Below are 57,671 nucleotides of genomic sequence, written 5' to 3'. Positions count from 1 at the left end.
ATCACCACCGAGACCGGTGCGACGATCTCGATCGAGTACACCCCGACGGACTGCACCGCCAGCACGCATCCCGCCGTCGCGCAGGGCTATATCTCGACCGCGCACCAGTCGGCGAACGCGCAGCGGTGCTTCCCCGTGGTGTGGCACCCATGGGGCATGCCCGAGCCGCGCAGCGAGTACTTCCACTCCTACATGGTGTCCAAGGTGACCCAGTCGCCAGGCAACACCGGTGCGTTCAGTGTTCCTGTCGTCACCTCGTACGCGTACGGCAACGGGATCGAGTGGGCGCGGATCGACGACCCCCTGACGCCGAAGAAGGACCGCACCTACTCGGTCAACCGCGGGTACCTGACCGTCACCACCACAACGGGGTCCAGCTCGGTCGCTGCGAAGACCCGGACCCGGTACCTGCAGGGAACTGGCAAGGACATCGACCTGTCGCTGGACTCGATCACCACCCGCCTCGTCAACGACCACGAGCGGTTTGCCGGGATGCCAGTCACGAGCACGGTGGTCAACGGGCAGATGGAGGTCTCCAAGACAATCACCATCCCCGAGGCCGAGCAGACGGCGAGCACCGGCAGTGCCGGGAACGGCGACCTGTTGACTGCCTATCGGACCAAGCGCACGGACACCTACACCGCCTCTTACACCGCCGACGAGACGCTGGAGCATGTCACCCGTACGGTTACGGACTACGGCACCTCTGGGCAGGTTCTCAAGGTCGACGACTACGGGGAGTACTCGGAGACAGCCGAGGACAACAACACTTCGGACAACCTCTGCACCACCACGGACTACACGGTCAACGCGGGCAGGAACCTGGTGCTGCCCAAGTCGACCGAGACGGTCAGCGTGCGGTGTTCCGCCACGCCGAGCAGGCCGGCGGATGTGGTCAGTGCGTCGCAGATCACGTACGACAGCGGCGCTGATTACAACGCCGAGCCGACCAAGGGCCTGCCGACGAGTGTGAAGACGACCGACAAGGTCGGCGCCTTCAGCGCGGAGTCCCCGGTTGTGAGCACCACCTATGACGGCCGAGGTCGAGTCATCAGCTCGACCGACCCGCTGGGCAGGGTGTCGGAGACCGGATACGAGAATCCTGACGGTGTGCTCACGGCCGTGAGCACAACGAGTCCAGACCCGGACGGTGCGGGCGACGGTGATGGGGACGGCGTCACCCTGACCGCACACGAGTCGACGACCACCCTGCACCCACTGCTCGGCGTACCGACCAGGGTGAGCGACCCGAACGGTCGCCTGACGACGGCAACCTATGACGCAGCCGGTCGCCTGCTGTCGGTGAACTATCCGGATCGGCAGGGCGAGTCGGCGAACGTCACGTACGCGTACTCGACGTCGCGCACGGGTGTGAACGCGGTGACCACCAAGACGCTCGCCGCGGACGGGGTCAAGTACCACGTGTCCGTGGCCCTGTACGACGGCCTGCTGCGGCCGATCCAGACGCAGACCGAGTCGCTGGACGGCGATGAGGAAGCCGTCAACGGCCGGCTCATCACCGACACGGAGTACGACGTGAACGGCCGGGTCTGGGTCACCACCTCAGGCTGGTTCGCGACCGGAAAGCCGAGCACGACCCTGGTGGGTGCGGCCGGCGAGCCGGACGCCACGACGGTCTTCAACTACGACGGCCTAGGACGAGTCCGGTCTGAGGCCCTGTTCACGGGGACGATCTCGAACGCAGCCCACGAGCGGTGGCGCACGACCACGTACTACGACGGTGCCACTACGACTGTTATTCCTCCGGACGGCGCGACCCCGACCCAGACCAAGGTCGACGCCCGTGGCCGGACCGTGGCACTGAGCCAGTTCCTCCGCGACCCGGTCAAGGACCTGTCGGTCCGCACGCTGGCCGGCGTTCTGGACCTAGACGAGCAGACCACGAAGTACAAGTACGACAAGGCCGGGCGGTTGTCGAAGGTGCTGGACACCGAGGACAACACCTGGACCTACACCTATGACAAGCTCGGCCGCCAGATCGAGGCAGTCGACCCGGACGCAGGTAAGACGACGACGACCTACGACGCAGCGGGTCAGGTCACGTCTGTGGTCAACGGCGCGGACCAGAAGCTGTTCTACACCTACGACCAGCTCGCCCGCCGTACGGTCGTCCGGCAGGGCTCAGCAACGGGCACGGTACGTGCCAAGTGGACCTACGACGTCCTGACCTCCCACGCCCCTGCAAACCCTCCAGGGGCCAAGGGCCAGGTCACGAGCTCCACGCGTGTCGCACCGGCGGCTGATGGTGGCGGGGAGTTCATCACAGCGTTGACTGGCTTCGACGCGGCCTATCGTCCGACCGGGACGGTGACCGTCATCCCGGACACCACCCAGATGGCCGGCCTGAAGGGCAGTTACGAGCAGAAGGCCACCTACACCGCTGATGGTCAGCTTGCGTCGACCACCTATCCCAGCGCTGGCGGGCTGAGCAAAGAGACGGTGACCACCCACTTCGACGACGAGACGAGCGTCGCCGAGTGGATGGGCGGTGGGTTCGGATGGGGCACGTACGTCGCCTCCAGCCGCACCGACGTCTTCGGCAGACTGTCCTACCTCGACCTCGGCAACACCTACGGCACCGTCGTGTCCTACAGCTACGAGGTCGGCACCAGCCGGCTGATGAACGTGAAGCTCGACCGCGAACGGATCGGCGGAACCGAGCTCGACATCAGGTACGCGTACGACGACGCCGGCAACGTCCTCAGCGCCAAGGACAAGCCGACCGCGGTGGGCCGCGCCGCGGACCAGCAGTGCTACCAGTACGACGCGCTGCGCCGACTGACCGAGGCCTGGACTCCGGCTACCGGCAACTGCGCGCTGGCGAAGTCGATCCCGGCTCTGGGTGGTACCGCGCCGTACTGGACGTCGTTCGAGTACGACGCGATCGGCAACCGAACGAGCGAGACCTACCGAACCCGCGGACTCGCGGGTGACATCGACGGTGGCCAGACCACCACGACGGACTACTCCTACGCGGGCAGCAGGGACCTCAACGCGAACGGCAACTCGACCGACCCGGGTGAGTTCGCCGGGCCGCACGCGGTCACGTCGATCACCACGGACGGGTCCAGCGGGACCACCGGAACGGCGTTCACGTATGACGGCGCAGGCCGGACGCTGACCCGGACACAGGACAGCGACTACCTGACCAGCAAGCTGTCCCTGGGGTGGGACCAGGAGAGCGAGCTTGCCTCGACTACTACGGCCACGACCGTGTACCCGGAACCCGAGCCGGGCTCAGGGGACGACGACAGCGACGGCGACCAGTCCTCTGGGACCGGGCCCGACCGGGGAACGGGTACGACGACGACTGTCACCGGGCGGAACCTGTACACAGCTGACGGGGACCGCCTCGTGCGGACTACGCCCGACGGCTCGGTGACGGTGTACCTGGGTGGGCAGGAGATCACCAAGTCTGCCAATGGAACGGTCACTTCGGCCCGGTACTACGCCTTCGGCGGGCAGACCGTGGCGATGCGAACAACGAACGGGCTCGGTGGTGTTACGTCGCTGATCAACGACCCGCATGGCACTCCGCTCGCTTCAGTGCACAACACGAACTGGACCACCACGAGCGTGGCCAAGCACTACACGCTGCCGTTCGGCGAGCAGCGCGGCGAGGACTCGGCTCCGGGTGACCACGAGTTCCTCGGCAAGGTCCGGGACGATGCCACTGGTCTGACTCTGGTGGGAGCGAGATGGTACGACGAGACCGTTGGACGGTTCTTGAGCGTGGATCCGATCATGGACCTAGCGGATCCACAGCAGTGGAACGCGTACGCCTACGCGAACAACAACCCGATCACGTATTCCGATCCGACGGGCTTGTGGTGGGAAGCGCTGCCTGTATCCAACAAGGTCATGAGCAGCGGGACGGTTGCACCCGCTTCGAGCTCCAACGGGCTGCTGGGCGGCCCGAGTTGCCGGTACGCCGCCTGTGACGGTACGCAGTTTGGCAGCGAGGAATGGTATTTCGGACATAGTGACGGCTATGAACTAGGTGTAGCCGTCAAGGCTGCCCGGGTTGCCAATTTCTATGCGGGTCTGAACCCCGACGAGCTTGCGGGACAACTTCATCTTGAACAGCAATTGAAGGACGCTCGCAATCTGTTCAGTCAGGAGAGCCTGGCTACGTTAGTCGATGCGGCATACGTGGTCTTTGCTGAAGATCCGGTCAATTGCATCAAGGGTGACGCTTGGGGCTGCTTCTGGTTCGGAGTCGGGCTCATTCCGGGTGGGAAGCTCGCAAAACTTGTCAAGGGACCTGCCGTTGAACTTGTCGAAGCAGTCACGTCAGCGATCAGAAAGGGTGACGCCCAGAGCGCTGCCGATGCCGCCAACGCCGCAGGGAGGGGCGCGGACGACGCCGTCGAGTCTGCCGGTGCGACGTGCCGGACGAACAGCTTCGACGCGGGGACTCTCGTCCTTATGGCGGATGGCACCCGCAAGCCGATCGAGGAGGTTGAACTCGGCGACCATGTAATCGCGACCGACCCCGAGACTGGAGAGCGGGACTCGCGGAAGGTCATCGACCTGATTCGCCACGGTGGCCTGCACACCATGGTCGGCATCGAACTCTCGGATGGGGAGCAGATCGACGCGACTGACGAGCACCCATTCTGGGTCCAGGACAAGCGCGCGTGGATCGACGCGATCGACCTCGCGGTAGGTGACGTGCTCGTCACGGCAGATGACGCGACGCTGACGGTTACGCGGGTTCAGATCAGCCGCTACGATCTGACCGCTTACAACCTCACTGTCGCGGGCTTGCACACTTACCACGTCGGCGACGAGGGCGTACTGGTCCATAATGCCAACTATGTTCCGGCGCCCAAGGAACTGCCGGGTTTCCCTGGGGCTAGGAGGGTCAAACCAAAGACAGCGGTAAAGGACGGCGGTGGGCTTCGGGCGCGTTGGGAGTCGGGCAAGACGATCCTTGAATGGGATTCCCAGCACGGCGAAGTTGAGATGTATAATAAGCGAGGAAAGCATTTAGGTGCGTACGATCCCAACACAGGGGCCGAGATCAAGGGGCCGGTTGCCGGTCGGGAGTGTGTCACGTGAGCTGGGTTGTCCAGGGATACCGGAAATTTGGTCGGCAGACAGTGGTTGAGTGGGTAGTTCTTCCGAATTGGGTTTCTGATCAAATGATCGCAGATAGCATAGGGGTATCCGAAGATATTCGTTCTGGCGTATGGCCGATATCGGATGCCTCTGTGTCTCGGCTGGAAGTCGTCACCGGCAAGAAGTTCCGACGTCGAAAGTGTCTCGCAAGAGTAGAGCACTTCGTGGAGTTCGTTGCCGACGTCTGATTGGATGCACGACTGAGGTTTTCTCGCCCCATCTCGTCCTGCTTCACCTTCAGCGACCTATCACGAAATGAGGCGAGAAAACCTCTCAGTAGGCCGCCAGGCGGTGTTGCTGCGAGTAGTCGTTGTCCACTCGCAGCAACACGCTTGGCTCACGTGGTCTTGCTGGTACCGACTGTCGCCGGGCTCCACACCCATGTCGGGACCAGCCCACAACCACCACCCAAGCCCCACAGACAGGACAGGCCCCTACCCCCGGACGCGGTAGGTTCTACCCCGTGACATCCCCGTTCGACCGGATCCGCCCGGCGGCCACCACCGCGCGCCAGGTCTCCGACCTCGCCGCCGCGTTCGGCCTCACCATCGCCCCAGGTCATCCCGCTGATGCGGCGGTCACCTGCGTGGCATCGGACAACCGGGTCGCCAGGCCGGGAGACCTCTTCGTGGCCGTCCCCGGCGCCCGCTCGCACGGCGCGCAGTTCGCCGCCGACGCCGTCGCGCGCGGGGCCAGCGCCATCCTCACGGACGCGCGCGGGGCCGAGCTGATCGACAGCGACAACACCGTCCCGGTGCTCGTCGCGGCCGAGGACCCCCGCGGCATCCTCGGCCAGGTCGCCGCCTGGGTGCTGGGCAACCCCGCCGAGGACCTGATGACCTTCGGGGTCACGGGCACCAACGGCAAGACCACCACGACCTACCAGCTCGACCACCTCCTGCGGTCGCTCGGCTGGAAGGGCGGCCTGATCGGCACCGTCGAGACCCGCTCAGGGGACCGCGTCATCCCGAGCATCCTGACGACGCCCGAGGCCGCGGACCTGCAGGCCCTGCTCGCCGCCATGCGTGAGGACCACGTGCGCACGCTCGCCATGGAGGTCTCCTCCCACGCGCTCGCGCAGCATCGGGTCGACGGCGTCGTGTTCGGCGTCGCCGGGTTCACCAACCTGACCCAGGACCACCTCGACTTCCACGGCGACTTCGAGTCGTACTTCGCCACCAAGGCCGACCTGTTCACGCCCGCCCGCGCCCGCCGCGGCGTCGTCACCATCGACGACGCCTGGGGTGAGCGCATGGCCGAGGCCGCGCAGATCCCCGTCGCGACGCTGTCGACCAGCGCGAAGGACGCCGACTGGACCGTGACCGACGTCGCGCCGTCGGGCACCGGATCCGCCTTCACCCTCACCCACCGTGACGGGCGCACCCTGCGCACCTCCACCTCGCTGCCCGGCGGCTACAACGTGGCCAACGCGGCCCTCGCGGTGACGATGGTGCTCGAGGGTGGCTCGGACATCCGCGACGTGACCGACGCGCTGGCGGCCGGCGACGGCCTGAGCGCCACCGTGCCCGGCCGCATGGAGGTGCTCGCCACCGCCCCGCGCGTGGTCGTCGACTTCGCGCACAACACCGAGGCGCTCGAGCTCAGCCTCGCCGCCCTGCGCCCGACGACGTCCGGCAGGCTCGCCGTGGTCTTCGGCGCCACGGGCGACCGCGACCCGGGCAAGCGGCCGTTCATGGGTGCCGCCGCCGTCCGCGGCGCCGACATCGTCTACGTGACCGACGACGACCCCCACGACGAGGACCCCGCGAAGGTGCGGGCAGAGGTGCTCGCGGGCACCGGGACCGACGGCACGCCGAGCCGCACCGTCGATGCGGCGGACGGCAGCGGCTCGCGTACCGTGGAGGTCCACGAGGTCGCCCCGCGCGCGGACGCCATCCGCGCCGCGATCCTCGCAGCCGGGCCGGACGACACCGTGCTGGTCGCGGGCCGCGGGCACGAGACCGTCCAGGAGATCGCCGGCGTGGACCACCAGCTCGACGACCGCGTCGAAGCACGCGCCGCGCTGGCGGACCGGGCCGTGCAACCTCAGCAGAACGTGTAACCCCAGCAGTACGTGCAAGCCCAGCAGTACGCGTAGCCAGAGCAGGACCCCGTGCAGGAGAGGACACCACAGGCATGATCGAGCTGACTGCGGCCCAGGTCGCTGCAGCCACCGGCGGGCGGCTGCACGCCGACCCGGACGTCACGGTCACGGGGGCGGTGATCATCGACTCGCGCGACGCCGCGCCCGGTGTGCTCTTCGTGGCGCTCCCCGGCGACCGGGTGGACGGTCACGACTACGCGCCCGCCGCGGTGGCCGCTGGTGCCGCGCTGGTGCTGGCGTCGCGCGAGCTGGACGGCCTGCCGACGGTAGTGGTGGACGACCCCCAGGCGGCCCTCGGCGAGCTGGCCCGCTACGTCCTCGCGAGGGCGCGCAGCGGCGCCCACGGCGGCGTCGTGCCCCAGGTGGTGGCCGTGACCGGCTCGGTGGGCAAGACGACCACCAAGGACCTGCTCGGCCAGCTCCTCACCCCCGAAGCAGGCGGCGAGCAGGCGATCATCTTCACCAAGGGCTCGTTCAACAACGAGATCGGCCTGCCGCTGACGGTCCTGCGGGTCACCGCCGCCACGCGCTACCTGGTGCTCGAGATGGGCGCCGACCGCCTCGGCAACATCGCCTACCTCACGGGCATCGCGCCGCCCGACATCGGCGTCGTGCTCGCGGTGGGTGTCGCCCACATCGGCCACTTCGGTAGCGTCGAGATCATCGCGAAGACCAAGTCCGAGATGGTCTCCGGCGTCGTCGACGGCGGTTCAGTGGTACTAAACGCCGACGACCAGCGCGTCATGGCCATGGCGAGCCTGGCCGGCCCCGGCACCATCGTCCAGACCTTCGGCACCATCCCGTCCGCCGACGTCCGCGCCGAGGACATCACCATCGACCCCATGGGCCGGGCGAGCTTCACGCTCCGCGTAGCCCGCGGCGGCGAGGCCGAGGAGCAGCGCGCCGACGTCGCGCTGCAGCTCGTCGGAGCGCACCACGTGAGCAACGCGCTCGCCGCCGCCACGGTGGTGCTGCGCCTCGGCGTGCCCCTGCCCGACGTCGCGAAGCGGCTCTCCGAGGCCACCGCGCTGAGCCCCCACCGGATGGCCGTCACCGAGCGGCCCGACGGCGTCACGGTGATCGACGACGCGTACAACGCGAACCCGGACTCGATGAAGGCCGCGCTGCGCACCCTCGCGGTGGTGTCCGGCCGGACCCGCCGCTCGGTAGCGGTGCTGGGCGAGATGCTCGAGCTCGGCGACAGCGCCCGCGCGGCGCACGACGAGATCGGCCGCCTCGTGGTGCGGCTGAACATCAAGCAGCTCGTCGTGATCGGCCAGGGCGCGTACCACATCCACGAGGGCGCCATGCAGGAGGGGTCCTGGGGTTCGGAGTCGATCTTCGTGCCCGACATCGCCGCTGCCCGCGAGCTGCTGGACGAGTCGCTGGAGCCTGGCGACGTCGTGCTCGTGAAGTCCTCCCTCGGCGCCGGGCTGACCGCGCTCGGGGACCACCTGTCGGGTGCCAAGACCACAGAGGACAACCACAAGTGATCGCGATCCTGGTCAGCGCCGCAGTGGCGCTGCTCGTCGCCCTGCTGGGCACTCCGGTCTTCATCCGGTTCCTGATCCACAAGAACTACGGCCAGTTCGTGCGCGAGGACGGCCCCACCGGGCACTTCATCAAGCGCGGCACACCTCAGATGGGCGGCGTCGTCATCATCGCGGCGACCGTGTTCGGCGTCGCCGCCTCGATGGTGGTGTCGCAGCGGCTCCCGAGCGTGTCGGCACTGCTCGCGCTCTACCTCATGGCGGGCCTCGGTCTGATCGGGTTCCTCGACGACTTCACCAAGATCCGCAAGCAGCGCTCCCTCGGCCTCACCCCGCGCGCCAAGCTGATCGGGCAGGGCGTCGTCGGCGTCTCGTTCGCCGTGCTCGCGCTGCAGTTCCCCAACGAGAACTCGCGCACGCCGGCGTCGACCAAGATCTCGTTCCTGCGCGACACCGAGATCGACCTGGCGTTCGCGGGCGCCACCGTCGGCCTCATCCTCTTCGTGATCTGGGCCAACCTGCTGGTGTCCGCGTGGTCCAACGCGGTGAACGTGACCGACGGCCTGGACGGCCTGGCCACCGGCGTCTCGATCATCACTTTCGGTGCGTACGTGCTGGTCGGGATCTGGCAGCTCAACCAGTCGTGCCAGCTCGTCGCCACAGCCGGACCACGCTGCTACGAGGTGCGCGACCCGCAGGACCTGGCCATCGTCGCCGCGGCGGTCACGGGCGCGTGCGTCGGGTTCCTGTGGTGGAACGCCAACCCCGCCAAGATCTTCATGGGCGACACCGGCTCGCTCGCCCTGGGCGGCGCGCTGGCGGGCCTGTCGATCCTGTCGCGGACCGAGCTGCTCGCGGTGATGCTCGGTGGGCTGTTCGTGGTCATCGTCTCCTCGGTGGTGATCCAGGTCGGATTCTTCAAGATGACGGGCAAGCGGGTCTTCAAGATGGCGCCGCTGCAGCACCACTTCGAGCTGTCCGGGTGGGGCGAGGTCACGATCGTCATCCGGTTCTGGCTGATCGCCGGCCTGCTCGCGGGCCTGGGCATGGGCATCTTCTACGCCGAGTGGGTCGCTTCGTGACGGACACGCCCGGCCCCGACACCTACGGGACCGTCGAGCCGCGCGTCCCGCTCGACGAGGCCCGCGTGGTTCTGGCCGGCCTCGGCGTCACCGGCCGCTCGCTGCAGCGTGTCCTGGCACCGCGCGTCGCCTCCCTGGTCACCGTCGACGACAAGGCCGACGACGCCGACCACAGGGGACTGGACGCCGACGGTGCCGCGGCCGTGCTGGCCGAGGCGGACCTGCTGGTCGCCTCGCCGGGCTTCGCGCCGCACCACCCCGTCGTGGCTGCCGCGCTGGCCGCGGGCGTGCCCGTGTGGAGCGAGGCCGAGCTGGCGTGGCGCCTGCGGGTAGACCGCCTGGGGTCGGACCAGCCCGCCGAGTGGCTCGGCATCACCGGTTCGAACGGCAAGACCACCACCGTCGAGATGCTGGCCACGATCCTGCGGGCCGCCGGCCTGCGCACCGCAGCCGTCGGCAACGTGGGCAGGTCCCTCGTCGAGGCGGCGCTCGACCCGACCCTCGACGTCCTCGCGGTGGAGCTGTCGAGCTTCCAGCTCCACTTCACGCACACGATGTCGCTGGAGGCCGGCGCGGTCCTCAACGTCGCCGCGGACCACCTCGACTGGCACGGCTCCCTCGACGCGTACGCACGCGACAAGGGCCGCGTCTACGAGAACGTGAAGGTCGCCTGCGTCTACAACGCCGCGGACAAGAAGACCGAGGACCTGGTGCGCGAGGCCGACGTCGTCGAGGGCGCCCGCGCCGTCGGCTTCGTGGCCGGCATGCCGGGCCCGGGCGACCTCGGCCTGGTCGACGACGTCCTCGTGGACCGGGCCTTCCACGCCGCGGGCGACGACCCGGACCGCCGTAAGAGCGCCGCGGAGCTCGGCACCCTCGCCGACCTGAAGCAGCTGGGGGACCTGGGCGGCGTCGTGCCCACGCACATCGTGGCCGACGCCCTGGCCGCCGCCGCCCTGGCCCGCGCGCACGGCGTGCCCGCGTCCGCCGTCCGCGACGGACTGCGGTCCTTCGGGCCGAGCGACCACCGCATCCAGCGCGTCGCCGAGGCGGACGGCGTCACGTACGTGAACGACTCGAAGGCCACGAACGCGCACTCCGCGGCCGCCTCGCTGGCCGGTTTCGCGCACGGCACCGTCGTGTGGATAGCGGGCGGGCTGGCCAAGGGCGCCACGTTCGACGAGCTCGTCTCGTCCCGCGCCGACCGGATGCGGGCGGCAGTGGTCATCGGCGCGGACCCTCGGCCGCTGGCCGACACGCTGGCCCGACACGCGCCGGAGATCCCGGTAGTGGTGATCGATCCCGGTGACACTGGGTCCGTGATGCACCGGGCGGTAGCCGCGGCGCGGGACCTGGCCCAGCCGGGCGACACCGTGCTGCTGGCCCCTGCCGGTGCGTCGCAGGACCAGTTCACCTCGTACGCCCAGCGCGGCGAGGAGTTCGCACGCGTGGTGCGTGAGCTCAGCGCCTGAGCCGGAGGGACGGGTATGGCCACGACGAGTACGAACCGCGGCGCTCCCGCGCGTTCCTGGCTGGGCCAGTGGAACTCCAACGTCTCCAGCTACTACCTCCTGGTGGGCGTGACGGGGCTGCTGACCGTCATCGGCCTGATCATGGTGCTGTCCAGCTCGACGGTGACCTCGATCGCCGCGGACGAGTCGCCGTACGCGGCGTTCCTGGTCCAGGCGCAGTACGCGCTGATGGGCCTGCCCGTGCTGCTGATCGCGGCCCACCTGCCGGTCCGCTGGTACAAACGGCTCGCGCTGCCCGGTCTCGCGATCGCTCTCGTGCTCCTCGTCGCGGTGATCTTCATGGGCGAGGTCACCAACGGCCAGCAGAACTGGCTGGTGTTCGGGCCGGTGCGTTTCCAGCCGTCCGAGCTCGCCAAGCTCGCGCTCGCCATCTGGCTCGGCACGGTGCTCGGTCGCAAGCAGGCCCTGCTGGGCAGCTGGTCGCACGCGATCCTGCCCGCAGCGCCCGGGGCCGTGCTCGTGCTTGGGCTGGTCCTCGCGGGCGGAGACCTCGGCACGGCGCTCGTGATGGGCCTCCTCGTGGCCGGCGCCTTCTTCGTGTCCGGCGTGCCCATGTCCCTCATGACGCTCGGCGGCGTGCTCGCGGCCTTCGTCGTGGGCTACGTGTTCATCCTGCAGCAGGACGGCGGCGACCGCCTCCAGCGCATCATCGCGACCTACGGCGCCGAGTGCGACGCGGCCTCCGACTGCTACCAGTCGCTGCACGGCCTGTTCGGCCTGGGCACCGGCGGGCTGTGGGGCGTGGGCCTGGGCGGGAGCCGCGAGAAGTGGAACTACCTGCCCGAGGCGCACAACGACTTCATCTTCGCCGTCATCGGCGAGGAGCTCGGCCTGTTCGGCACGGTCCTGGTGCTCGCGCTCTTCGCGGTCCTCGGGCTGGCGATGAGCCGGGTGATCCGGCGGCACGCCGACCCGTTCGTCAAGGTCACCACCGCCGCCGTCGGCTGCTGGATCGTGGGCCAGGCGTTCGTGAACATCGGCGTGGTGATCGGCGTCCTGCCGGTGATCGGGGTGCCGCTCCCGCTGGTGTCCGCGGGTGGGTCCGCGCTCATCACGACGATGGCGGCGCTCGGAATGGTGATCTCTTTTGCCCGGACCGAGCCAGGGGCTGCCAAGGCACTGGCTGCACGCGGTAGCGTCGTGCGCAAGTCACTGGCTGTGCTGGGCGGCGCGGTTCGTAGACGGTAGAAATGTGCACGGTGGCTCCATCCGTGACGAGATCCAGCACGTCAGGTCTTGTCGCGGCGGGGCGGCCGCGCACCGATCCGCCCGGGCCGTTCGGCCGGGCGACGACGAGAAGGTGATGATGAGCTCAGCAGTTGTGTCGGTGGTGCTCGCCGGTGGCGGTAGCGCAGGACACGTGAACCCCCTGCTCGCGGTGGCCGACGAGGTTCGGCGCAGGGAGCCAGGCGCGCGCGTGCTCGCGCTCGGCACCACCACCGGTCTGGAGGCCGAGCTCGTGCCGGCCCGCGGCTACGAGCTGCGGCCGATCCCGCGCGTGCCGCTGCCGCGGCGCCCCAGCCCGGATCTGCTGCGGCTGCCGGGCAGGCTGGCCGCCGCGGTGAAGTCGGCGGAGGACGCGATCGACGAGATCGACGCGCAGGCCGTCATCGGGTTCGGCGGGTACGTGGCGACGCCTGCGTACCTCGCGGCCCGGCGCAAGGACATCCCGATAGTGATCCACGAGCAGAACATGCGCCCCGGTCTGGCCAACCGCCTGGGCGCCCGGTGGGCGTCCCGGGTCGGGCTCACCTTCGCCGGCACGCCGCTGCGCGGCGGTGTCCTCACGGGACTGCCGCTGCGGCAGGCCATCGCGGCACTCGTGCAGGAGCGCGAGGCCGACGCCGCGGGCGTCCGGGTCCGTGCCGCCGCCGAGCTGGGTCTCGACCCGGCGCTGCCGACCCTCGTCGTCACCGGCGGTTCCCTCGGCGCGGTGAACCTGAACCGCGGTGTCTCCGGCGTCGCCGCCCAGATCCTCGCCGCGGGCGCGCAGGTGCTGCACCTGACCGGCAAGGGCAGGAGCCCCGAGGTGCTCGAGACGCTGGCGGCGGTCCCCGACCTCGACCGGCGTCGCTACCAGGTCCGTGAGTACCTGGAGCAGATGGAGCTCGCCTACGCGGTGGCTGACCTGGTGGTCTGCCGCTCCGGTGCGGGTTCGGTGGGCGAGCAGGCCGCGCTCGGCATCCCCGCGGTCTACGTCCCGCTACCCATCGGCAACGGCGAGCAGCGGCTGAACGCCGCGCCGCTCGTGGAGGCCGGCGGCGGCCTGCTGGTGGACGACGCGGACCTGACACCCGAGTGGGTGTCCACGAACGTTCCCCCGCTGCTCGCGGACCGCGAGCGGCTCGGTGTCATGGCGAAGGCCGCTCGGTCGGCCGGCACCACCGACGGCGCCGCACGTGTCGTCGATCTCGTCGAGCAAGCCGTACGGTCAGCAGGTACCGACACCACGGAGGTCAGGTCATGAGCACCACGGTCACGGATCAGATGACGGATCAGGTCGCGAAGCTCGGACGCGTCCACATGATCGGTATAGGCGGGGCGGGCATGTCCGTCGTGGCGCGCCTGCTCGCCGGGCGCGGCGTGCCCGTACAGGGCTCGGACGCCGCCGACTCGGAGACGCTGGAGGCCCTGCGGGCCGAGGGCGTCAAGGTGTGGGTCGGGCACGATCCGGCGCACCTCACGGGCGTGGACACCGTGGTGATCTCGAGCGCCGTGCACGAGGAGAACCCGGAGCTGGCCGCCGCCCGCGCCCGCCGCCTCAACGTGCTGCACCGCTCGCAGGCGCTGGCCGCGCTGATGGAGGGCCGGCGCGGCGTCGCCGTCGCCGGCGCGCACGGCAAGACGACGACGTCGGCGATGATCGCGACGATCCTGCGCGAGGCGGGTCTCGACCCGTCGTACGCGATCGGCAGCACCGTCCGCACCGCCAGCGGCTCGACGCCGGGCGGTCACCTCGGTGCGTCCGACGTGCTCGTGGCCGAGGCCGACGAGTCGGACGGCTCGTTCCTGAACTACACGCCGACCATCGCGGTGGTGACGAACGTCGAGGCGGACCACCTGGACCACTACGGCACCCCCGAGGCGTTCAGCGGTGCGTTCATCCGGTTCGCGCGCCGTCTGGTCTCCGACGGCTGGCTCATCGCGTGCGCCGACGACGAGGGCTCGCTCTCGGTGGGCGCCACCATCTGCGCGACCGGTGGCCACGTCATCACCTACGGCACGAGCGACACGGCACGCGTGCGCGTCACGGACATCTCGACGACGCCGGAGGGCACCACCGCGGTGCTGCGCGGCGACATCCTGGGCACCAACGAGCAGGTGGCCGACGGCGCCGGCGTGTCCGGCAACGTGCCGGGCATCCTGATGCGGCTCTCGGTCCCTGGCAAGCACAACGTGCTCAACGCGACCGCCGCTGTGATCGCCGCGGTGAAGCTGGGCGTGGAGCCCGCGCAGGCGGTCGCGGGCGTCGAGGCGTTCATCGGCACGGGCCGGCGCTTCGAGGAGAAGGGCACCGCCGACGGCGTCCGCGTCATCGACGACTACGCCCACCACCCCACGGAGATCCGGGCCATCCTGACGGCCGCGCGCGAGATCGCCGACGGCGGCCGCGTGCTGGTCCTGTTCCAGCCGCACCTCTACTCGCGCACCAAGTTCTTCGCCGACAAGTTCGCGCTGGAGCTGTCCGCCGCCGACGAGGTAGTGGTCACGGACATCTACGGGGCCCGCGAGGAGCCGGACCCGTCGATCACCGCGAACACAATCGTCGACCTGATGGCCGACCACGGTGCCGTCTACGCGGTGCCGGACCGGCTGGACGCCGCGCACGCGATCGCCGACCTCGCACGCCCGGGCGACGTGGTGCTCACGGTCGGCGCCGGCGACGTGACCCAGCTCGGGCCCGCTGTCCTGGCGCGCCTGAACGGCCGCGTGGCGACCGGTTCGGCCACGGGGCTGGGCGAGGACTGATGCGACCGCCCGCGCGTCCTCGCGCCGCGGGCACGGCACGGCCGCGCCCCGCAGGTGAGGGTCCGGCACAGCAGGAGCACGACGGCCAGGAGGCCACGGGTCCGACCGCCCGTGGCGTCCGTGGTCCGGGTCCGGCGCAGGAGTCCGCTCAGCGGCCTGCTGCGCCGGCTGGGCCCGGCCGCCGGCAGGACGACGCGAAGGCACAAGCCCAGCGGCGCCCGGTCGAACAGCTGGTACCGCGGGGCCCAGCGCCGGAGAGGTTTCCGGCGAGCCGCCCCGGCACGGCTCGCGCGACGCCGGCGGGCATCCGTGACGACGTGGTCTCCGACCAGCTGGCCGACCGGCTCGCGGAGCGCACGGCGATGGCCCGCTACCGCATGTGGCGGCGGATCGGCTGGATCGCCCTGGCGCTGGCGGTCACCGCCGGTCTTGTCTGGGTGACGTTCTTCTCGCCGCTGCTCGCGCTCGACCCGGAGCAGGTCCACGTGTCCGGGCAGGGCACCACCGTCGACGTCGAGCAGGTGCGCGAGGCCGTGACCGACGAGGCGGGCGTGCCTCTGCCGCGCATCGACACGGTGGGTCTGCGCGAGGAGATCCTCGAGATGAACGCCGTAAAGAACGTGGCGATCACGCGCGCGTGGCCGGACGGCCTGACGGTGCGGCTCACCTCCCGCGAGCCGGTGGCCGCCGTCCCGCAGTCGGGTGACGTGTACGCGCTGATGGACGCCGAGGGCGTGCGGGTCGGCACGGTGGAGGACGTTCCCGACCACCTGCCGTCGATAGTCGTCTCGCTCACCGACGACGAGGCCGGGCGGCGGGCCATGAACGCGGCGCTCGAGGTGCTGGGCGCTCTGCCGCGCAAGCTCGCGGGCGGCATCCAGACGGTCAGTGCGGCGACGCAGGACGACGTGCGGACCACGCTCTCGGACGGACGCGTGATCCGGTGGGGGAGCGAGGCGCAGGTCGAGCTCAAGATCAAGGTGGCGCAGACCCTGCTGCGCGCGGAGCCGTCGGCCACGACCATCGACGTCTCGTCGCCTGCCCTGCCGGTCACGCGCTGACCGGCACCTGCCGGTTTCGCCCTCGGTGGGGCGAATGACGCCGAGGTCGGGCTTGTGACGTCGCAGGTCAGGAGCGGAACACCGCAGATCGGGCGTCCGACGTCGCAGGTCAGGCTGGTCGCGACCCAAAATGACATCCGTGTGATTTCTCGCGTGCATCGGTGCGCGACACGCGCAACGATGTCTTCGACACACCTCGACGACGCACCTACCGTCGAACTCAGCAGCAACCTGACATAACTCTAACCCTCTACCTCAACCTGAGGGTTCTGGGATGAGAGTCGGGACTCGGGACCCGATCGAAAGGCAGACGACGTGGCAACTCCGCAGAACTACCTGGCAGTAATCAAGGTGGTCGGTATCGGCGGCGGTGGTGTGAACGCCGTCAACCGCATGATCGAGGTCGGCCTCAAGGGCGTCGAGTTCATCGCGATCAACACAGACGCACAAGCACTCCTGATGTCGGACGCCGACGTCAAGCTCGATGTCGGACGGGAGCTCACGCGCGGCCTCGGCGCCGGCGCGGACCCCGAGGTCGGCAAGAAGGCGGCGGAGGACCACGCGGAGGAGATCGAGGACGTCCTGCGCGGCGCCGACATGGTCTTCGTGACGGCGGGCGAGGGCGGCGGCACCGGCACGGGCGGCGCGCCCGTCGTCGCACGCATCGCGCGCTCGCTCGGCGCGCTGACGGTAGGGGTAGTCACCCGGCCGTTCACGTTCGAGGGCCGGCGCCGTGCGGTGCAGGCCGACAGCGGTATCGAGAACCTCCGCGACGAGGTCGACACGCTGATCGTGATCCCGAACGACCGGCTCCTGTCGATGTCGGACCGGAACGTCTCGGCCATCGCGGCGTTCCACTCGGCCGACCAGGTGCTGCACTCCGGTGTGCAGGGCATCACCGACCTCATCACGACGCCCGGCCTGATCAACCTCGACTTCGCGGACGTGAAGTCGGTGATGCAGGGTGCGGGCTCCGCGCTCATGGGCATCGGCTCGGCCCGCGGCGAGGACCGTGCGGTCCAGGCCGCGGAGCTGGCGATCTCGTCGCCGCTCCTCGAGGCCTCGATCGACGGCGCGCACGGTGTGCTGCTGTCGATCCAGGGTGGCAGTGACCTCGGCCTCTTCGAGGTGCACGAGGCCGCGCGCCTGGTGCAGGAGGCAGCGCACCCCGAGGCGAACATCATCTTCGGTACGGTCATCGACGACGCCCTGGGCGACGAGGTGCGCGTCACCGTCATCGCGGCCGGCTTCGACGGCGGCCTGCCCAAGGAGCGCAAGGACAACCGTGCGCTCGGCCAGGTGGCCGGTGCCGTCGCGACCCCCGCGGCGACGCGGAGCCCCGCGACCGCCCCGGTGCCGCTGCCCGACGTGTCCGACGCGGCGCGCCGCGCACCGGAGCACCACCACGGCAACGGTATGCCGCCGTCGGTCCCGCCGGTGCACCAGCCCTCGCCGGTGTCCACGCTGCCCCGCATCATCGACGACGAGGGTTCGGACGACGTGCCGCGCACGCTCGACGAGCCCGCCGTCGTGGTGCACGGCTCGTTCAACCGGCAGGAGGTCTCGCGCGAGCAGGGCGAGCGCGTGGAGGTGCCGCCGCTGTACGACGAGAACCCGCGCCGTATCTCGGAAGACCTGGATGTCCCCGACTTCCTGAAGTGATCCGGACCGGAGCCGTCCGCCGGGTACTCTCGCACCCGTGAGCGACAGCCGGACACTTTCAGGCGTGCACCCCGTCGATCTTGGCGACGGGGTGCACGCCTTTTTCACCACCGGTGCGGGCGGCGTCTCGCCGGCCCCCTGGAGCACGTCGGACGGCGGCGGCCTGAACCTGGGCCTCAACGTGTCCGACGACGCGGCCAGGGTGGCGGTCAACCGTTCCCTGGTCGCCGAACGGCTCGGCGCGCCGGTGGCCTTCGCCACGCAGGTGCACGGCGACGAGGTGCTGGAGCTCGGCCCGGGCGACCGCGCCGCGTGGGCCGCCAGCCGTCCGCCGGCGTCGGCGGGGGAGGGCGACGCGCTGGTCACCGCGGAGCATGGGCTGGGCCTCGGCGTCCTGGTCGCCGACTGCGTACCGGTGCTGCTCGCCGATCCGGAGGCGCGCGTGGTCGGGGTGGCGCACGCGGGACGCAAGGGTGTGCTCGCCGGTGTGGTGCACAGGGTTCTGGACGCGCTGGTCGCCCGCGGTGCGGACCCCGCGCGCGTGCGCGCCGTCGTCGGCCCCGCGGTGTGCGGGCGGTGCTACGAGGTGCCCGCCGCCATGCGGGACGAGGTGGCCGGCGTGGTACCCGAGGCCTACGCGACGACAAGGGACGACACACCCGGGCTTGACCTGCCGGCCGGGGTGCTGGCGCAGCTGGCCGCGCGTGGTGTCGCGGCGAGCCGGGTGCATCGTTGCACGTTGGAGGATCCGGAGCTGTTCTCCCACCGCCGGGCCAGCGGGGCCGGTACCACAACGGGCAGGCAAGCCGGGATCATCGCGCTCATTTGACGCCAGCGCCCGGATCGTCCTTCCGCGACACGCCGACAGCAACGCTCTGACCTGCGAAATCACACGGATGTCGTTTTTAGCGAGCATTCGCTGAACAACTTTGGCAAAGTTGTTCGTGGCACGGCGTGTCGCACTTCCGGGTCGGATTGCGCCGGGCTACTTTTGTCAAGGCGACCTCGGCCAGGGGTCAAGGTCGGACCTGCTTGCGGGCCCGCTGGACACCGAGACAGAAGGACGCACAGCAGGCGACGAACGGAGAATGAGCGATGGCCGGAGCGCTTCGCAAGACCATGCTGTATCTGGGCCTCGCCGACGATCAGGGCGAGCAGGAGTACCTCGACGACTACGACGAGGGCCTGGAGGAAAACGTGGAGGACCACCGGCACGCGCAGGTCACGCCGCTGCACCGCGATGGTGTGCCGCGTGAGGCCCTGTCCTCCTCGGACCTACGCCGGATCACGACCGTGCACCCCCGGTCGTACAACGACGCACGGAACATCGGCGAGGCCTTCCGCGCCGGTACCCCCGTCATCATGAATCTCTCCGACATGGACGACGCCGACGCCAAGCGCCTGGTCGACTTCTCCGCCGGCCTGATCTTCGGTCTGCACGGCTCGATCGAACGGGTGACCAACAAGGTCTTCCTGCTCTCGCCCGAGCACGTGGAGATCGCAGCCGAGGAGCAGGCTCCGCCCGAGAAGCCGAACGGGCGCGGCGGCTTCTACAACCAGAGCTGAGCCTGACAGGGCCGGACGATCCAGCTGGACGATGTATGAGGGGCGGTCGCTACGGCGGCCGCCCCTCACATGTCTCTCGGCGGCCTGAGTGTCGGGCCTTGCTCTCATGTGCTTCCCAGTTCAGACAGGTTAGGTTGTGCCTTGTGAATCTGATCTGGCAATTCATCGGCTTCGTTCTGTGGCTGTTCCTCCTGTTCCTCATCGGACGGCTGGTCTTCGACTGGGTGCAGTTCTTTGCCCGGGACTGGCGACCGCGTGGCGTGCTGCTCGTGATCGCGGAAGCGATCTACACGGTCACCGACCCTCCGCTGAGGTTCCTGCGTCGCCTGATCCCGCCGCTGCGGCTGGGCCAGGTCCAGCTGGACCTCGCCTTCATCGTCCTGTTCTTCGGCGTCTCGCTGCTCCAGGGCCTGGTCGGGTTCCTCGCGGCCAGCACGTGAAGGTGTCGAATCTGTGCCGGTTCGTGGAGAGTCCGATTGAGGCTGTTGCGCCGAAGCCCCGGAAACATTGACCAGAGCATGGATATGGCCTGGGGTGACACGGCACACTCTGTGAGGAAATCGTGCCCGGCGGTGCTCCCGGTGTCCCACGCCCATCTCGTCCGCTACCGTGGGCTTCGGCGGAGGGCGCGCGGCTGGGCAGCGCCGACGTCCGAGTTCTGCGTTCCTACGTTCTAACTTTCGAGGTGACACGATGGCACTGCTTACTGCAGAGGACATCCTCAACAAGAAGTTCTCCGCGACGAAGTTCCGCGAGGGCTACGACGTCGAGGAGGTCGACGACTTCCTTGACGAGGTCGTGCGGACCCTGACCAACGTCCAGGAAGAGAACGAGGGCCTCCGGCAGAAGGTCGCCGCCGCGGAGCGACGTATCGCCGAGCTCTCGCGCAACGAGGCCGCCGGTTCCGCCCGTGCGCAGGCCGCGCCGGTCGCGGCTCCGGTCATGCCGACCGGCCCCGCGGGCGGCCCCAAGGGCAACGGCCCGGAGCCGGAGTCGGCGACCGGGATGCTCCAGCTGGCCCAGAAGCTGCACGACGACTACGTGCGCTCAGGCCAGGAGGAGGGCGACCGGCTCATCACCGAGGCCAAGACCGAGGGCGCGCGTATCGTGCGCGACGCCGAGGAGACCTCGCACCGCACGCTGTCCCAGCTCGAGCAGGAGCGTTCGCTGCTGGAGCGCAAGATCGACGAGCTGCGTCTCTTCGAGCGCGACTACCGCACCCGTCTGAAGAGCTTCCTGCAGAACCTGCTCGGCGATCTCGACGCACGTGGCTCGGCCCTGCCGCCGCGCAACAACCAGCAGTCCGGCCGTCCGGCAGAGATGGCTCAGGGCATCTGACCGCAGTATCTGTCGAGCACGACGGCCGGGCGTCCCCACCTCACGCCCGGCCGCCGCGCGCGACACGCCAGACGCACTCATGATTGGGGCACGCCACATCGGCGTGCCCCGTTGTGCGTCCGGCCGCTTGTGCTTACGCTTCGTTGACTTGACCACCGGGGGCGACCGTGAAGGGGAACCCATGACCAAGATCTCGACCGCGACGCGAGCCGCGATCAAGCAAGAGTTCCCGAACCTTACGCGCGACGTGAAGAAGTTCCCCGTCCGCGAAGGCGAAGAACCCTGGACCGTACGTGAGGCCGAGGAGCTGGCCGCGCTGCTCGTCGAGGACAAGGAACGGCTCGAACGCGAGCTGGAGTCCGCCGACCGCGAGCTGTCGGACCTCCTGCGGAACTCGGGCGACGGGGCGGGCGATGACCAGGCCGACTACGGCTCGAGCGCGCTCGAACGCGAACAGGAGCTCACGCTCGTCAACAACATGCGTGACCTGCTGGACCAGACGAACCACGCGCTGGACCGCATCCGCAAGGGCACGTACGCCACGTGCGAGCTCACCAACCTGCCGATCGGCAAGGCGCGGCTCCAGGCGTTCCCCAGGGCCACGCTGTCGGTAGAGGCCAAGGCGCGCGAAGAGCGTCGCGGAGCCTGACCGGCGGGGCAGCGACGCCCCGCGGCCGGCCGCCTCGAATATCCGATATCAAGATTGTGATGTCTGGGTTACGGGTATTCCTGGCGGAATGCCGCGGGGTTCGGTCCGGGAATGTCTTGTTTATTCCCTGTGTGCCCCGTCACGTTCGAATTGACAGGGTGAATTACTCATCGGATGCTCGTCGAGATGAATCACACGTGTGTGGTTCATCGCTTATTCGTCTGAGCTATTCGAGGGGGAAAACACAATGATCCGAGGATTCCGTGCAACCTGCCGTGCAGGGGCAGCCGTTGTCATGTCGGCCGGTCTGGTCGTCGCCGCTGCTTCGGGTGCGAGCGCCATGGTCATGGGCGACACGCCCGAGCTGATCAGCGCGCCCGCCGCCGGCAGTGCAACGGACGCGGCCGCCGCGGCTGAGCTGCTCGGCACCACGGACCCGCTGGGTGTCGTCACCTCTGACGGTGCGTTCGACGCGCTCGAGGGCTACGGCACCTCCGAGCTGCCCACGGGCGTCGACGGTGCGATGGTCCCCGAGGAGGTCGCCACCGCCGGTGACGTCGTCTCCTACGAGGAGAGCGACGGCAGCTTCAACGCGCTGAACAACGTGTGTGTCGCTCCCTGGTACTGGGAGGGTCCGGGCAACGTGGGCAGCACCGCCAACGTGACCGAGTACAAGGCCTGCAACGACGGCGACTACGAGCTCGGTGGCGACGGTTCGGTCAACATCGCGAACAACGTGTGCGTTGCTCCGTGGCACTGGGACGGCCCGCTGAACCTGTTCAACACGGGTAACTTCACGAAGTACGCGGCCTGCAACTGACGCTCGCGTCAATTGACTGCTGTCGTGCGGTGACGCGACGGTAGTGCTGCACCAGGCGAGGCCCTTTCCCGGATTTTCGGGAAAGGGCCTCGCTGCTTTGCCGGGGAGTGCCGCCTTTTGATCAGGAATCAATTGTTGAGTGCCGAGGGGCGGCCGTGGCACAGCAGCACGACACCCTTCGTCCCGCCTCCGCGCGGGCGGGCACGGGTACCGCCCGTGGCATGGGAGAATTTGCCTGATGTCTACTCCCGCTGAACCTTCCGCCGTGGCCGGCGGCGAGACGGATCCCGCAGCAGCCACGCCCCCGTCGTCCGGCAGCCGTGTGCTGGTTGTCTGGACCGGAGTCCTCGCGGCCTTCGTCCTGGCCGCCGACCAGCTCACCAAGTGGTGGGCCGAGTCCGCGCTGGACGTGAACGCGCCGACCATCCCGATAGTGGGTGACCTGCTCGGCATCCGGCTGATCTACAACCCCGGTGCCGCGCTGTCGATCGCCTCGGGCATGACCTGGCTCCTGACCATCGTCGTGACGGTGGTGGTGGTCTTCATCATCCGTGCGATCGGACGGCTCGGCTCGCGTGGCTGGGCGGTGGCGCTCGGCCTGCTGCTCGGCGGCGCCGTCGGCAACCTGGTGGACCGCCTCGTGCGCGAGCCCGGGTTCGCGCGCGGCCACGTGGTCGACTTCATCGACTACGCGGGCTTCTTCGTCGGCAACGTCGCCGATATCGCGGTCGTGTCCGCGGCCGTGCTGATCGCGCTGCTGTCGCTGCGGGGCATCGGCCTGGACGGCAAGCGGCACACGGACGACGCGCAGCCCGCCGAACGGTCCGCGGACCGGCCGGACGACCAGAACGACCCCGCCTGATGGCGCTGCGTACGCTGCCCGTGCCCGACGGGCTGGCGGGCGACCGCGTGGACGCCGCCCTGGCGCGCATGCTCGGCTTCTCACGGACCCGTGCGGCGGAGCTCGCCGAGGCGGGCGCCGTGCGCCTCGACGGGCGCCAGGTGCGCAAGTCGGACCGGGTGGTGCCCGGCGGCTGGCTCGAGGTCGACATGCCGGAGGAGCGTCCCGCCGTCGAGGTGGTCGCGGAGCCCGTGCCCGGCATGGGCATCGTGTACGACGACGACGACCTGGTGGTGATCGACAAGCCGGTCGGTGTGGCGGCGCATCCCTCGCCGGGCTGGACCGGGCCCACCGTGGTGGGAGCGCTCGTCGCGGCGGGCTATCGCGTCTCCACGTCGGGTGCGGCGGAGCGGCAGGGCATCGTGCACCGGCTCGACGTCGGCACGTCGGGCCTGATGGTCGTCGCGAAGTCGGAGCTCGCCTACACGGGCCTCAAGCGCGCCTTCAAGGAGCGCACCGTCGACAAGATCTACCACGCGCTCGCGCAGGGCCATCCGGACCCCACGTCGGGCACCGTGGACGCGCCGATCGGCCGGCACCCGAGCTCGGACTGGAAGTTCGCGGTCACGGCGGACGGCAAGCCGTCGGTGACGCACTACGAGACGCTCGAGATGCTGTCGTCGGCCTCGTTGCTGGAGGTGCACCTGGAGACCGGGCGCACCCACCAGATCCGCGTGCACCTCGCCGCGCTGCGCCACCCGCTCGTCGGCGATCTGACCTACGGCGCGGACCCCGTCCTGGCCGCCAAGGTGGGGCTGAAGCGGCAGTGGCTGCACGCCCACCGGCTGGGCTTCGAGCACCCGACGACGGGTCGCCGGGTCGAGGTGGAGTCGCAGTACCCGGCCGACCTGGAGGCCGCGCTCGAGGTCGTGCGGGGCGCGTACAAGTGATGTGAGGTTCCGCTCGGCGTTTGACTCGGGAGTGTCAGTGTCTCGTGCCTAAACTCTGGGACATGCCCACCGCCACCGCTTCGAAGAGCGACGACTTCGTCCACCTCCACGTGCACACCGAGTTCTCGATGCTGGACGGCGCGGCGCGGATCGGCGACCTCATGGAGGAGGTCGTCCGGCAGGGGCAGCACGCCATCGCGACGACCGACCACGGGTACCTCTTCGGGGCGCACGAGTTCTGGGCCCAGGCGCAGAAGGCCGGCGTGAAGCCGATCATCGGCGTCGAGGCGTACGTCACGCCGGGGACCAGCAGGTTCGACCAGAAGCGGGTGCGCTACGGCGAGGCGGGCCAAGAGTCCGACGACGTCTCGGCGCGTGGTGCCTATACGCACATGACGCTGCTGAGCAAGAACAACACCGGCATGCACAACCTGTTCCGGGCGTCCTCCCTGGCCTCCCTGGAGGGCCAGATGGGCAAGTGGCCCCGGATGGACCGGGACCTGCTGGAGCGGTACTCCGACGGCCTCATCGCGACGACCGGCTGCCCCTCGGGCGAGATCCAGACGCGGCTGCGGCTCGGGCAGTGGGACGAGGCGGTCCGGTACGCGGGTGAGCTGCAGGAGATCTTCGGCAAGGAGAACTACTACGTCGAGCTGATGGACCACGGCCTCGACATCGAGACCCGCGTGACCAAGGAGCTCCTCGAGCTCGCCAAGACCATCGGCGCCAAGCTGGTGGCCACCAACGACCTGCACTACGTGCGGGAAGAGGACTCCACCAGCCAGGAGGCGCTCCTGGCGATCAACTCCGGCTCCACGCTGGACGACCCGAACCGGTTCAAGTTCGACGGCTCGGGCTACTACGTGAAGTCGGCCGCCGAGATGCGGAAGGTCTTCAAGGAGCTCCCCGAGGCGTGCGACAACACGCTGCTCATCGCCGAGCAGTGCGAGGTCTCGTTCGACACCTCGGCCAACTACATGCCGCGCTTCCCCGTCCCCGAGGGCGAGGACGAGACGAGCTGGTTCGTCAAGGAGGTCGAGAAGGGCCTCCACTACCGGTACCCCGACGGTATCCCGGGCGACGTGCGTGAGCGGGCCGACTACGAGGTCGGGGTCATCGTCCAGATGGGCTTCCCCGGATACTTCCTCGTCGTGGCCGACTTCATCAACTGGGCCAAGGACAACGGGATTCGCGTCGGGCCGGGCCGTGGTTCCGGTGCCGGCTCCATGGCCGCGTATGCGATGCGCATCACAGACCTCGACCCGATCCCGCACGGCCTCATCTTCGAGCGGTTCCTCAACCCGGACCGTGTGTCCATGCCCGACTTCGACATCGACTTCGACGAGCGCCGGCGCGGGGAGGTCATCAAGTACGTCACGGAGAAGTACGGCGAGGACCGCGTCGCGCAGATCGTGACCTACGGCACGATCAAGGCCAAGCAGGCGCTGAAGGACTCCGCGCGCCTGCTCGGCATGCCATACGCCATGGGGGAGAAGCTCACCAAGGCCATGCCGCCCGCGATCATGGGCAAGGACATCTCCCTGAGCGGCATCTTCGACCCGAAGGACAAGCGGTACTCGGAGGCCGGCGAGTTCCGCCAGGTGCACGAGGCCGACCCCGAGGCGCAGCGCGTCGTGGAGCTCGCCCGCGGTATCGAGGGCCTGAAGCGGCAGTGGGGCGTGCACGCCGCCGGCGTCATCATGTCCAGCGACCCGCTGATCGACATCATCCCGATCATGCGCCGCCCGCAGGACGGCGCGATCATCACGCAGTTCGACTACCCGACGTCCGAGGGCCTCGGCCTGATCAAGATGGACTTCCTCGGGCTGCGCAACCTCACGATCCTCGATGACGCGCTCGAGAACATCGTGAACAACGGCAAGCCGCCGCTCGAGATCGAGACGCTCGAGCTGACGGACATGGCCACGTACGAGCTCCTTGCACGGGGGGACACGCTGGGCGTGTTCCAGCTCGACGGCGGGGCCATGCGGTCGCTCCTGCGACTCATGAAGCCGGACAACTTCGAGGACATCTCCGCCGTCCTTGCCCTGTACCGCCCGGGCCCGATGGGCGTGAACTCGCACACCAACTACGCGCTGCGCAAGAACGGGCAGCAGGAGATCACGCCGATCCACCAGCAGCTCGAAGAGCCTCTGGCGGAGATCCTGGGCGGCACGTACGGCCTCATCGTCTACCAGGAGCAGGTGATGGCGGTCGCGCAGAAGGTGGCCGGCTACACGCTTGGCGAGGCCGACCTGTTGCGTCGGGCCATGGGTAAGAAGAAGCGCTCCGAGCTGGACAAGCAGCAGGAGAAGTTCTTCGGCGGCATGACGGAGCGCGGCTTCTCGAAGGAGGCCCAGCAGGTGCTGTGGAACGTCCTCGAGTCGTTCGCCGACTACGCCTTCAACAAGGCGCACACAGCCGCCTACGGGCTGGTGTCCTACTGGACCGGCTACCTCAAGGCGAACTACCCGGCCGAGTACATGGCAGCCCTCCTGCAGTCGGTGGGCGACAACAAGGACAAGATGGCGCTCTACCTCAACGAGTGCCGTCGTATGGGCATCACGGTGCTCCCGCCGGACGTCAACGACTCCTCCGCCAAGTTCACGGCGGTCAAGGGCGACATCCGCTTCGGGCTCACCGGCGTGCGGAACGTGGGCCGCAACGTCGTGGACGCGATAGTGGAGGCGCGCGAGGAGAAGGGCACCTTCACGTCGTTCCAGGACTTCCTCGACAAGGTCCCTGCGCCCGTCTGCAACAAGCGCACCATCGAGTCGCTCATCAAGGCAGGTGCGTTCGACTCGCTCGGGCACACCCGCCGCTCGCTGCTCGTGGTCCACGAGCAGGCCGTCGACTCCGTGATCGGCGTGAAGCGCAAGGAGGCAGAGGGCCAGTTCGACCTGTTCGCGGACTTCGGCGGCTCGTCCGACGACGAGGCGGGCATGGGCTTCTCCGTCGAGGTGCCGGACCTGCCCGACTGGGAGAAGAAGCAGAAGCTGCAGTTCGAGCGCGAGATGCTCGGCCTCTACGTGAGCGACCACCCGCTGTCCGGGCTGGAGCACGTGCTGCAGCGCGCCGCCGACACCTCGATCGCATCCCTGATCGCCGACGAGGGCCGCCCGGACAACTCACAGGTGACCGTGGCCGGCCTGCTGACCTCGGTGCAACGGAAGATGAGCAAGAACGGCAACCCCTGGGCGGCGGTGACGGTCGAGGACCTGGAGGGTGCCGTCGAGGTCATGTTCTTCGGCGAGACCTACCTGGCGTACTCGACGATGCTCGTCGAGGACCAGGTGGTGGTGCTGCGAGGCAGGGTGCGCCGGCGCGACGAGACCCTGTCGCTGCAGGCCATGGAGCTGGCCATGCCCGACATCACGGTGGGCTCCGACTCGCCGCTGGCCGTGACGGTGCCGCACACCCGCGCGATCGAGGCCACGATGGTGCGGCTGCGGGAGGTGCTCGCCACGCACCCGGGGTCCGCGGAGGTGCACGTGGTCGTGGCCGAGCCGGGCAAGAAGACGCTGGTGCGGGCGTCCGACAGCCTGCGGGTGGAGAAGTCGCCCGCCCTCTTCGGCGACCTGAAGGCGCTGCTCGGCCAGGGCTGCCTGTCGTGACCGAGGCACCCGGCGTAGCGCCGGTCGAGAGCGACCGCTACGACGAGCGGGACCACGAGCGGTTCGCGCTCGTTCCTGCCGCGTACCTCTTCCTCCGGCGCGAGGGGCAGGTCCTGCTGCAGCTGCGGCAGGGCACCGGCTACCGCGACGGGTTCTGGGCGTGCGCGGCGGCGGGTCACGTCGAGGAGGGCGAGTCGGTGATCGACGCCGCCGTACGCGAGGCGGCCGAGGAGCTCGGTGTGGTCGTGGCCCCCGAGGACGTGCGGCCGCTGACCGTCCTGCACCGCGGCGAGCCGGGCGGGCCCGCGATCGAGCAGCGGGTCGACTTCATGTTCGAGGCCACCCGCTGGACCGGGACGCCGTCGATCCAGGAGGCGGACAAGGCTGCCGACCTGGCGTGGTTCCCGTTCGTCGCGCTGCCGGAACCGTTCGTCCCGCACGAGGCCGCGGTGCTGCGCGCTGTGCACGACGCGGGCCGGCACGGCACGGAGATGCCACGCCTTATGACCTTCGGCTTCTGATCCGCGAAAGTAGGATGTCCAGATAGTAAGCAAGGCCTCCAGATGCAGGATCCGGAAGGCCTTGCTTACTCGTGAAGTCCGGCGACTGGCCTACACCGAAGAATCTCTCTGTTCAGAGCGATCGCGGGTACGCGCTACTAAGAGATAGATTGCCGATCCGACGATCGGAAAAGCAACTATGAGCACCAGATCCCAGAAGGTTCCGAGAACAGGTTTCTTTCGCCTGAGCCATGAAATGAGTGCGCAGGCGAAAAGCAGTAACCCGGCGACTGCAAATGATAGCCAGGCGTAGTCGTACCAGACTCCGACCGGATCCGAAGAAAGATCAATCATGTCAGCAGTTGCTCGTATTCGTTTTCTGGCAGTACTTGTTGCTGCCGACGCGCAGGCGAACGCCCTTCTGGATCTCGCCAACGCTGGGCAGAATAAGATATCGAATGGACAGTTCTATGTGCGCGTTGTTTCCGGGATCCTCCGTCTGGTTGATGATCCTTAGGCGCCAGTCCAGGCGAGAGTGTCCGATTGAGTACTCCTGGAATTTAGAGCCTGCTGAAATGACCGAGTCGTTTCCGCTTCCATAGATTCTAAACGAGGCATAGAAGCCATAGGAAAAAACTACAGTACGGTAGTGGATCTTGCAGCCTGAGTACGTCGTAAAGTGTGTCGTGCCGGAGTGCGAGCACCCCGTGACAGCCTGAACCCCACGCGTCCCGCTAGCGGCCGTCGACTTCTCGATTTCGCGCACCGCGAGTGAGCCGTCAGAGTACCGAAGTACCTGGAACGTGGAGTCGCTGTTCTCCCCAGACTCTGTTGAAACTGGCTCCGCGCTTGGGTCTTCAGAAAGCGGCAGAACTCCAGCGAGCGCGTTTGTGATCAGCTCGTCCTGGGTGTCTTCTGGGACGCCGAACTCGGTCATGAATGCGCGGCTCTGTGCGATGTCGTCCTGCTGGTCGTCGCATCCGACGGTTGTGTCGAGGGCGCCTTCGCTTTCGACGAGAGGCTCCTCAGGGCAGAACTCTATCGGCCGGTCTGTCCCGAGCGTTGACACCCTGCTCCCGGCCGAAGCGGCTGGGGTGATGCTCAAGAGTGAAACTGTAACCAGAATTGCGGTAGCAAGACCCGTCAGGCGTTTTGACATACGTGATTCCCTCTAACAATCCATCGTCGTCGACAAGGCTCCGATCATATCGGTGTGATCTGGCACAGGGCAAGACATTATTCCCATTTCACCCCCTTGTGCCGGGTCTAGGCTCGTTCGAGCGCACCTTGCTGTCGCCGCTTGTGAAATGCTGACAGCAACAAACTTCTAGCGGCTGCGTTGCCACGCGCTTTGGATATATCCACGCCTGGTGTTCACGGCGCGGCGTCAGGGCTACAGGGGCCTGCAGCCCTGACGCATGCGGTGTTTAGACGCACGCGGTGTTTAAGGGAGAACGCAGCGCTCGCTACCGTGCATCACAAACCCTTGCACTGGCCCAGCTCCTTGCCCTTGGTCGTGTTCGGCGAACCGTTGTTCACGGGCGGCGGGTCGTTGTGGAGGCAGGTGAGTGCTCCGGTGATCCGGTTGCCACCGATGACCGGGCCTTCCGACCTGGTCACGGTGACGGGGCCGGTGATCCGGTTGCCGGCACAGCTCGCTGTCGGGTCGCCGACCATGACCCCGGAGCTGCGGGTCACGGTCAGCGTGCCCGTGATGCTCGTGTTGCAGATGCGAACCTCGGAAGCCTCTGTGGCCTGCGCGAGCGCGAGGATCCGCGAGTCGGTCACCCGCAGCCCCGCGCCGTCGGACACGGTGACCCGGCCTGTGACCGTCGCGCCGTCGATGCAGGTGGTGCCCTCGTCGACGACGATCCGTCCGTTGTGCCGGCCGGTGATCGTCTCGTCGCACGGCGCCAGACCCGTCACGGCGACATTGACCGCCGCTACGGCGGGCTCGTCGAACGGGTCGGACGTGACGTGCTCGGCAGAGTTGACGTAGACGCCGGTCAGCGCGTCGGGATCGACCGTGACCTCGTACGAGAGCTCGACCGGGTCGACGTCCGGTCCCACGTAGTCGAAGCAGATGGTGCTGCCGTCAACGACCGTGCCAGAGGGGCTCCCCGCGTTCACCACCGCCGTGCCGAGCGTGCCCGTCAGGTTCTCGACCCCGATAGTGGCCGTGGCGGGCAGCGCCCCGACGTCGCCGTACTCGAATCGGATCTCGGGGCGCGAATCATTCACGTCCTTGTAGACCCATGCCTGGAAGGTGCCCACGGAGTTTGCCAGGTCTGCAGGGTCGGCGTCGTATGGGAACGGGTCGTCCCACTGGATTACCGCTACCGCGTTGTTCGAGGTGGCGAGCCGAACACCTCGACCGTGTGCCTGGGAGAGCTGGAGGTCCGCCCAGAGCGGTGCGATGACGCCATTGGGGGCAGCCTCAGCTGGGAGTGCTTGGGGAACCCAGGGTTGGCCGCCATAGCCGCCGGTGACGGTGATCAGACCGTCATCACTCACCGTGAGCCCTGGGTAAGCATTGCCATAGTGAGTGAACGGGCCGATCTCCGCGAACGCGTTCACAGCGACGGAGTCACCGTCGACCGAGCTCAACCCGACGCCAGCTGCTTCTAGGTCTACGAACCGGGAAGCCGCCGCACACTGCGGGTCGTCGGCGGGAGTCGACGCCTCGTAGGTGCCGGTGGCGCCCACCTGCGTCGGCATCTCGACCTCCCACGTGATCGTCTGTCCGTCGACCACGCCACCGCCGGTCACCGACTCCGGGTCGATGGTCAGCCCGTCGGGCACGGTGTCGGTCACCGTGTAGGTGAGGTCCTCCGGTGTCACGTTCGGCGCGACAGTGATGTCGTACCCGATCGTCTCCCCGATGACGGCGGTCTCCGTCGACGCGGTCTTGGTCACGTCGTCGGCCACCCGGCTGAGCCGGACCGGGATCTCGCCGATGTCGCCCGCGTTGTCCGGCGACGTACCGAGCACCGCGGTGCCGAAGTACAGGTCGCCCTCGGCGGCGTCGGGCAGGTCCCAGTGCACGCGGACGTCGTACGGCTCACCCACGGGCACCTCACCCTCGGGACCGGCCACACCCGCGTTACCGAGGTCCTCGGACGGGACGACGGCGGTCGCGAGCGTGTGCGCGTCCGGCTGGCTGGTGCTGCCGCCCCAGTTCTGGACGACCACCCACCACGTACCGGCCTCCGGATCGGGCACGTCGCACGCCTCGGCGGAGGACGACGTGGTGGAGGCGCACACCTGGGTCGCCGCGCTCGGCGTGTCGCCGGTACCGACGAACATGTCGAGGTCCGGCGCCTCGGCAGCGGTGATCTCCGCCACGAGCCGCGCCGCGTCGTCGGGCACCTCCAGCGTGGTGACGTGGACCTGGCTCAGGTCGTCGAACGCGTCACCGTTGGTGGGGTCCTGGCTGAGTGAGGCCTCGTGGAGATCGGCCTCGACCAGGCCCTTCACCGAACCGGTGAAGTCGCTGACCGTCGTGGACCGGATGTCGGTCACGGCCTGCGAGCCGGTGTTCCGGCGCGTGGTGATGTCGATCGCGTCGGGCAGGATCGCCCCGGACGGGACGACGGCGACCGGGAGGGTCACTGCCGGGACGTCCGGGTTGCTCGGGGTGAGCGTGATGCGTCCGAACAGCGTCTCGCCCTCGGGGGCGTCCGCCACGTTCGCGGTGACGGAGATGCCGAGCGCGTCGCCGGGGGACACGGTGTCCTGCGAGAGCGTCACGTCCAGGGACAGCCCGTCGTCGGCGACCGTTGCGGCCGTCCACGTGACGTCAGCGGGGGCGGACGGCGGCGGGACCGCCGTGCGCTCCCACGAGCAGGTGGACAGGCACTGGGTGTCGGCGAAGGACGGCAGGTTGAGCGACTTGGGGTCGCCGCCCGCCTCCGGGTCGGCGGCCAGGTAGTTCGCCGGGGTCTCGTCGAACAGCAGGCCCGCCTGTGCGGCGGCCCCGATGTCCATGTGGCCGCTGCCCTGCTCGTACGGCGTGGCGGGGGAGCCGTCGAAGTCCTTCACGCCCGTGCGGGCAGTGGTCATGAGCGCGGACTGCTGCTGCGCGGGGGTCCAGCTCGGGCGGGCCTGCGTGAGCAGGGCTCCGGCGCCGGCCACGTGCGGGCTCGACATCGACGTGCCCGAGATGATGCCGTACTGGACGTGGTCGTACGCGCCGTCTGCCACACCGTTCGCGGCGAGGATGTCGACGCCGGGCGCGGTGATGGACGGGACGATCGTGTCGACCGCCCGGTTGGGCCCGCGCGAGGAGAAGCTGGCCATGGTGTCGCCCAGCGCGTCGTCGATGGTGAAGTTGGTGCCCGAGATCGCGCCGGTGTGCTCGGAGCCCTCGGCCAGCCAGGCCCGCAGCGTCTGGCCGTCGGCGTAGCTGATGGCGACGCCGGGGACGGCGAACGCGTCACCGAGCAGGGAGCCGGCGTTGGCCTCGTCGTTCGTCAGGACGAAGCCCGTGGCGCCCTGCGCCGCGACGTTGGAGGACTTCTCCACGCGGCCGTTGCCGCCGCGGGCGCAGACCACGATCTTGTCGGCGTAGTCCGCCTCGTGGCCGGTGGTCGCGGTGCACTGCGGGTCGCCCACGGAGCCCGCGTCGATGATCGCCGTGGCGGGCAGGGGCCCGGTCAGCGACTTGCCGGTCAGGTCGGGCAGGTCGGTCGTGCTGCTCGTCAGGTTCGTCAGGGCGTTCAGCGCGTGCCGGTTGTGGGTCGAGGCGCCCACCGACGTGATCCACGGGGCGTCGGCGGGGGAGCCGGTGGTGGCGAACCCGGGGCCGTCGTTGCCGTTGGAGGTCGCCACGAAGATGCCCGCGGCCCGCGCGTTGAGGAAGCCGATCGAGTCGAAGTCGTTCCACAGGTCGGACGGCGAGGACGAGCCGATCGAGTAGTTGATGACGTCGACGCCGTCCGCGATGGCCTGGTCGATCGAGGCCACCAGGCCCGCGGTCGTGCAGCAGCCGCGGTAGCTGATCACGTTGGCGTGCGGCGCGACGCCGGAGATGTCGAACGGCGGCGGGTTCGTACCCTCGGGGGCGGTCGGGAGGACGTCGTCGACAACGTTGCCGCCCGACGTCGAGGCGGTGTGCGAGCCGTGCCCGTCCTCGTCCAGGGCGCTCCGGTCGTCGGCGGCCAGGAACCCGTAGGCGCCGATCAGCTTGCCGTTGCAGGGGAACTCGGGGTCGTACTGGTCGGTGTTCGCCGGGTCGCACGCGCCGAGGTAGTTGCCGGCGCCGAGCGGGTTGGTGTGCGTGTAGCCGTCGTCGCCGGTCTCGGCGAAGGAGGGGCTGCTCGGGTGGATACCGGTGTCGATGGTGCCGATGACGACACCCTCGCCCTGGTAGTCCTCCGGCAGGCCGAGCTCCTCGACGGCGTTCCACAGCGCGTCCGCGTTGCTCCAGACCGGGCCGGCGTCCGTGTGCAGCTCGTGCTCCTTGTCGAGCGCGATGTGCGCGACGGCGGGGTCCTTGGCCACCTTCGCGGCCTCGGCGGGCGTCAGTACGGCGGTCAGGCCGTTGACGGCGAACTGGTAGGTGAACGGCACCTCGACGCCGTGCCCCACCGTGCGTTCCATGCGGGTGACGAAGTCGTCCTGCTCCGCCTGCAGGAACTCGGTGTACTCCCGCACGCGGGCGGCAGACGGGTCGAGCGTGCGGCCGGCCCGGGGCGCGGTGGCGTCCAGCCCGGCGACGTCGCCGGAGTAGGTGGGGACCGCGGCGTCGGCGAGCCGGATCAGGTAGGTGCGCTCCGCCTTGCCGCGGCCGAGCGACAGCTTCTGCAGGGTGGCCGTGCGCTCGACGCCGGGCTGCGGCGTGGTCTCGGCCGGTACCAGGTTCTCGGCGAGCAGGTCGCGGGGGTCGATCTTGTCCGCGGCCGGTGGTGCCTGGGGGACCGCGACGGCTGCCGGCGCGACCGCTGCCGCTAATGCCGTGACGGCCGCTATGACGAGCATGGGCGTTCTGGACCGGTGTGACATCTACGGCTCCCTCGATACAGCAGCGATGGAACGAGCACATAACGAGCACATGCGGGTGCTCGCTATTCCTCGCGCACGGTGAGGGCCGTGTCAATGGTTCCGGCCGGGATTCACCCGGTGGCCGGTCGAGCCTGTCACAGATGTGCGGGGCCTCCGGTCATCACTGGCACACCGATGTCTACGAGAGGCGCAGCGCGATGACAGTGTCAGAGAACCAGGCAGCACACGTGCACGGGAGCGGCGAGCACGCGGGGCCGGAGGGCTGGAAGACCGCGGCCACGATGCTGCAGGACGCGTCGCCCTTCACCGTCCCGGACGGCGCCTCGGCGATGACCGTGCACGTCCAGTGGGAGCCCGGCGACCCGGGAACTCCGCCGCACCGCCACTCGGGGCCTGCCTTCGGGTACGTCGTCAAGGGTGCGGTCCGGTTCGAGGTCGAGGGTGAGCCGGAGCGGGTCATCGAGGCCGGCGGGACGTTCTGGGAGCCGGGCGGCGACGTCATCCACTATCAGGACGGCAACGCGCTGACCGACGCCCGGACGGAGTTCGTGGTCGTCATGCTGTGCGCGCCGGGCAAGCCGATGCTCGAGCTGGTCGACGAGGACGAGCTCGCGGAGCGCGCTCACCTGCGCGCCCCGCGTCCCACCGCCTAGACCGCGAAGTAGAGCGCTTGTCCGCGTCTCCCGGGGTAAGCCCGGGAGACGCGGACAAGCGCTCTACTTCGCGGTACCTCGTGGCGTCAGTGGAAGCGGCCTCGGACCGCCTCGCCGTGGGCCGGCAGGTCCTCGTCGTTGGCGATGGCGACGATGCGGTCGGCGAGCTCCTCGAGGGCGTCCCGCGTGTACTCGACCTGCTGCACCGACTTCAGGAAGCTGTGCACGCCGAGGCCGCTCGCGAAGTGCGCGGTGCCGCCGGTGGGCAGCACGTGGTTGGACCCGGCCATGTAGTCGCCCAGCGACACCGGCGACCACGGCCCGACGAAGATTGCTCCGGCGCTGTGCACCCGCGAGGCGACCCGAGCGGCGTCGGCCGTCTGGATCTCGAGGTGCTCCGCGCCGTAGGCGTTGACGACCGCCACGCCGGCGTCGATGTCGTCGACCAGGACGATCGCGGACTGCGGGCCGTCGAGGGCGCGCGCCACGCGGGTGGCGTGCTTGGTCGCGGACGCCAGGTCCAGGACCCGCGCCTCCACCGCGGAGGCCAGCTCGACCGAGTCGGTGACCAGCACGGACGCCGCCATCGGGTCGTGCTCGGCCTGGCTGATCAGGTCGAGGGCCACGTGCCCGGCGTCGGCGGTGCTGTCGGCGAGGACGGCGATCTCCGTGGGCCCGGCCTCGGCGTCGATCCCGACGATGCCACGGACCAGCCGCTTCGCCGCGGCGACGTACACGTTGCCGGGTCCGGTGATGACGTCGACGGGCTCGCACAGCGTCTCGCCGTCCTGCGGTTCGGTGCCCGCGGCCCCGTAGGCGAACATGGCCACGGCCTGTGCGCCGCCGACCGCGTAGACCTCGTCCACGCCGAGCAGCGCGCACGCGGCGAGGATCGTCGGGTGCGGCAGGCCGCCGTTGTCCTTCTGCGGCGGGGACGTCACCGCGAGCCCGGGCACGCCCGCCTCCTGCGCCGCGACGACGCTCATCACGACCGACGACGGGTACACCGCGAGCCCGCCGGGCACGTACAGGCCGACCCGCTGGACCGGGATCCAGCGCTGCCGCACGACGGCGCCCGGTGCGACGTCGGTCACGTGGTCGGCGGGGAGCTGCTCGGCGTGCACCCGGCGGACGCGGCGGATCGACTCCTCCAGGGCCCGGCGCACCAGCGGCGCCAGCCCTTCGAGAGCGTCGGCGAGGGCGGTCGCGGGGACCCGCAGGTGCTGGGGCGCGATCCCGTCCAGCCGGAGCGAGATCTCGCGCAGCGAGGCAGCCCCGCCCTCGCGGACCTGGCGCAACAACGGCTCGACCACATGGACGGCATCGTCCACTCCGACCTCGGCACGGGGTAGGACGTCGAGGAGGGCGCGGCGCCCGAGGGACTGGCCGCGCAGGTCGATGCGTTGGATCACCTTGCCAGTCTATGGCGGCAGGCGGGGGACAATGGTGTCGTGTCCAACTCTGCAGCCGAATCCGGTCCCGTATCCAGCTCCGGTCCAGTACCCGAGGTGCCGATCCGCGACGACGTCATCCGCCTGGGGCAGTTCCTGAAGCTCGCCGACCTCGCCGAGGACGGCGCGCAGGCGCGCGACCTCATCGCCGACGGCGAGGTGCGGGTCAACGGCGAGGTCGAGCTCCGCCGTGGCCGCCAGCTCGTGCGCGGCGACGTGGTGGCGGTCTCGCTCCCGACGGGCGAGGCGTCGGCCCAGGTCGGCTGACGTCCCCGGGCGAGACGTGCTCGGTGCGGCGGGTCAGGACGCCATGTAGGTCGAGGCCATCACCTTGTCGACCGTCACGCGCAGCACTATGCGGTCCGGGTTCGGTCCCAGCTGGCGGTAGCGGCGCGCGTACCGCTCGACGGCGTCGGCGATCTCCGCCTCGTCCTCGCTGACGGCGATGGTGCCCTCGAGCGTGATCCAGCGGCCGCCCGCGACCTGGCAGAGTGCGGCGCGGGGCGCTCCGCCGTCGGACAGGGGCGTGGCGTGCCGGGCCTTGAACGAGTTGCGGTTCGTCGTGATCCGGGCGACCCCTTCTTCGACGTCCCAGGTGAAGGCGACGGGGACCACGTGCGGGGTGCCGTCGGGACGCAGGGTGGTGAGGGTCGCGAGGTGGCGCTCCGTGACGAAGACGAGCTGCTCGGGATTGAGTCGGATCACGACGCGAGTCTAGGTCGGTGCGGAGGCGCGCCCGGCCCCGCCCGGACGTCTGGTGTGGGTTCCCCGTATTCCCCGCGGTGCCGCATTTGGCTAGCGTTCCTGACAAATTATTGTCAGAGCCTGGGGAGTGGTCATGAGACGACGTACATCGTTCCTGGCGGCGGGTGTCGCCGCCCTGCTCGTCACGGGACTGGCGATCCCCGCGGTCATCGCGCAGACCGGGCCGGTGGCACGAGCCGCTGCCGCTGACTGCACGGCGGCGACCTGGGCCGAGGGCAGCACCTATCGCGCCGGCGACCACGTGACCCACCTCGGCCGCGGCTACACCGCCCTGGTCGGGCACACCGCACACGTCGGCGCGGGCTGGACGCCCGGCACCACCCCGAGCCTGTGGACCGACGACGGCGCGTGCGCCACCCAGCCCGACCCGGACCCCACGGATCCGACGCCGGACCCCGACCCCACCGACCCGACGCCCGACCCGGAGCCCACGCCCACCGACTGCGGCCAGCGGCCGCGCCCGTCGGGCAAGGTGCTGCAGGGCTACTGGGAGAACTGGGACGGCGCGAGCAACGGCGTGCACCCCGGGATGGGCTGGATCCCCGTGACCGACTCGCGCATCACGCAGCACGGGTACAACGTCGCGACGCTGGCGTTCCCGGTGATCCGGTCCGACGGCACCGTGCTGTGGGAGAACGGCATGGACTCCGGGGTACGGGTGCCGACGCCCGAGGAGATGTGCGCCGCGAAGGCGAGCGGCCTGACCATCCTCATGTCGATCGGCGGCGCGACCGCCGGCATCGACCTGTCCTCGCAGGCCGTGGCGGACCGGTTCGTCGCGACGATCGTGCCGATCCTGCGGGAGTACAACTTCGACGGGATCGACATCGACATCGAGACCGGCCTGACGGGCAGCGGCTCCATCACGCAGCTCTCGACGTCGCAGGCCAACCTGATCCGGATCATCGACGGGGTGCTCGCCGGCATGCCCGCCGGGTTCGGGCTGACCATGGCGCCCGAGACGGCCTACGTCACCGGCGGTAGCGTCGTCTACGGCTCGATCTGGGGTTCCTACCTGCCCATCATCAAGAAGTACGCCGACAACGGACGGCTCTGGTGGCTCAACATGCAGTACTACAACGGGTCGATGTACGACTGCTCGGGTAACTCCTACGCGGCGGGCACCGTCGCGGGGTTCAGGGCGCAGACGGACTGCCTGAACGCCGGGCTGAACATCCAGGGGACCACCATCCGCGTGCCGTACGACAAGCAGGTCCCCGGCCTGCCCGCCCAGCAGGGCGCGGGCGGCGGGTACATGGCTCCATCGCTGGTGAGCCAGGCGTACGGCTCCTACAACGGGTCGCTCAAGGGCCTCATGACCTGGTCGATCAACTGGGACGGGTCGCGCGGCTGGACCTTCGCCGACAACGTGCGGGCGCTGCAGGGCCGGTAGCAGGTCGACGTCGCCAGCCCGGCCGGCTCGTCAGCCGGCCGGGCCGGCCGTGCGCACCACCGCGTACTGATACCGGTGGCTGCTGCCCGGGCTGCTCGGCCGCGTCCACCAGGACTCGATCTCGCCGTGCTCGCCCAGGCGCTCGCGGACCGTCGTGTCGGTGCGGCGGTGGAAGTAGCGGGGCGGGCCGTAGGCCTTGCCGGGTTCTGCGGCGGGCCCGGCGAGGGTGCCCACGGTCAGCTCCGCCGCGCCCCACATCCCCACCGCGAACAGCCCGCCCGGCACCAGCACCCTGACGATCTCGGACAGCGCCGCCGCCAGTTCGGCGTCGTCGAGATGCATCAGCGTGCTCATGGACCAGACGGCGTCGAAGGTGTGGTCGCCGAACGGCAGGTCGGTCGCCGACGCGACGTGCGCGTCCAGGCCGGCCGCCCGGGCGACCTCGACCATGCCGGGGGACAGGTCCACACCCGTGTACGCGAGACCCGCGGCGGCGATCGCCTCGCCGTCGCGGCCCGGGCCGCAGCCGACCTCCAGCACCGTGCGCCACCGCTCCTCGGCGAGCCGGGCCAGGAACTCCTGCTGTGCGGCGACGCGCCACGGCGGGACCGGCCTGCGGGCCCGATCTGCGGCCTCCGCGTCGTAGTACGCCAGGAAGTCCGCGCGGCGCGCTTCCTCGTCCGACGGCGGTTCGGTCGCGTTCGCGGTGGAGGTCACGAGCCGGATTCTAGGTACGTCCGGGGCGATAGGTGTGGATAACCCGCTCGCGGTGTCGGTGGCTCCTCATAGGATCGATGACGTGACCAAGGACCCCTTCGCAGACCTCCCCTTCAGCGCGGAGGAGCCGCCCGACGACGCAGCCTTCCTGACCGAGGTCGGTGACCCGGCGCCTCCGCCGTCCGCCCGGAACACGCCGGAGGCGCAGGCGGCCAAGCTGCAGATGCTGCGTGGCCTGCTGGACGAGGACGCGGCCGTCGCGGCGGCGAACCCGCCGCGCAGGCGCAAGCCCGAGCCGACGCCGGAGCCTGTGCTGGAACCGGCGCCGGAGGTCGAACCCGACATCGCCGAGCCGGCACCACTTCCGGTGGCCGCGGCCCTGCCGGGCGCGTCGCTGCGCGAGGAGGCCGAGGCAGCGCTCCGCGAGCTCGTCGGCCGCGACGAGGCGCGCCTGCGTGACGACCAGTGGACCGCCATCGAGGCGCTCGCCGCGTTCCACCGCCGGGCGCTCGTGGTGCAGCGCACCGGGTGGGGCAAGTCCGCCGTGTACTTCGTCGCGACCAAGCTGCTGCGGGCGCGCGGCGCCGGGCCGACGGTGATCGTGTCGCCGCTGCTCGCGCTCATGCGTGACCAGATAGCGGCGGCCTCACGTGCGGGCATCCGTGCGGTGACCATCAACTCGGCCAACATGACCGAGTGGGACGAGGTGCACGCGTCCATCTCGCGCGGCGAGGTCGACGTGCTGCTGTGCTCGCCGGAGCGGCTGAACAACCCGGGCTTCCGGGACGAGGTGCTCCCGCGACTGGCGGCCGACGCCGGGCTCGTGGTCATCGACGAGGCGCACTGCATCTCCGACTGGGGGCACGACTTCCGCCCGGACTACCGGCGTATCCGCACGCTGCTGGCCGACCTGCCCACGGGGATCCCCGTGCTCGCCACGACGGCCACCGCGAACGAGCGCGTCACCCAGGACGTCGCGGAGCAGCTCGCCGTGCACGCGGACGGCGCGAGCGACGAAGAGGTGCTGGTGCTGCGCGGCGGGCTCGACCGCGAGTCGCTGCACCTGGCGGTGCTGGAGCTCGGCGACCAGCCCACCCGCGTGGCGTGGCTGGCCGAGACGCTGCAGGACATCGACGGCTCCGGCATCGTCTACTGCCTCACGGTGTCGGCGGCGGAACAGGTCGCCGAGCAGCTGCGCGGCTACGGCCTCGCGGTCGCCGCGTACACCGGCCGGACCGAGCCCGCGCAGCGCGAGCAGCTTGAGGTCGACCTCAAGAACAACGACGTCAAGGCGCTGGTCGCGACGTCGGCGTTGGGCATGGGCTTCGACAAGCCGGACCTGGCGTTCGTGGTGCACCTCGGTGCGCCGTCGTCGCCGATCGCGTACTACCAGCAGGTCGGTCGTGCCGGACGTGGTGTCGACCAGGCGCTCGTCGTGCTGCTCCCGGGTGTGGAGGACAAGGCGATCTGGGACTGGTTCGGCGAGCAGGCGTTCCCCGCCGAGGGCCAGGTGCGGGCGACGCTCGAGGCGCTGCGCGGCGGCGGCACCATGTCGACGGCGGCGCTGGAGACGCAGGTGGACCTGCGTCGTTCCCGCCTGGAGACCATGCTCAAGGTGCTCGACGTCGACGGCGCCGTCCGGCGGGTGCGCGGAGGCTGGGAGGCCACCGGCCAGGAGTGGTCGTACGACGCCGAGCGGTACGCGAGGGTCTCCGCCAGCCGCACCGCCGAGCAGCAGGCGATGGTGGACTACGTGGGCACGCAGGGCTGCCGCATGGCGTACCTGCGGGCACAGCTCGACGATCCGGAGCTGGCGCCGGGCTGGCGCTGCGGCCGCTGTGACCGGTGCGGCGGGATGGAGCTGCCGGAGGCCCCCGACGCCGAGGCGATCGCCGCGGCGCGTGCCGAGATGGACCGGCCGGGGGACGAGGTCGAGACCCGCAAGATGTGGCCCACCGGCCTGGCCTCGATCGGCCTGGACCTCAAGGGCAAGATCCCGCCGGCCGAGCTGGCAGAGCCGGGCAGGGCGGTCGCCCGGCTCGACGGCCTCGGCTGGTCCGGCCCGCTGCGTGACCTGCTCGCGCCGTCTGCGGGCGACGGCGAGCTTCCGGTGCCGCTGCGCCGGGCCGCCGCGCGCGTGCTCGACGAGTGGAGCGCGCTCCGCCCCGTGGCGGAGCCGACCGAGGCGGAGGGCATGGACGAGGCCGGCGCGGGTGAGGCCGAGGCCGGTCCGCTGGTGATCGAGGCGGTCGTGGCGGTCCGGTCCATCACCCGGCCGCAGCTGTCGTACCACCTGGCCACCGGGCTCGCGAAGTACCTGGGCGTGCCGATGATCGGTGCGATCGGTCCGGTCGCCGGGCAGGAACAGCCCGGGCGGCACGACGTGAACTCGGCGATGCGGCTCGCCGGAGTGGTCCGGCGGCTGCAGCTGCAGCTCGGCGAGGGTGCGCTCCGTGGCCTGCCGGGCCGGACGGTGCTGCTCGTCGACGACTACACCGACTCGGGCTGGACACTCACGGTCGCCGCACGGCTGCTCCGCGAGGCCGGCGCGGCAGCGGTCTACCCGTTCGTGCTGGGTGTGCGGTGACTCCAGGGGTGACTTCCGCGGTGACGGTGACTCCAGCGGCGACTCCAGCGGTGACGTTGCCCACGCGCCCGGTGGGCGGACTGGCACCGGTCCGGTGCGCCGTCGTTCGTAGACTGGTCCGGTGATGACACACGCCGTCGACCAGCACAGTGCGGAGGACAGCGCTCCCGCGCCCTCGGTGCGGCTGCCGCTGCGCCCCGAGCTGGCGAACGAGAAGCCGTACGGCGCTCCGCAGCTCGACGTCCCGGTGCTGCTGAACGTCAACGAGAACCCGTACCCGCCCGGCGAGGAGGTGGTCGCCACCATCGCCGAGGAGGTGGCGCGCGCCGCCCGCGGGATGAACCGTTACCCGGACCGGGACGCGACGGTCCTGCGTCGGGACCTCGCGGACTACCTCGCGGTGGAGACCGGCGTCGACCTGGAGCATTTCGACGTGTGGGCCGCCAACGGGTCCAACGAGGTGATGCTGCACGTCCTCCAGGCGTTCGGCGGTCCGGGCCGTACCGCCCTGTCGTTCGCGCCGACGTACTCCATGTACCCGGAGTACGCGCGGGACACGCACACGACCTGGGTGGTGGGCCGCCGGGAGGACGACTTCACGCTCGACCCGGCCTACGCCGCAGAGACCATCCGCGCGGTACGCCCGTCGGTGGTCCTGCTGGCCAGCCCCAACAACCCGACCGGAACGGCGCTCCCGACGGCCACCGTCGAGGCGGTCTGCGAGGCGGCGCTCGGTGTGGACCTCGACGGCGCGCACCCCGTCGTCGTGGTGGACGAGGCCTACGCGGAGTTCCGGCGTCCTGGCACGCCGTCCGCCGTCGCGCTGCTGGAGCGGTACCCGAACCTCGCCGTCACCCGCACGATGTCCAAGGCCTTCGCCGCGGCCGGCGCCCGGCTCGGCTACCTGGTCGCCTCCGGCGACTTCGTCGACGCGCTCCGGATCGTGCGCCTGCCGTACCACCTGAGCGCCATCACGCAGGCAGCGGCCGGCGCCGCGCTGCGCCACCGCGAGTCCCTCATGGCGCAGGTCGCCACGCTGCGTGCCGAGCGGGACGCGTGTGTCGCCTGGCTGCGCGAGCAGCGGCTCCCGGACGGCGCCCCGTTCGAGGTCGCCGACACGGACGCCAACTTCGTGCTGTTCGGCCGGTTCAGCGATCGGCACGCCGTGTGGCAGGGTCTGCTGGACCGCGGTGTCCTGATCCGCGAGACCGGCCCCGACGGCTGGCTGCGGGTCTCGATCGGCACGTCCGCCGAGATGGCCGCCTTCCGCTCGGCGCTCACCGAGGTCCTGCAGGGGCAGGGCAACGGGCCGGGCGACGAGCACGCACACGAGCAGGGAGAGGAACAGTCATGACCAGGACAGCACGCGTCGAGCGCGCCACCTCCGAGTCGAAGGTGCTGGTCGAGCTCGACCTCGACGGCACCGGGCGCACCGACATCAGCACGAGCGTGCCGTTCTACGACCACATGCTCACCGCGCTCGGCAAGCACTCGCTGATCGACCTCACCGTGCACGCGACCGGCGATACTCACATCGACGCCCACCACACCGTCGAGGACGTCGCGATCAGCATCGGCGAGGCACTGCGCGAGGCACTCGGCGACAAGGCGGGCATCTCCCGGTTCGGCGACGCCCTCGTGCCGCTCGACGAGGCGCTCGCCCAGGCAGTGGTGGACGTGTCCGGCAGGCCGTACCTGGTGCACGAGGGTGAGCCCGCCGGTCAGGAGTACCACCTCATCGGCGGCCACTTCACGGGTTCGCTGACGCGGCACGTGCTGGAGTCGATCGCCCACCACGCGGGGATCTGCCTGCACGTGCGGGTGCTCGCGGGCCGCGACCCGCACCACATCGTCGAAGCCCAGTTCAAGGCGCTGGCGCGTGCGCTGCGCGCCGCCGTCGCCGTCGACCCGCGGGTCGACGGAATACCGTCCACGAAGGGTGCGCTCTAGCAGCCATGTCCGACAGCCCCAAGCCCGAGAACGACGGGTCCGGCAGCACGCCGCCCGGCGACGACCTGCCCGACTTCGATCTCGACTTCGAGATCCCGGACGACCTGTCGTCCCTCACCGGTAGCGGCGAGCCCGAGTTCGCCGCGATCCTCACCCAGATCGCCGGGGCGGAGCCGCTCGCAGCGGCCAGCTCCCTCGCACAGCTCGACCTCGACGCGGTTCCCACGTCGATGGGCGCCGTCGGCGTCCTCAAGGACCTCGCCGGCGACGCGCCCGAACAGGCCGCCGCCGAGATCTCCCAGCTCGTGCGGGGCGTCCCGCTCGTCCTGGTGACCCGCACCGGTGAGCAGATGACGGCGGTCCAGTTCGCCGACGGCGTCCGCGGTGACGAGCTCGCCCCCGGCCTCGTGCTGGGCAGCGCCCCCGAGAACGTGGTCGACCTGCTGACGGGCGCCACCAGCGTGGCCGACCTGGACGGTGTGGTCGGCTCTACCTCGATCAGCAAGTTCAAGGCGGTGCGGATGCTCACGTCCGCGGCGCGCAAGGCCCGCAAGGGCATGGGCAAGGGCGAGCCCGACCAGGGCAGCACGGGCGGGGCCTGAGCGTGGGCGCGAGGGTCGTCGTCCTCGACTACGGCTTCGGCAACGTCCGGTCCGCCGTCCGTGCCCTGGAGCGGGTCGGCGCGGACGTGACGCTGACCGCTGACCGGACCACGGCGCAGGAGGCCGACGGCCTCGTGGTGCCGGGTGTCGGCGCGTTCGCCGCGTGCATGGCAGGCCTCAAGGCCGTGCGCGGGCACGAGGTGGTCGGCCGCAGGCTGGCCGGCAACCGCCCGGTCCTTGGCATCTGCGTGGGCATGCAGGTCATGTTCGACGCCGGCGTGGAGCACGGCGAGCGTGCCGAGGGCATCGGCGAGTGGCCCGGCGTCGTCGAGCGGCTCGAGGCTCCCGTCGTGCCGCACATGGGCTGGTCGCCGGTCGAGGCGCCCGAGGGCTCTACCCTCTTCGAGGGGATCGCCGACGAGCGCTTCTACTTCGTGCACTCGTACGCCGTGCAGACGTTCACCAAGGGCTACGACGAGAACGCGGTAGGGATCTTCTCGCCGCCGAAGGTCACGTGGGCCGAGCACGGCGGACGCTTCGTCGCCGCGGTCGAGGACGGCCCTCTCGCGGCCACCCAGTTCCACCCCGAGAAGTCGGGCGACGCGGGATCCCAGCTCCTGCAGAACTGGGTCCGCACCCTCGCCTGACCCACCCCCCACACCGTTGAGTGCTGGGTATTTGTGAGCCAGCGAGGGTTGATTCAACACATACCCAGCACTCAGTTCAGAGACAGATCGAAACTTGGAGAGACATGACCGACCGCCTCGTGCTCCTGCCCGCCGTCGACGTCGCCGACGGCCAGGCCGTCCGCCTCGTCCAGGGCGAGGCCGGCTCGGAGACCTCCTACGGCGACCCCCTGACGGCGGCCCTGGACTGGCAGTCCGGCGGCGCCGAGTGGGTCCACCTCGTGGACCTGGACGCCGCCTTCGGGCGCGGCTCCAACGCCGAGCTGCTCGCGCGGGTCGTCGGGGAGCTGGACGTGCAGGTCGAGCTGTCGGGCGGCATCCGCGACGACGAGTCGCTGGAGCGCGCGCTCGCGACCGGCGCACGTCGCGTCAACCTGGGCACCGCCGCGCTCGAGGACCCGGCCTGGACGGCCAAGGTCATCGCCGAGCACGGCGACCGCGTCGCCGTCGGCCTCGACGTGCGCGGCACCACGCTCGCCGCGCGCGGCTGGACCAAGGAGGGCGGCGACCTCTGGGAGGTCCTCGGCCGCCTCGACGAGGCAGGCTGCGCCCGCTACGTCGTCACTGACGTCACCAAGGACGGCACGCTGCGCGGCCCCAACCTCGAGCTGCTGTCCGACGTCGCCGCGCGCACCTCCGCGCACGTCGTCGCCTCGGGCGGCATCTCGTCGCTCGACGACCTGACCGCCCTGCGCGAGCTCGGCACCATCGAGGGCGCGGTCGTCGGCAAGGCGCTGTACGCGGGTGCGTTCACCCTGCCCGAGGCGCTCGACGTCGCCGGCCGCCCGGGCGACGAGGCCGGAGAGTGAAGTCGATCCAGCCGTCCAGCCAGTTCGCGGACGACGACGGCTCAGCCGACGCCGAGCTGACCCGGCTGCTCGCCGGCTACACGACGGGGACCGCCCCGCTGCGCGACGTCGTCGCGCGGCTGGCCGAGACCCGCGTGCTGGTACCGGTCCTGGCCGAGCTCGGGGTCGCCGAGCAGAACCCGGACGGGCTGACCGTGGACAAGGAGGCGTCGTCCGGCGTCGTGGCGCTGGAGGCGCCGGACGGGCGCCGGGCGCTGCCCGTCTTCACGTCCGTGGTCGCCATGCAGGCCTGGCGGACCGACGCGCGGCCGGTGCCCGTCGAGGCGTCCCGCGCCGCGCTGTCCGCGGTGAACGAGAACTGGGCGCTGATCGTCGTCGACCCGGCAGGGCCGTCGACGGCGCTCGTGCCGCGGCCCGCCGTCTGGGCGCTGGCACAGGGCCAGGAGTGGCGGCCGGCGCTCGTACCGCACGAGGACGGGATCGTCGTGGACCCGGAGATCGCCTCCGAGGTGGCCGTCGCGGCGGCCCCGGTGCAGCACGTGGTGCGGGCGCACGCCGAACCCGGCCGCACGGCAGAGGTCGCCGTGGTGCTCGGCCTGAACCCTGGCCTGGACCGCGCCGGGCTGGACGCGGTGCTGGCCCAGGTCAACGCCCGGCTGGCGGCATCAGAGGTGATCTCGGCGCGGGTCGACTCGCTGGAGCTGAGGATCGGCGTGGCGCGCTGATCCTGCTCAGCAGCCCTTCGCCGGGGTGAACGCCGTGTCGTCGGCGAGCATGTCCTGCAGCGTCGACAGGGGCACGAGCAGGCTGTTGTCGTCCGCGGTCTTCGCGTAGACGACGCCGATCACCCGCCCCTTGTCGTCCAGCGCCGCCGACCCGGACGAGCCGGGCTCGACCTGGGCGTCGGTGAGCAGCACCTCGCCGAGGTTGGCGTTCAGCGGGTCCCGCGTGGCGCCCATGACCTCGCCCTCCGTCACGGTGAGCTCGCCGCCGGCCGGATAGCCCACGACGGTGACGGGGTCGCCGGGCTTCGGGTCGGCCTTGGCCAGCTTCGGGAACGACGGCAGGGGATCGGTGGTCCGCACGACGGCGAGGTCCGCGAGCCCCGCCGTCGAGGTGGCGCCGACCGTGATGTCGTGCCCGTCGTAGGTGCTGACCTCGAGGTCCTTCGAGTCGGAGACCACGTGCTTGTTCGTGATGAGGGTGTGGGCATCGATCGCGAAGCCCGAGCCGGTCGACAGCTCCTCGCAGCCCACGTTGCGGATGCGGACCGCCATGCGCTCGACGGCGTCGAACCCGTCGGGGCTCAGCGCGTCGCCGCCGGCCGCCGGGGAGAGGCCCACCGGGGACGACGGCACGATGTCGCTCGGCACCGGCTCCGGCAGGGGCGGCAGCACGCCGCAGCCGGCCAGCGAACCGGTGAGGAGGAGCGCGCCGACGAGCAGGGCGCGACTCGCGAGCGAGCGGCCCGCCGGCCTCACGGTCGTAGCTCCTTCTGCAGCGACTCGTTCGCCGTCTCCGCGTCCGCGCACAGCGCGTTGACCTGCTGCTCGTAGCGGTTCAGGTCCGCTGCCTGGTACTGGTCGGCTTCCTTGAGATAGCCGACGAGCTCCTCCTGGCCCGCCACGCACTGCCCGAGCGCCGACGCCACGGTGGCGGCGGCCGCGCTGACCTGGGTCTGGTAGTCGAGGTACTGCTGCGAGGCGACGTTCTCGTCGCCGAGCTGGGCCTTCTCGTTCGCCAGGTCGGTGATGCGCGCCGTGGCCGTGGACAGCTGGTCGCGGGCGGCCTGCAGCTCGGTGTTGGCGCCCTCGAGCTGCATCCGCAGCGACGCCACCTCCTCGGCGTGCTCGTGCGCCTTCTCCTGCCAGTCGGCGGCGTTGCGCTGCCAGCGGACCGTGGTCACCCACAGATAGGCGCCGACGGCGATCGTGGCGACCAGCAGGACGGCGAGCACACGAGACCCGCGACCGCGACGTGGCCGGGGTGCCTGAGCGGGTTCCGGTGTCGCCAGGACGGAGACCTCGGACATCAGACGACGGAGCCCGTGTACTTCTCGCCAGGTCCCTCGCCCGGGGCGTCCGGGATCACCGAGGCCTCCCGGAACGCGAGCTGGAGGCTGCGCAGCCCGTCCCGCAGCGACCGGGCGTGCTGGTTGCCGATGTCGGGCGCGCTCGCGACCACCAGCGCGGCGAGCGCGGTGATCAGCTTGCGGGCCTCGTCGAGGTCCTTGAGCTCCTCGGCGTCGTCGCCTTCTGCCAGGCCGCACTTCACGGCGGCGGCGCTCATCAGGTGGACGGCGGCGGTGGTGATGACCTCGACTGCCGCGACCTCGGCGATATCGCGTGTGGCCTGGTCAGTGCCCACCGGAGCCTGGATGCCGCCGGGGGTCTCGTCGCTGGAGCTCATGGACTCCATCTTTCCATCCCGACAGGGGTGCGGGTGAACGTCCGGTCTGGGCTAGCCTGCCTGGGTTCAACGGTGACACAGGGGAGGCCCTTCGATGCATGACGACATCACACTGACCACCGGGCGCGCGCAACGCGTGCTGACGGAGCGCATCTGGCCGGCGGTCCACGCGACGTCCGTACCGCTCGACGTCGAGTGGCACGCGCTGCCGGGGGAGCCGATCCCCCCGCGAGAGGGTCTGGCCCTCGCCATGGAGCCCTACGAGGTGGGCACGCCGTGGGGCCCGGCGTGGGGCACCACCTGGTTCCGGCTGACCGGATCGGTCCCCGCGGAGTGGTCCGGCCGGGCCGTCGAGGCGGTGATCGACCTCGGCTTCGACGCCAGCATGCCCGGCTTCCAGGCCGAGGCGCTGGTCTACCGCTCGGACGGCACCACGGTGAAGTCGATCAACCCGCGCAACCAGTACGTCCCGGTGGCTGACGCCGCGTCCGGCGGCGAGCGGGTGGAGCTGCTCCTGGAGGCGGCGTCGAACCCCGTGCTCCTCGGGCACGACCTGTTCAAGCAGACCCAGGAGGGCGACACCCGGACGTCGTCGCCGCGCCCCCTGTACACGACCCGGCGCATGGACCTCGCGATCTTCGAGGCCGAGGTGCACGAGCTCGCACTCGACGTCGAGGTGCTGCTCGAGCTGCAGGCCGAGCTGCCCACCGGCCCGCGCCGCATGCGGATCCTGCAGGCCCTCGACGACGCGCTCGACGCGCTGGACCTGCAGCGCATCCCGGAAACGGCCGCGGCCGCCCGGGCGGCGCTCGCTGACGTGCTGGCGAGCCCGGCGGAGCCGAGCGCCCACGAGATCTCGGCGGTCGGCCACGCGCACATCGACTCCGCCTGGCTGTGGCCGGTCCGGGAGACGATCCGCAAGGTCGCGCGCACGACGTCGTCCATGGCGGACCTGATCGACCGCACCGACGACTTCGTCTACGGCATGTCGTCGGCGCAGCAGTACGCCTGGGTCAAGGAGCACCGGCCCGAGGTGTGGACCCGGATCAAGGAGGCGGTCGCCAAGGGCCGGTTCCTGCCGCTGGGCGGGATGTGGGTCGAGTCCGACACCGTGATGCCCTCGGGCGAGGCGATCGCGCGCCAGTTCTCGCAGGGGCAGCGGTTCTTCGAGCGGGAGTTCGGGATCCGCAGCAAGGGCGTGTGGCTGCCCGACTCGTTCGGCTACTCGCCGGCCCTGCCGCAGCTCGTGCGCCGCGCCGGGTTCGACTGGTTCTTCACGCAGAAGATCTCCTGGAACCAGGTCAACGTGTTCCCGCACCACACGTTCTGGTGGGAGGGCATCGACGGCTCGCGCGTCCTGACCCACTTCCCGCCCATGGACACCTACAACTCGCAGCTCTCGGGCGAGGAGCTGGCCACGGCGACCCACCAGTTCCGCGAGTCGCGGCGCGCCTCGGGCTCGATCGCGCCCGTCGGGTTCGGCGACGGTGGCGGCGGCACCACCCGGGAGATGACCGGCAAGGCCGAGCGGCTGGCCGACCTCGAGGGCAGCGCGAAGGTCCGCTGGGAGCACCCGGACGCCTTCTTCGAGCGCGCCCGCGAGGAGCTCACCGCGCACGCGACGAGTGACAGCGCTGTCTGGGTGGGCGAGCTCTACCTGGAGCTGCACCGGGCCACGCTGACCTCGCAGCACAAGACCAAGCAGGGCAATCGGCGCAACGAGCAGCTGCTGGTCGAGGCGGAGGCGTGGGCCGCGACGGCGTCGGCCCGTACCGGCGCGGACTACCCGTACGACGAGCTGGACGCGCTGTGGCAGCAGGTCCTGCTGCTGCAGTTCCACGACATCCTGCCCGGGACGTCGGTCGCGTGGGTGCACCGCGAGGCCATGGAGACGCACGCGCGGATCACGGAGGGGGCTCGGGCGATCATCGAGCGCTCCCTGCGGACCCTGGTCGGCGAGGGAGACACCGTCCTGCGGGCCAACCCCGCGGTGTTCGCCCAGGCGGGGGTGCCCGCCCTGGGCGTTGCCCCGGCGACGGCGCCGACGTCGGCGCCGAGCACCCTGACCGAGCTGCCCGACGGCGGCTACGTGCTGGCCAACGACCTCGTCCGGGTCACGCTGGACGCGGCCGGCCACGTCACGTCCGCCGTCGACCTGGCCAGCGGGCGCGACGCCGTCGCGCCGGGCCGCGAGGCCAACGTGCTGCAGCTGCACCAGGACTTCCCGAACAAGTGGGACGCCTGGGACGTGGACCGGTTCTACCGCAACTCGGTGACCGACCTGCGCGAGGCCGAGAAGGTCACCGCCACCGTCGAGGACGGTGTGGCCACGGTGACGGTGCGTCGGCAGTTCTCGTCGTCGAGCCTGGAGCAGGTGATCACGCTCGCGCCGGGCAGCCGGACCCTCGAGGTCGCGATGGAGACCGACTGGCACGAGGCCGAGAAGTTCCTCAAGGTCGCCTTCCCGCTCGACGTGCGCGCCGAGCACATGGCGGCCGAGACGCAGTTCGGCTTCCACAAGCGGGTCACCCACACCAACACCAGCTGGGAGGCCGCCAAGTTCGAGACCTCCATGCACAGGTGGGTGCTCGCGGAGGAGCCCGGCTTCGGCGTCGGCCTGGTCAACGACTCGATCTACGGGTACGACGTGACCCGCGAGGTGTCCGACGACGGCGTGGCGCCGGCGCCCGGCGTCCCCGCGGTGACGACGACCGTGCGGCTGTCGCTGCTGCGTGCGCCGCGGTTCCCGGACCCCGAGACCGACCAGGGCATCCAGACGCACCGGTACGGGCTGGTCGTGGGCGTGGACACCGCGGCGGCCACCGAGGCGGGCGCGACGTTCGGCGCTCGTCCGCGTGAGCTGCGCGGCGGGACCGGCGTCGAGCCGCTCGTGACGGTGAGCGGCGGGGTGAGCGGCGGGGTGACGCTGTCCGCCGTCAAGCTCGCCGACGACCGGTCGGGCGACCTCGTGGTGCGCGTCTACGAGGCGCTGGGCCGCCGCGCGTCGGCCACGGTCTCGGTGGCCACGCCGGTATCCGGCGCGCGCACGGTGAGCCTCATCGAGGACGGCATCGAGGCCGGAGCGGTGGACGTGACGGCGGACGGCGTCGTCGCGCTCGACCTCGCCCCGTTCGAGGTTCGCACCCTCCGCTTCACGCGAGCCTGACGAGCAACACCTGTGTTGAGTGCTGGCTATCTGCGGGATCTGCGGGTGCAGGTCCGCAGATAGCCAGCACTCAACACCGGTGTGCTGCTGTCTTGACAGCGGGTGGGGCACGCGGCACGCTAGCGGCGCTAAAGCGCTTTAGTCCGGGCTGCGGCACCATGGGCACGGCAAGAGACATAGCACGAGGCGCGGCACGAGACACGGCAAGTCCCCAGGGCGCGACGAAGCATTGCTGGAAGGAACTGTCATGAAGATCAGGAGCATCAGGGCCGCTGGAGCGGCCCTGACCGTGCTGGCCGCCCTCGGCGGCTGCACCCTGAGCGGCGGGGACGACGCCGGAGCCGGGCCTGCCGCCGACACCACGGCGGGCGCCGCCGCCGACGTCATCGGCGAGGTCACGCTGCAGACCTGGGCGCTCAAGCCGAACTTCACCGAGTACGTCGAGGGAGTCATCGCCGACTTCGAGAAGGCGTACCCGGGCACCACCGTGACCTGGCTCGACCAGCCGGGCGACGGCTACTCGGAGACGCTGCGCGCGCAGGCCGCTGCCGGCGAGCTGCCCGACGTCACGAACCTGCCGCCCGACTTCGCGTTCTCGCTGTCGCGCGAGGGACTCCTCACGGACCTCACGACGGTCGACGACGCGCTCGCGGACACCTACGTGCCCGGCGCGCTGGAGGCGTACCAGTACGCGGGCACGGAGGGCACGTTCGGGTACCCGTGGTACCTGACCACCGACCTGAACTACTGGAACACCGAGATGTTCGAGGCCGCGGGTCTCGACCCGGCGGCGCCGCCCACCACCCTGGACGAGCTCATCGCGCAGGCGCGCACGATGAAAGACGTCACCGGCGGCTACCTCATGAGCCGCAAGCCGGGGCTCGGCGACTTCGCGGCGGAGGGTCTCCCGATCCTGTCCGAGGACGGCACGAGGTTCACGTTCAACACCCCGGAGGCCGCCGAGCTGCTCGACGCCTACCGCGACGCGTACGCCGACGGCCTCATGCCCGACGACGTGCTCACCGACGCCTACCTCGGCAACAGCCAGCTGTTCACCGAGGGCAAGGTGGCCTGGTCGACGGGCGGCGGCAACTTCATCGCCACCGTGCTCGAGAACAACCCGTCGCTCGAGGGCAAGGTCGCCCCGTCGCCGTACATGGGTGCCACCCCGCTGTACGTGCAGGGGCTGTCGATCTCGAGCCAGTCGGCCAACGTGCCGACGGCGGTGGCGCTGGCGCGGTTCGTCACGAACGCCGCCAACCAGGAGGCGTTCGCCGAGGAGGTGCCCGGCGTCTTCCCGTCGACCGCCGAGTCGCTGGAGAAGCCGGAGCTGGCCGAGAGCGACGGCACCCCGCAGGGTGCGGCCAAGCAGATCGCGTACACCAGCCTCGGCACGGCGCGGTTGCTGCAGCCGGTCGAGGTCAGCGAGGCGATGACCACCATCATCAACCAGCAGCTCGCGGCGGCGATAGCGGGGGACAAGACCTCGCAGGAAGCCCTGGACGCAGCGGTCGAAGAGTGCGACAAGCTGCTCGCCGACCAGTGATGCCGGCCGCAGGGCACCCGAACCGCAGGCCGACCATCGCCGACATCGCCGCGCACGCGGGCGTCTCCCCGACAGCGGTGTCGTTCGCGCTCAACGACCGTCCGGGGATCAGCGCGCGGACCAGGAGCCGCATCCTGGCCGCCGTCGCGGAGCTCGGGTGGCGGCCGAACGTGGCTGCCCGCGCCCTGGGCGGCCGGCGGGCCGACACGGTGGGCCTGGTCGTCACGCGACCCGCGCGGACCCTGGGTGTCGAGCCGTTCTTCGCCCAGCTCGTCTCGGGGCTGCAGGCGCGGCTGTCGGCGGACCTCGTGGCGCTGCAGCTGCTGGTGGTGGAGGACGTGCCCGCCGAGCTCGACGTCTACCGGCGCTGGGCCGCCGAGCGGCGTACCGACGGCGTTGTCGTGCTCGACCTCGTGAGCGACGACCCGCGCCCCGAGGAGCTGGTGCGGATGGGCCTGCCCGCGGTGCTGCTCAGCGGCGACGGCACGCCGGGCCCCGTGCCCGCCGTCTTCGCCGACGACCATGCCGCCATGACCTTGCTCGCCGAGCACCTGGCCGCGCTGGGACACGTGCACGTCGGCCACGTGGGCGGCGTCCCCGCGTACGTACACTCCGCGCGGCGGGCCGCCGCGCTGCACGACGCCGGGGCGCGCCTCGGCCTCGACATCACGACAGTGCCGGCGGACTTCTCGCAGGGCGAGACCGCGGCAGCGACCAGGGCCCTGCTGGCCCGCGACGAAAGGCCTACTGCAATCGTCTACGACTCCGACGTCTCCGCGCTCGCGGGCGTCACAGTACTGGCCGAGGCGGGGCTCGACCTGCCCGGCGACATCTCCGTGGCATCCTTCGACGACTCAGAGCTGGTGCGTCTCGCGCACCCGCCGCTCACCGCGATGACCAGGGACACGTTCGAGCTAGGCGAAGTCATGGCCACCACCCTGCTGTCGCTGGTGCGGGGCGAGCCGGTGCCCGACGTCGTGGACGCCCCCGCGCCCGTGCTGACCGTGCGCGGCAGCACGGGCCGGGTCCCGGAGGTGGCCGCATGACCGGGCCCGCACACGTCCCGGCGGGGCGGCCCGGCGTCGGCCTCACGAGCGAGCACGCACGGCGGATCGCGCACGGCGGCGCGGGTCGCACGGTGGTGCTCGACGGTCTGGACGTCCCGGTGGTGGCCGGCACGGAGCTGCGCTGCACGCTCCTGCCGGTGCTCGACCAGGAGCTCACCTACCGCTCGACCTACGTGGCGGTCGACCTGCTGCTCGACGACGGGACGTGGCTCCTGGAGACCGAGGCCGGAGGCGAGCTCCGGGACCAGCACCGCATGCTCGCGACCGCCGTCGGGCAGGGGGAAGCGCGGATCCTGGTCCCCGACCACTGGAACGTGGTCCGGGTGGACCTGGACCGGGTGGCCGAGCTGCTGCCCGGCCGGCGCGTGCGCGCGGCCGCCGTCGTGACGGCGCCGCCGGACCGCGGGGACACCGAGGTGTGGCTGGACGCCGTCACCGTCGGGCCGCGCCCGGAGCACGTCGTGGCCGGGCGCACCGACCTCGTCGACACCCGGCGTGGCACCCACTCCTCGGGTGCCTACTCGCGCGGGAACAACGTGCCCGCGGCGGCAGTGCCGAACGGCTTCACGATGTGGGTGCCGCTCACCGACGCATCGACCGAACGCTGGCTCTACTCGTGGGCCGCGCACAACGGGCCGGACAACCGGCCGCGCCTGCAGGGGATCGGCATCTCGCACGAGCCCAGCCCGTGGATGGGGGACCGCGACCAGCTCGCGTTCCACCTGGTTCCCGCGCAGCCGGGCGAGGAGGGCACGCCCGACGCCGGACTGGACGCCCGCGCGCTCGGCTTCTCGCACGACGCCGAGACGGCCCGCCCGCACCGCTACGGCGTCGACCTGGACGGCGGCTGCCGCGTCGACGTCGCGGCGTCGGACCACGGCGGCGTGCTGCGGTTCACGTTCCCGCCCGGCGCCACCACCGGCCACCTGATCGTCGACGCCGTGAGCGATGCCGGAGCCGACGGCCCGCCCGTCGCCGTCACCGTGCACGACGACGGCACGCTCACCGGCTGGAGCGACCACGGCAGCGCGCTCTCGGTGGGCCGCAGCCGCATGTACGTGGTGGGCCAGGTCTCCCGGCCCGTCCTGCGCACGGGCCGGGCACGCGGCCGGGAGCACGCCACCTACGCGACGGTCGCGCTGGACCCGGCGGCAGGACCCGGCGACCAGGCCGACCGCACGGTAGAGGTGCGCGTGGCGACGTCGTACATCAGCGAGGACCTGGCCTGGCGCGCCCTGGACCGCGAGGTCAGCGGATCCTTCGACGACGTGGCCGAGCGTGCGCGCACGCAGTGGGAGGACCGCCTCGGTGTGCTCGACGTAGAGGGCGCCACCGAGGAGCAGCAGGTGACGCTCTACTCGAACCTCTACCGCCTCAACCTGTACCCGTCGTCGTACACGGAGTTCGGCACCGACGGCGAGCTCGTGCACGCCTCTCCCGTGCTCGACGGCGCGCCCGTCCTGCCCGGCGAGATGTTCGTCAACCACGGCTTCTGGGACACCTACCGCACCTGCTGGCCCGCCTACGCGCTGCTCTACCCGGACGTCGCCGCGCGGCTCGCCGACGGGTTCGTGCAGCAGTACCGCGAGGGCGGCTGGGTCGCGCGGTGGTCGTCGCCGGGCTACGCGGACCTGATGACGGGCACGTCGTCCGACGTCGCGTTCGCCGACCTGTACCTGCGCGACGTCCCCCTGCCCGACCCGCTCGCCACCTACGACGCCGGCCTGCGCAACGCGACGGCCCTGCCCACCCGGTCCGGCGTGGGCCGCAAGGGCCAGGACTTCGCACTCACCCACGGCTGGGTGCCGCGCGACGTCGACGAGTCGGTGTCCTGGGGCCTCGAGGGCTACATCAACGACGCGGGCCTGGCGCGGATGGCGCAGGCGCTCGCGGACGCGCCGGGCACGCCCGACGACCGGCGGCGCGCCCTGCGTGACGAAGCCGCCTACCTGCGGCAGAGCTCGCTCGGGTACGTGCACCTCTTCGACGCGGGAACTGGGTTCTTCCGGGGACGCGACCGGGACGGGTCGTTCGGCTCCGGCCCGTTCGACCCGGACGAGTGGGGCGGCGACTACACCGAGTCCGACGCGTGGAACTTCCTGTTCCACCCCGTGCACGACGGCGCGGGCCTGGCCGCCCTGCACGGCGGCCGCGCCGGGCTGGAGCGGCTGCTGGAGCGGTTCTTCGCCACGCCCGAACGGGCCGACAAGCCCGGCACCTACGGGTCCGTGATCCACGAGATGGTCGAGGCGCGCGACGTGCGGATGGGCCAGTTCGGCCAGTCCAACCAGGTGTCGCACCACATCGCCTACGCATGGCTGTTCGCCGGCCGGCCGGACCGCGCCCAGGCGACCGTGCGCGAGGTCCTGGCGCGGCTGTGGACCGGCAACGAGATCGGGCAGGGCTACCACGGCGACGAGGACAATGGCGAGATGTCGGCCTGGTACGTCCTCTCCGCCCTGGGGCTGTACCCGCTGGAGATCGGGTCCTCGCGCTGGGCGGTCGGCTCGCCGCTCTTCGAGCGCGCGGTGGTGCACCGGCCCGACGGCGACCTCGTGGTCGAGGCGCCCGGCGCGGCCGACAGCTGGTACGTGGCGGGGCTGGACGTGGTCACGGGCTCTGCTAGCGACGGCGGTGGCGGTGCGGCTTGCGCGGTCACGTCGCCGACTGTGGAGCACGGCGACCTCACCGGGGGAGCGACCCTTCGGTTCGCCATGTCCGGGACGCCGACGAGCTGGGGTGCGCCGGAGTCGGACGGTCCGGGCCGGGACCCGGCTGGCGTGGACGCCGGGTCGGGCAGCGAGCCGGTCCGGCCGTGGCGGCGGGCCGACGGCGGCTGGCATGGCGCCGGCGGGGCCCTGCCGCGGCTGACGGACGGTGACCTGACGACGTCTGCCGAGGTGGCGGACGTGCTGGAGTGGCGGCCGTCCGGCTCTGTTCCGGAGGGTGCTGTGCTCCGCGCGTACACACTGACTTCGTCTGCTGGGCCTGCTGGGCCTGCTGGGCCTGCGGCGAGGTCGGCGGCCGCGAGGTCGGATCGGCAGCCGCCGTCGGCATGGCGCCTGGTCGCGGATGACGGCCGCGTGCTGGACGAGCGGTCCGGCGAGCAGTGGCCCTGGCCGGGTCAGTTGCGCCCGTTCGTGCTGGCCGAGCCCGTACCGCTGACCGGGCTCCAGCTGGAGACCGGCGAGGGCGGCGTGCTCGCTCAGGTGGAGCTGCTCGTCGACTGATCCGCGCTGCCGCGCTGGGCATCGGCGCTGTACGAACGCGAGGGATGGATCCGGGCCGACTCCTACCCGCCCTGTCCTGCCGAGTCGAGTGTGTGCTCCGAGCAGCGGGGGCGGTGCGCGGTACCGTCAGCCCCGTGAACCCCGAAGCATGGCGGCGCATCGTGGCGTGGCTCGTCGACTGGCTCTGCTTTCTCGTGTGGCTCGCTCTGGTCGCAGCGATCGGGATCCCGCTGTACGTCGCCGGCATGACCGGCCAGTGGTCCGTCGTGACCACGAACGTGGTCTCCGCGCTCGTGACGGCCGTCCCGCTGACC

43 protein-coding genes (2 of these 43 only partly in view) are annotated in these 57,671 nt (G+C 70.4%); 35 read left to right on the top strand and 8 right to left on the bottom strand.

Features of this window, described 5'->3' with window-relative positions; all coding sequences use genetic code 11:
- The 20 genes from ACFO6V_RS15545 to ACFO6V_RS15450 all read left to right on the top strand — a co-directional run.
- A protein-coding gene (locus tag ACFO6V_RS15545; RefSeq protein WP_377136737.1) for a colicin E3/pyocin S6 family cytotoxin crosses the window boundary here: on the top strand, positions 1–5,085 show its 3' portion. Its footprint begins 3,954 nt before the window's first position; only the last 5,085 of its 9,039 coding nucleotides appear in the window; its start codon lies beyond the left edge, outside the window; its stop codon occupies positions 5,083–5,085.
- Positions 5,086–5,608: 523 nt separating this feature from the next.
- Positions 5,609–7,207 carry a UDP-N-acetylmuramoyl-L-alanyl-D-glutamate--2,6-diaminopimelate ligase gene (locus tag ACFO6V_RS15540; protein ID WP_377136735.1) on the top strand — a complete coding sequence of 533 codons (1,599 nt, stop codon included), beginning with the start codon at positions 5,609–5,611 and terminating at the stop codon, positions 7,205–7,207.
- Positions 7,208–7,281: 74 nt separating this feature from the next.
- Positions 7,282–8,742 carry a UDP-N-acetylmuramoyl-tripeptide--D-alanyl-D-alanine ligase gene (locus ACFO6V_RS15535; protein ID WP_377136734.1) on the top strand — a complete coding sequence of 487 codons (1,461 nt, stop codon included), beginning with the start codon at positions 7,282–7,284 and terminating at the stop codon, positions 8,740–8,742.
- The gene (mraY, locus tag ACFO6V_RS15530) at positions 8,739–9,821 is read left to right on the top strand and encodes a phospho-N-acetylmuramoyl-pentapeptide-transferase (RefSeq protein WP_377136733.1); all 1,083 of its coding nucleotides are present in this window, start codon (positions 8,739–8,741) and stop codon (positions 9,819–9,821) included. Before ACFO6V_RS15535 ends, mraY begins: the two co-directional genes overlap by 4 nt.
- Positions 9,818–11,293, top strand: a complete 1,476-nt coding sequence (murD, locus tag ACFO6V_RS15525; protein WP_377136732.1) for a UDP-N-acetylmuramoyl-L-alanine--D-glutamate ligase — start codon at positions 9,818–9,820, stop codon at positions 11,291–11,293. Before mraY ends, murD begins: the two co-directional genes overlap by 4 nt.
- 15 nt (positions 11,294–11,308) lie before the next feature.
- Entirely contained in the window at positions 11,309–12,541 is a 1,233-nt protein-coding gene (ftsW, locus tag ACFO6V_RS15520; protein ID WP_377136730.1) for a putative lipid II flippase FtsW, read from the top strand.
- A gap of 115 nt (positions 12,542–12,656) precedes the next feature.
- The gene (gene murG / locus ACFO6V_RS15515; RefSeq protein WP_377136729.1) at positions 12,657–13,820 is read left to right on the top strand and encodes an undecaprenyldiphospho-muramoylpentapeptide beta-N-acetylglucosaminyltransferase; all 1,164 of its coding nucleotides are present in this window, start codon (positions 12,657–12,659) and stop codon (positions 13,818–13,820) included.
- On the top strand, positions 13,817–15,322 hold the full coding sequence (gene murC / locus ACFO6V_RS15510; protein WP_377136727.1) for a UDP-N-acetylmuramate--L-alanine ligase: 1,506 nt from the start codon (positions 13,817–13,819) through the stop codon (positions 15,320–15,322). The genes murG and murC overlap by 4 nt, the downstream gene beginning before the upstream one ends.
- A 317-nt stretch (positions 15,323–15,639) precedes the next feature.
- Positions 15,640–16,383 carry a cell division protein FtsQ/DivIB gene (locus ACFO6V_RS15505; protein WP_377136725.1) on the top strand — a complete coding sequence of 248 codons (744 nt, stop codon included), beginning with the start codon at positions 15,640–15,642 and terminating at the stop codon, positions 16,381–16,383.
- Positions 16,384–16,698: 315 nt separating this feature from the next.
- Positions 16,699–18,045, top strand: a complete 1,347-nt coding sequence (gene ftsZ, locus ACFO6V_RS15500) for a cell division protein FtsZ (protein ID WP_377136723.1) — start codon at positions 16,699–16,701, stop codon at positions 18,043–18,045.
- Between the two features lie 37 nt (positions 18,046–18,082).
- Entirely contained in the window at positions 18,083–18,874 is a 792-nt protein-coding gene (pgeF, locus tag ACFO6V_RS15495; protein WP_377136722.1) for a peptidoglycan editing factor PgeF, read from the top strand.
- Between the two features lie 266 nt (positions 18,875–19,140).
- Entirely contained in the window at positions 19,141–19,611 is a 471-nt protein-coding gene (locus ACFO6V_RS15490; RefSeq protein WP_357446256.1) for a cell division protein SepF, read from the top strand.
- A gap of 143 nt (positions 19,612–19,754) precedes the next feature.
- Positions 19,755–20,051, top strand: coding sequence for a YggT family protein (locus ACFO6V_RS15485; protein WP_377136720.1), 297 nt, complete (start codon positions 19,755–19,757; stop codon positions 20,049–20,051).
- A gap of 253 nt (positions 20,052–20,304) precedes the next feature.
- Positions 20,305–20,949, top strand: coding sequence for a DivIVA domain-containing protein (locus tag ACFO6V_RS15480; RefSeq protein WP_357446262.1), 645 nt, complete (start codon positions 20,305–20,307; stop codon positions 20,947–20,949).
- 181 nt (positions 20,950–21,130) lie between these two features.
- Positions 21,131–21,598, top strand: a complete 468-nt coding sequence (locus tag ACFO6V_RS15475) for a TraR/DksA family transcriptional regulator (protein WP_357501582.1) — start codon at positions 21,131–21,133, stop codon at positions 21,596–21,598.
- Between the two features lie 295 nt (positions 21,599–21,893).
- Entirely contained in the window at positions 21,894–22,418 is a 525-nt protein-coding gene (locus tag ACFO6V_RS15470; protein ID WP_377136717.1) for a hypothetical protein, read from the top strand.
- 238 nt (positions 22,419–22,656) lie between these two features.
- On the top strand, positions 22,657–23,280 hold the full coding sequence (locus ACFO6V_RS15465) for a signal peptidase II (RefSeq protein ID WP_377136716.1): 624 nt from the start codon (positions 22,657–22,659) through the stop codon (positions 23,278–23,280).
- A complete protein-coding gene (locus ACFO6V_RS15460) occupies positions 23,280–24,209 on the top strand; it encodes an RluA family pseudouridine synthase (protein WP_377136714.1) in 930 nt (309 codons plus the stop codon). Before ACFO6V_RS15465 ends, ACFO6V_RS15460 begins: the two co-directional genes overlap by 1 nt.
- Before the next feature lie 62 nt (positions 24,210–24,271).
- The gene (dnaE, locus tag ACFO6V_RS15455) at positions 24,272–27,823 is read left to right on the top strand and encodes a DNA polymerase III subunit alpha (protein WP_377136712.1); all 3,552 of its coding nucleotides are present in this window, start codon (positions 24,272–24,274) and stop codon (positions 27,821–27,823) included.
- The gene (locus ACFO6V_RS15450; protein ID WP_377136710.1) at positions 27,820–28,344 is read left to right on the top strand and encodes an NUDIX hydrolase; all 525 of its coding nucleotides are present in this window, start codon (positions 27,820–27,822) and stop codon (positions 28,342–28,344) included. Before dnaE ends, ACFO6V_RS15450 begins: the two co-directional genes overlap by 4 nt.
- A gap of 334 nt (positions 28,345–28,678) precedes the next feature.
- On the opposite strand, the gene ACFO6V_RS15445 is transcribed toward ACFO6V_RS15450, so the two are convergent.
- Positions 28,679–29,428, bottom strand: coding sequence for a hypothetical protein (locus ACFO6V_RS15445; RefSeq protein WP_377136708.1), 750 nt, complete (start codon positions 29,426–29,428; stop codon positions 28,679–28,681).
- 371 nt (positions 29,429–29,799) lie between these two features.
- Entirely contained in the window at positions 29,800–34,302 is a 4,503-nt protein-coding gene (locus ACFO6V_RS15440) for a S8 family serine peptidase (protein WP_377136706.1), read from the bottom strand.
- A gap of 221 nt (positions 34,303–34,523) precedes the next feature.
- On the opposite strand from ACFO6V_RS15440, the gene ACFO6V_RS15435 reads away from it, so the two are divergent.
- Complete coding sequence (locus ACFO6V_RS15435; protein ID WP_377136704.1) at positions 34,524–34,979, top strand: cupin domain-containing protein; 456 nt, start codon at positions 34,524–34,526, stop codon at positions 34,977–34,979.
- 86 nt (positions 34,980–35,065) lie between these two features.
- Here the strand turns inward: ACFO6V_RS15435 and hisD are convergent, their stop codons facing one another.
- Positions 35,066–36,391, bottom strand: coding sequence for a histidinol dehydrogenase (gene hisD, locus ACFO6V_RS15430; protein ID WP_377136703.1), 1,326 nt, complete (start codon positions 36,389–36,391; stop codon positions 35,066–35,068).
- Between the two features lie 39 nt (positions 36,392–36,430).
- Here hisD and ACFO6V_RS15425 point away from each other — a divergent pair, with 39 nt between their 5' ends.
- On the top strand, positions 36,431–36,697 hold the full coding sequence (locus ACFO6V_RS15425) for an RNA-binding S4 domain-containing protein (protein WP_377136702.1): 267 nt from the start codon (positions 36,431–36,433) through the stop codon (positions 36,695–36,697).
- A gap of 33 nt (positions 36,698–36,730) precedes the next feature.
- On the opposite strand, the gene ACFO6V_RS15420 is transcribed toward ACFO6V_RS15425, so the two are convergent.
- Positions 36,731–37,135 (bottom strand): pyridoxamine 5'-phosphate oxidase family protein, encoded by a 405-nt coding sequence (locus ACFO6V_RS15420; protein ID WP_377136701.1) that lies wholly within the window; start codon positions 37,133–37,135, stop codon positions 36,731–36,733.
- Between the two features lie 133 nt (positions 37,136–37,268).
- On the opposite strand from ACFO6V_RS15420, the gene ACFO6V_RS15415 reads away from it, so the two are divergent.
- Entirely contained in the window at positions 37,269–38,588 is a 1,320-nt protein-coding gene (locus ACFO6V_RS15415; protein ID WP_377136699.1) for a carbohydrate-binding protein, read from the top strand.
- A gap of 30 nt (positions 38,589–38,618) precedes the next feature.
- On the opposite strand, the gene ACFO6V_RS15410 is transcribed toward ACFO6V_RS15415, so the two are convergent.
- A complete protein-coding gene (locus ACFO6V_RS15410) occupies positions 38,619–39,305 on the bottom strand; it encodes a class I SAM-dependent methyltransferase (protein ID WP_377136697.1) in 687 nt (228 codons plus the stop codon).
- A gap of 82 nt (positions 39,306–39,387) precedes the next feature.
- Between ACFO6V_RS15410 and ACFO6V_RS15405 the strand changes: the two genes are divergently transcribed.
- From ACFO6V_RS15405 to ACFO6V_RS15375, 7 genes are all read left to right on the top strand, one after another.
- The gene (locus ACFO6V_RS15405) at positions 39,388–41,892 is read left to right on the top strand and encodes a RecQ family ATP-dependent DNA helicase (RefSeq protein ID WP_377136696.1); all 2,505 of its coding nucleotides are present in this window, start codon (positions 39,388–39,390) and stop codon (positions 41,890–41,892) included.
- 124 nt (positions 41,893–42,016) lie between these two features.
- Entirely contained in the window at positions 42,017–43,246 is a 1,230-nt protein-coding gene (locus ACFO6V_RS15400) for a histidinol-phosphate transaminase (protein WP_377138148.1), read from the top strand.
- A complete protein-coding gene (hisB, locus tag ACFO6V_RS15395; RefSeq protein ID WP_377136694.1) occupies positions 43,243–43,842 on the top strand; it encodes an imidazoleglycerol-phosphate dehydratase HisB in 600 nt (199 codons plus the stop codon). Before ACFO6V_RS15400 ends, hisB begins: the two co-directional genes overlap by 4 nt.
- A 5-nt stretch (positions 43,843–43,847) precedes the next feature.
- A complete protein-coding gene (locus ACFO6V_RS15390; protein WP_377136692.1) occupies positions 43,848–44,444 on the top strand; it encodes a hypothetical protein in 597 nt (198 codons plus the stop codon).
- A 2-nt stretch (positions 44,445–44,446) separates the two neighbouring features.
- Positions 44,447–45,091: an imidazole glycerol phosphate synthase subunit HisH gene (gene hisH / locus ACFO6V_RS15385; protein WP_377136690.1), complete on the top strand. Its 645-nt coding sequence runs from the start codon at positions 44,447–44,449 to the stop codon at positions 45,089–45,091.
- Between the two features lie 104 nt (positions 45,092–45,195).
- Positions 45,196–45,939 carry a bifunctional 1-(5-phosphoribosyl)-5-((5-phosphoribosylamino)methylideneamino)imidazole-4-carboxamide isomerase/phosphoribosylanthranilate isomerase PriA gene (gene priA / locus ACFO6V_RS15380; protein ID WP_377136689.1) on the top strand — a complete coding sequence of 248 codons (744 nt, stop codon included), beginning with the start codon at positions 45,196–45,198 and terminating at the stop codon, positions 45,937–45,939.
- Entirely contained in the window at positions 45,936–46,664 is a 729-nt protein-coding gene (locus ACFO6V_RS15375) for an SseB family protein (RefSeq protein ID WP_377136687.1), read from the top strand. Before priA ends, ACFO6V_RS15375 begins: the two co-directional genes overlap by 4 nt.
- 6 nt (positions 46,665–46,670) lie before the next feature.
- On the opposite strand, the gene ACFO6V_RS15370 is transcribed toward ACFO6V_RS15375, so the two are convergent.
- From ACFO6V_RS15370 to ACFO6V_RS15360, 3 genes are read right to left on the bottom strand one after another with little or no spacing between them, the layout of a single operon-like run.
- Positions 46,671–47,420, bottom strand: coding sequence for a S1C family serine protease (locus ACFO6V_RS15370; RefSeq protein WP_377136686.1), 750 nt, complete (start codon positions 47,418–47,420; stop codon positions 46,671–46,673).
- Positions 47,417–47,971, bottom strand: coding sequence for a hypothetical protein (locus ACFO6V_RS15365; protein ID WP_377136684.1), 555 nt, complete (start codon positions 47,969–47,971; stop codon positions 47,417–47,419). Before ACFO6V_RS15365 ends, ACFO6V_RS15370 begins: the two co-directional genes overlap by 4 nt.
- Positions 47,971–48,348, bottom strand: a complete 378-nt coding sequence (locus ACFO6V_RS15360; protein ID WP_377136682.1) for a DUF1844 domain-containing protein — start codon at positions 48,346–48,348, stop codon at positions 47,971–47,973. The genes ACFO6V_RS15365 and ACFO6V_RS15360 overlap by 1 nt, the downstream gene beginning before the upstream one ends.
- Positions 48,349–48,442: 94 nt before the next feature.
- On the opposite strand from ACFO6V_RS15360, the gene ACFO6V_RS15355 reads away from it, so the two are divergent.
- The 5 genes from ACFO6V_RS15355 to ACFO6V_RS15335 all read left to right on the top strand — a co-directional run.
- Positions 48,443–51,514, top strand: coding sequence for an alpha-mannosidase (locus ACFO6V_RS15355; RefSeq protein ID WP_377136680.1), 3,072 nt, complete (start codon positions 48,443–48,445; stop codon positions 51,512–51,514).
- A gap of 247 nt (positions 51,515–51,761) precedes the next feature.
- Complete coding sequence (locus tag ACFO6V_RS15350) at positions 51,762–53,060, top strand: ABC transporter substrate-binding protein (RefSeq protein ID WP_377136678.1); 1,299 nt, start codon at positions 51,762–51,764, stop codon at positions 53,058–53,060.
- A complete protein-coding gene (locus tag ACFO6V_RS15345; RefSeq protein WP_377136676.1) occupies positions 53,060–54,106 on the top strand; it encodes a LacI family DNA-binding transcriptional regulator in 1,047 nt (348 codons plus the stop codon). The genes ACFO6V_RS15350 and ACFO6V_RS15345 overlap by 1 nt, the downstream gene beginning before the upstream one ends.
- Complete coding sequence (locus ACFO6V_RS15340) at positions 54,103–57,357, top strand: GH92 family glycosyl hydrolase (RefSeq protein ID WP_377136674.1); 3,255 nt, start codon at positions 54,103–54,105, stop codon at positions 57,355–57,357. Before ACFO6V_RS15345 ends, ACFO6V_RS15340 begins: the two co-directional genes overlap by 4 nt.
- A gap of 134 nt (positions 57,358–57,491) precedes the next feature.
- Positions 57,492–57,671, top strand: partial view of an RDD family protein gene (locus tag ACFO6V_RS15335; RefSeq protein ID WP_377136672.1) — the 5' end (the start) only. 327 nt of this gene lie beyond the right edge of the window; only the first 180 of its 507 coding nucleotides appear in the window; it begins with the start codon at positions 57,492–57,494; its stop codon lies off the right edge, out of view.

The organism is Promicromonospora alba (assembly GCF_042654905.1).
Taxonomy (GTDB): Bacteria; Actinomycetota; Actinomycetes; order Actinomycetales; family Cellulomonadaceae; genus Promicromonospora; species Promicromonospora alba.
Note: the sequence above shows the minus strand (reverse complement) of the source record. Positions and strands in the feature narration are given on the sequence as shown.

Coding starts and splice junctions, on each gene's coding strand:
- ACFO6V_RS15535 (WP_377136734.1), top strand. CDS start 7,282: ATGATCGAGCTGACTGCGGCCCAGGTCGCTGCAGCCACCGGCGGGCGG.
- ftsW (WP_377136730.1), top strand. CDS start 11,309: ATGGCCACGACGAGTACGAACCGCGGCGCTCCCGCGCGTTCCTGGCTG.
- murG (WP_377136729.1), top strand. CDS start 12,657: ATGATGAGCTCAGCAGTTGTGTCGGTGGTGCTCGCCGGTGGCGGTAGC.
- murC (WP_377136727.1), top strand. CDS start 13,817: ATGAGCACCACGGTCACGGATCAGATGACGGATCAGGTCGCGAAGCTC.
- ACFO6V_RS15490 (WP_357446256.1), top strand. CDS start 19,141: ATGGCCGGAGCGCTTCGCAAGACCATGCTGTATCTGGGCCTCGCCGAC.
- ACFO6V_RS15480 (WP_357446262.1), top strand. CDS start 20,305: ATGGCACTGCTTACTGCAGAGGACATCCTCAACAAGAAGTTCTCCGCG.
- ACFO6V_RS15475 (WP_357501582.1), top strand. CDS start 21,131: ATGACCAAGATCTCGACCGCGACGCGAGCCGCGATCAAGCAAGAGTTC.
- ACFO6V_RS15470 (WP_377136717.1), top strand. CDS start 21,894: ATGTCGGCCGGTCTGGTCGTCGCCGCTGCTTCGGGTGCGAGCGCCATG.
- ACFO6V_RS15465 (WP_377136716.1), top strand. CDS start 22,657: ATGTCTACTCCCGCTGAACCTTCCGCCGTGGCCGGCGGCGAGACGGAT.
- ACFO6V_RS15460 (WP_377136714.1), top strand. CDS start 23,280: ATGGCGCTGCGTACGCTGCCCGTGCCCGACGGGCTGGCGGGCGACCGC.
- dnaE (WP_377136712.1), top strand. CDS start 24,272: ATGCCCACCGCCACCGCTTCGAAGAGCGACGACTTCGTCCACCTCCAC.
- ACFO6V_RS15440 (WP_377136706.1), bottom strand. CDS start 34,302: ATGCTCGTCATAGCGGCCGTCACGGCATTAGCGGCAGCGGTCGCGCCG.
- ACFO6V_RS15435 (WP_377136704.1), top strand. CDS start 34,524: ATGACAGTGTCAGAGAACCAGGCAGCACACGTGCACGGGAGCGGCGAG.
- ACFO6V_RS15415 (WP_377136699.1), top strand. CDS start 37,269: ATGAGACGACGTACATCGTTCCTGGCGGCGGGTGTCGCCGCCCTGCTC.
- ACFO6V_RS15400 (WP_377138148.1), top strand. CDS start 42,017: ATGACACACGCCGTCGACCAGCACAGTGCGGAGGACAGCGCTCCCGCG.
- hisB (WP_377136694.1), top strand. CDS start 43,243: ATGACCAGGACAGCACGCGTCGAGCGCGCCACCTCCGAGTCGAAGGTG.
- ACFO6V_RS15390 (WP_377136692.1), top strand. CDS start 43,848: ATGTCCGACAGCCCCAAGCCCGAGAACGACGGGTCCGGCAGCACGCCG.
- priA (WP_377136689.1), top strand. CDS start 45,196: ATGACCGACCGCCTCGTGCTCCTGCCCGCCGTCGACGTCGCCGACGGC.
- ACFO6V_RS15365 (WP_377136684.1), bottom strand. CDS start 47,971: ATGTCCGAGGTCTCCGTCCTGGCGACACCGGAACCCGCTCAGGCACCC.
- ACFO6V_RS15360 (WP_377136682.1), bottom strand. CDS start 48,348: ATGAGCTCCAGCGACGAGACCCCCGGCGGCATCCAGGCTCCGGTGGGC.
- ACFO6V_RS15355 (WP_377136680.1), top strand. CDS start 48,443: ATGCATGACGACATCACACTGACCACCGGGCGCGCGCAACGCGTGCTG.
- ACFO6V_RS15350 (WP_377136678.1), top strand. CDS start 51,762: ATGAAGATCAGGAGCATCAGGGCCGCTGGAGCGGCCCTGACCGTGCTG.
- ACFO6V_RS15345 (WP_377136676.1), top strand. CDS start 53,060: ATGCCGGCCGCAGGGCACCCGAACCGCAGGCCGACCATCGCCGACATC.
- ACFO6V_RS15340 (WP_377136674.1), top strand. CDS start 54,103: ATGACCGGGCCCGCACACGTCCCGGCGGGGCGGCCCGGCGTCGGCCTC.